58 protein-coding genes and 1 tRNA gene (2 of these 59 cut by a window edge) are annotated in these 54,152 nt (G+C 71.6%); 33 read left to right on the plus strand and 26 right to left on the minus strand.

The features are described from left to right. From QMO56_RS08815 to QMO56_RS08850, 8 genes are all read left to right on the plus strand, one after another. Positions 1 to 420, plus strand: the 3' portion of a protein-coding gene (locus tag QMO56_RS08815; RefSeq protein WP_283524993.1) for a Ppx/GppA phosphatase family protein. It extends 651 nt beyond the left edge of the window; the window shows 420 of its 1,071 coding nt (coding positions 652–1,071); its start codon lies beyond the left edge, outside the window; it ends in the stop codon at positions 418 to 420. Positions 421 to 433: 13 nt separating this feature from the next. After that, a complete protein-coding gene (locus QMO56_RS08820) occupies positions 434 to 1,114 on the plus strand; it encodes an RlmE family RNA methyltransferase (protein ID WP_283524995.1) in 681 nt (226 codons plus the stop codon). 128 nt (positions 1,115 to 1,242) lie between these two features. Then, on the plus strand, positions 1,243 to 2,766 hold the full coding sequence (gene guaB, locus QMO56_RS08825; protein ID WP_283524997.1) for an IMP dehydrogenase: 1,524 nt from the start codon (positions 1,243 to 1,245) through the stop codon (positions 2,764 to 2,766). 9 nt (positions 2,767 to 2,775) lie between these two features. Beyond that, entirely contained in the window at positions 2,776 to 4,095 is a 1,320-nt protein-coding gene (locus tag QMO56_RS08830; protein WP_283524999.1) for an RsmB/NOP family class I SAM-dependent RNA methyltransferase, read from the plus strand. A gap of 33 nt (positions 4,096 to 4,128) precedes the next feature. Further along, entirely contained in the window at positions 4,129 to 4,698 is a 570-nt protein-coding gene (locus QMO56_RS08835) for a GNAT family N-acetyltransferase (RefSeq protein ID WP_283525000.1), read from the plus strand. Positions 4,699 to 4,856: 158 nt separating this feature from the next. Beyond that, positions 4,857 to 5,165, plus strand: coding sequence for an integration host factor subunit alpha (locus QMO56_RS08840; protein WP_283525001.1), 309 nt, complete (start codon positions 4,857 to 4,859; stop codon positions 5,163 to 5,165). 62 nt (positions 5,166 to 5,227) lie between these two features. After that, complete coding sequence (locus QMO56_RS08845) at positions 5,228 to 5,665, plus strand: MerR family transcriptional regulator (protein WP_283525003.1); 438 nt, start codon at positions 5,228 to 5,230, stop codon at positions 5,663 to 5,665. A gap of 63 nt (positions 5,666 to 5,728) precedes the next feature. After that, a tRNA-Pro gene (locus QMO56_RS08850) sits at positions 5,729 to 5,805 on the plus strand. A gap of 179 nt (positions 5,806 to 5,984) precedes the next feature. Here QMO56_RS08850 and cysK read toward each other — a convergent pair. Next, a complete protein-coding gene (cysK, locus tag QMO56_RS08855; protein ID WP_283525004.1) occupies positions 5,985 to 6,914 on the minus strand; it encodes a cysteine synthase A in 930 nt (309 codons plus the stop codon). A gap of 111 nt (positions 6,915 to 7,025) precedes the next feature. Between cysK and QMO56_RS08860 the strand changes: the two genes are divergently transcribed. The 6 genes from QMO56_RS08860 (at position 7,026) to QMO56_RS08885 (ending at position 12,377) form a co-directional block, all read left to right on the plus strand. After that, on the plus strand, positions 7,026 to 7,481 hold the full coding sequence (locus QMO56_RS08860; RefSeq protein ID WP_283525005.1) for an Rrf2 family transcriptional regulator: 456 nt from the start codon (positions 7,026 to 7,028) through the stop codon (positions 7,479 to 7,481). 114 nt (positions 7,482 to 7,595) lie between these two features. Then, positions 7,596 to 8,369, plus strand: a complete 774-nt coding sequence (locus tag QMO56_RS08865; protein WP_283525007.1) for an ABC transporter ATP-binding protein — start codon at positions 7,596 to 7,598, stop codon at positions 8,367 to 8,369. Then, positions 8,362 to 9,066 carry an ABC transporter ATP-binding protein gene (locus QMO56_RS08870; RefSeq protein WP_283525009.1) on the plus strand — a complete coding sequence of 235 codons (705 nt, stop codon included), beginning with the start codon at positions 8,362 to 8,364 and terminating at the stop codon, positions 9,064 to 9,066. Before QMO56_RS08865 ends, QMO56_RS08870 begins: the two co-directional genes overlap by 8 nt. A 106-nt stretch (positions 9,067 to 9,172) precedes the next feature. Continuing rightward, entirely contained in the window at positions 9,173 to 10,408 is a 1,236-nt protein-coding gene (locus tag QMO56_RS08875; protein ID WP_283525011.1) for an ABC transporter substrate-binding protein, read from the plus strand. A 76-nt stretch (positions 10,409 to 10,484) separates the two neighbouring features. Beyond that, the gene (locus QMO56_RS08880; protein WP_283525012.1) at positions 10,485 to 11,372 is read left to right on the plus strand and encodes a branched-chain amino acid ABC transporter permease; all 888 of its coding nucleotides are present in this window, start codon (positions 10,485 to 10,487) and stop codon (positions 11,370 to 11,372) included. A 3-nt stretch (positions 11,373 to 11,375) separates the two neighbouring features. Then, complete coding sequence (locus tag QMO56_RS08885; RefSeq protein ID WP_408906514.1) at positions 11,376 to 12,377, plus strand: branched-chain amino acid ABC transporter permease; 1,002 nt, start codon at positions 11,376 to 11,378, stop codon at positions 12,375 to 12,377. 7 nt (positions 12,378 to 12,384) lie between these two features. Here the strand turns inward: QMO56_RS08885 and QMO56_RS08890 are convergent, their stop codons facing one another. The 5 genes from QMO56_RS08890 to QMO56_RS08910 all read right to left on the minus strand — a co-directional run bounded on the left by QMO56_RS08890 (position 12,385) and on the right by QMO56_RS08910 (position 17,393). Then, the gene (locus tag QMO56_RS08890) at positions 12,385 to 13,098 is read right to left on the minus strand and encodes an ABC transporter permease (protein WP_283525014.1); all 714 of its coding nucleotides are present in this window, start codon (positions 13,096 to 13,098) and stop codon (positions 12,385 to 12,387) included. After that, positions 13,095 to 14,027, minus strand: a complete 933-nt coding sequence (locus QMO56_RS08895) for an ABC transporter ATP-binding protein (RefSeq protein ID WP_283525016.1) — start codon at positions 14,025 to 14,027, stop codon at positions 13,095 to 13,097. Before QMO56_RS08895 ends, QMO56_RS08890 begins: the two co-directional genes overlap by 4 nt. Further along, positions 14,024 to 15,217 carry an ABC transporter permease subunit gene (locus QMO56_RS08900; RefSeq protein ID WP_283525018.1) on the minus strand — a complete coding sequence of 398 codons (1,194 nt, stop codon included), beginning with the start codon at positions 15,215 to 15,217 and terminating at the stop codon, positions 14,024 to 14,026. The genes QMO56_RS08895 and QMO56_RS08900 overlap by 4 nt, the downstream gene beginning before the upstream one ends. 3 nt (positions 15,218 to 15,220) lie before the next feature. Continuing rightward, on the minus strand, positions 15,221 to 16,156 hold the full coding sequence (locus tag QMO56_RS08905; protein WP_283525019.1) for an ABC transporter substrate-binding protein: 936 nt from the start codon (positions 16,154 to 16,156) through the stop codon (positions 15,221 to 15,223). Between the two features lie 160 nt (positions 16,157 to 16,316). After that, positions 16,317 to 17,393 (minus strand): FAD-dependent oxidoreductase, encoded by a 1,077-nt coding sequence (locus QMO56_RS08910; protein ID WP_283525021.1) that lies wholly within the window; start codon positions 17,391 to 17,393, stop codon positions 16,317 to 16,319. Between the two features lie 137 nt (positions 17,394 to 17,530). Here QMO56_RS08910 and QMO56_RS08915 point away from each other — a divergent pair, with 137 nt between their 5' ends. The 8 genes from QMO56_RS08915 (at position 17,531) to QMO56_RS08950 (ending at position 25,994) form a co-directional block, all read left to right on the plus strand. Next, entirely contained in the window at positions 17,531 to 18,517 is a 987-nt protein-coding gene (locus tag QMO56_RS08915; protein WP_283525022.1) for an ABC transporter ATP-binding protein, read from the plus strand. Beyond that, a complete protein-coding gene (locus QMO56_RS08920; protein WP_283525023.1) occupies positions 18,514 to 19,599 on the plus strand; it encodes an ABC transporter ATP-binding protein in 1,086 nt (361 codons plus the stop codon). Before QMO56_RS08915 ends, QMO56_RS08920 begins: the two co-directional genes overlap by 4 nt. Then, a complete protein-coding gene (locus QMO56_RS08925) occupies positions 19,596 to 21,107 on the plus strand; it encodes an ABC transporter substrate-binding protein (protein ID WP_283525025.1) in 1,512 nt (503 codons plus the stop codon). Before QMO56_RS08920 ends, QMO56_RS08925 begins: the two co-directional genes overlap by 4 nt. A gap of 7 nt (positions 21,108 to 21,114) precedes the next feature. Continuing rightward, complete coding sequence (locus tag QMO56_RS08930; RefSeq protein WP_283525026.1) at positions 21,115 to 22,059, plus strand: ABC transporter permease; 945 nt, start codon at positions 21,115 to 21,117, stop codon at positions 22,057 to 22,059. Next, a complete protein-coding gene (locus tag QMO56_RS08935) occupies positions 22,056 to 22,940 on the plus strand; it encodes an ABC transporter permease (RefSeq protein WP_283525028.1) in 885 nt (294 codons plus the stop codon). The genes QMO56_RS08930 and QMO56_RS08935 overlap by 4 nt, the downstream gene beginning before the upstream one ends. Before the next feature lie 57 nt (positions 22,941 to 22,997). Beyond that, positions 22,998 to 23,582, plus strand: a complete 585-nt coding sequence (locus QMO56_RS08940; RefSeq protein WP_283525030.1) for a tetratricopeptide repeat protein — start codon at positions 22,998 to 23,000, stop codon at positions 23,580 to 23,582. Between the two features lie 55 nt (positions 23,583 to 23,637). Beyond that, positions 23,638 to 24,678, plus strand: a complete 1,041-nt coding sequence (gene ada / locus QMO56_RS08945; RefSeq protein ID WP_283525031.1) for a bifunctional DNA-binding transcriptional regulator/O6-methylguanine-DNA methyltransferase Ada — start codon at positions 23,638 to 23,640, stop codon at positions 24,676 to 24,678. A gap of 119 nt (positions 24,679 to 24,797) precedes the next feature. Next, entirely contained in the window at positions 24,798 to 25,994 is a 1,197-nt protein-coding gene (locus tag QMO56_RS08950; protein ID WP_283525033.1) for a hypothetical protein, read from the plus strand. 38 nt (positions 25,995 to 26,032) lie between these two features. Here QMO56_RS08950 and pyk read toward each other — a convergent pair whose 3' ends face one another. Both pyk and QMO56_RS08960 read right to left on the minus strand, forming a co-directional pair. Further along, positions 26,033 to 27,466, minus strand: coding sequence for a pyruvate kinase (gene pyk, locus QMO56_RS08955; RefSeq protein ID WP_283525034.1), 1,434 nt, complete (start codon positions 27,464 to 27,466; stop codon positions 26,033 to 26,035). A gap of 87 nt (positions 27,467 to 27,553) precedes the next feature. Continuing rightward, positions 27,554 to 28,837 carry a glycerate kinase gene (locus QMO56_RS08960; protein WP_283525035.1) on the minus strand — a complete coding sequence of 428 codons (1,284 nt, stop codon included), beginning with the start codon at positions 28,835 to 28,837 and terminating at the stop codon, positions 27,554 to 27,556. Positions 28,838 to 29,113: 276 nt separating this feature from the next. Here QMO56_RS08960 and QMO56_RS08965 point away from each other — a divergent pair, with 276 nt between their 5' ends. Then, positions 29,114 to 29,440 carry a hypothetical protein gene (locus tag QMO56_RS08965; RefSeq protein WP_283525037.1) on the plus strand — a complete coding sequence of 109 codons (327 nt, stop codon included), beginning with the start codon at positions 29,114 to 29,116 and terminating at the stop codon, positions 29,438 to 29,440. 76 nt (positions 29,441 to 29,516) lie between these two features. Here the strand turns inward: QMO56_RS08965 and QMO56_RS08970 are convergent, their stop codons facing one another. Then, positions 29,517 to 30,416, minus strand: a complete 900-nt coding sequence (locus tag QMO56_RS08970; protein ID WP_283525039.1) for a branched-chain amino acid aminotransferase — start codon at positions 30,414 to 30,416, stop codon at positions 29,517 to 29,519. 115 nt (positions 30,417 to 30,531) lie between these two features. Between QMO56_RS08970 and QMO56_RS08975 the strand changes: the two genes are divergently transcribed. From QMO56_RS08975 to QMO56_RS08985, 3 genes are read left to right on the plus strand one after another with little or no spacing between them, the layout of a single operon-like run. Then, positions 30,532 to 31,104: a MarR family winged helix-turn-helix transcriptional regulator gene (locus QMO56_RS08975; RefSeq protein WP_283525041.1), complete on the plus strand. Its 573-nt coding sequence runs from the start codon at positions 30,532 to 30,534 to the stop codon at positions 31,102 to 31,104. Further along, positions 31,101 to 31,802: a response regulator gene (locus QMO56_RS08980; RefSeq protein WP_283525042.1), complete on the plus strand. Its 702-nt coding sequence runs from the start codon at positions 31,101 to 31,103 to the stop codon at positions 31,800 to 31,802. The genes QMO56_RS08975 and QMO56_RS08980 overlap by 4 nt, the downstream gene beginning before the upstream one ends. Next, positions 31,799 to 33,181, plus strand: coding sequence for an ATP-binding protein (locus QMO56_RS08985; RefSeq protein ID WP_283525044.1), 1,383 nt, complete (start codon positions 31,799 to 31,801; stop codon positions 33,179 to 33,181). Before QMO56_RS08980 ends, QMO56_RS08985 begins: the two co-directional genes overlap by 4 nt. A 46-nt stretch (positions 33,182 to 33,227) precedes the next feature. Here QMO56_RS08985 and QMO56_RS08990 read toward each other — a convergent pair whose 3' ends face one another. From QMO56_RS08990 to QMO56_RS09005, 4 genes are all read right to left on the minus strand, one after another. Then, on the minus strand, positions 33,228 to 33,662 hold the full coding sequence (locus QMO56_RS08990) for a phasin family protein (protein WP_283525046.1): 435 nt from the start codon (positions 33,660 to 33,662) through the stop codon (positions 33,228 to 33,230). Between the two features lie 75 nt (positions 33,663 to 33,737). After that, positions 33,738 to 34,367 (minus strand): TetR family transcriptional regulator, encoded by a 630-nt coding sequence (locus tag QMO56_RS08995; protein WP_283525048.1) that lies wholly within the window; start codon positions 34,365 to 34,367, stop codon positions 33,738 to 33,740. A 100-nt stretch (positions 34,368 to 34,467) separates the two neighbouring features. After that, entirely contained in the window at positions 34,468 to 35,298 is an 831-nt protein-coding gene (proC, locus tag QMO56_RS09000) for a pyrroline-5-carboxylate reductase (RefSeq protein ID WP_283525050.1), read from the minus strand. Next, on the minus strand, positions 35,295 to 35,798 hold the full coding sequence (locus QMO56_RS09005; protein ID WP_283525052.1) for a YbjN domain-containing protein: 504 nt from the start codon (positions 35,796 to 35,798) through the stop codon (positions 35,295 to 35,297). The genes proC and QMO56_RS09005 overlap by 4 nt, the downstream gene beginning before the upstream one ends. 193 nt (positions 35,799 to 35,991) lie before the next feature. On the opposite strand from QMO56_RS09005, the gene QMO56_RS09010 reads away from it, so the two are divergent. Genes QMO56_RS09010 through QMO56_RS09030 form a run of 5 tightly spaced genes read left to right on the plus strand, consistent with a single transcriptional unit; the run spans position 35,992 to position 40,798 of the window. Further along, a complete protein-coding gene (locus QMO56_RS09010; RefSeq protein ID WP_283525053.1) occupies positions 35,992 to 36,909 on the plus strand; it encodes a DMT family transporter in 918 nt (305 codons plus the stop codon). Between the two features lie 4 nt (positions 36,910 to 36,913). After that, complete coding sequence (locus QMO56_RS09015; RefSeq protein ID WP_283525055.1) at positions 36,914 to 38,233, plus strand: nitrilase-related carbon-nitrogen hydrolase; 1,320 nt, start codon at positions 36,914 to 36,916, stop codon at positions 38,231 to 38,233. Further along, a complete protein-coding gene (locus tag QMO56_RS09020; protein WP_283525057.1) occupies positions 38,230 to 38,631 on the plus strand; it encodes a hypothetical protein in 402 nt (133 codons plus the stop codon). Before QMO56_RS09015 ends, QMO56_RS09020 begins: the two co-directional genes overlap by 4 nt. Further along, a complete protein-coding gene (gene gltX, locus QMO56_RS09025) occupies positions 38,628 to 39,959 on the plus strand; it encodes a glutamate--tRNA ligase (RefSeq protein WP_283525058.1) in 1,332 nt (443 codons plus the stop codon). Before QMO56_RS09020 ends, gltX begins: the two co-directional genes overlap by 4 nt. Beyond that, positions 39,956 to 40,798, plus strand: coding sequence for an NAD(P)-dependent oxidoreductase (locus tag QMO56_RS09030; protein WP_283525059.1), 843 nt, complete (start codon positions 39,956 to 39,958; stop codon positions 40,796 to 40,798). Before gltX ends, QMO56_RS09030 begins: the two co-directional genes overlap by 4 nt. A 125-nt stretch (positions 40,799 to 40,923) precedes the next feature. Here the strand turns inward: QMO56_RS09030 and QMO56_RS09035 are convergent, their stop codons facing one another. From QMO56_RS09035 to QMO56_RS09075, 9 genes are all read right to left on the minus strand, one after another. Next, a complete protein-coding gene (locus tag QMO56_RS09035) occupies positions 40,924 to 42,141 on the minus strand; it encodes an OprO/OprP family phosphate-selective porin (protein WP_283525061.1) in 1,218 nt (405 codons plus the stop codon). Between the two features lie 56 nt (positions 42,142 to 42,197). Continuing rightward, complete coding sequence (locus tag QMO56_RS09040) at positions 42,198 to 43,571, minus strand: hypothetical protein (protein ID WP_283525063.1); 1,374 nt, start codon at positions 43,569 to 43,571, stop codon at positions 42,198 to 42,200. Then, entirely contained in the window at positions 43,568 to 44,020 is a 453-nt protein-coding gene (locus QMO56_RS09045; RefSeq protein ID WP_283525065.1) for a molybdenum cofactor biosynthesis protein MoaE, read from the minus strand. Before QMO56_RS09045 ends, QMO56_RS09040 begins: the two co-directional genes overlap by 4 nt. A gap of 4 nt (positions 44,021 to 44,024) precedes the next feature. Next, positions 44,025 to 44,276, minus strand: a complete 252-nt coding sequence (gene moaD, locus QMO56_RS09050) for a molybdopterin converting factor subunit 1 (protein WP_283525067.1) — start codon at positions 44,274 to 44,276, stop codon at positions 44,025 to 44,027. 5 nt (positions 44,277 to 44,281) lie between these two features. Then, positions 44,282 to 44,911, minus strand: coding sequence for a hypothetical protein (locus QMO56_RS09055; protein WP_283525069.1), 630 nt, complete (start codon positions 44,909 to 44,911; stop codon positions 44,282 to 44,284). Positions 44,912 to 44,963: 52 nt separating this feature from the next. Next, entirely contained in the window at positions 44,964 to 45,581 is a 618-nt protein-coding gene (pgsA, locus tag QMO56_RS09060; RefSeq protein ID WP_283525071.1) for a CDP-diacylglycerol--glycerol-3-phosphate 3-phosphatidyltransferase, read from the minus strand. A gap of 24 nt (positions 45,582 to 45,605) precedes the next feature. After that, complete coding sequence (gene uvrC, locus QMO56_RS09065; protein ID WP_283525072.1) at positions 45,606 to 47,612, minus strand: excinuclease ABC subunit UvrC; 2,007 nt, start codon at positions 47,610 to 47,612, stop codon at positions 45,606 to 45,608. A 748-nt stretch (positions 47,613 to 48,360) separates the two neighbouring features. Next, the gene (locus QMO56_RS09070) at positions 48,361 to 48,756 is read right to left on the minus strand and encodes a dihydroneopterin aldolase (RefSeq protein WP_283525074.1); all 396 of its coding nucleotides are present in this window, start codon (positions 48,754 to 48,756) and stop codon (positions 48,361 to 48,363) included. Next, on the minus strand, positions 48,753 to 49,526 hold the full coding sequence (locus QMO56_RS09075; protein WP_283525076.1) for an SDR family oxidoreductase: 774 nt from the start codon (positions 49,524 to 49,526) through the stop codon (positions 48,753 to 48,755). Before QMO56_RS09075 ends, QMO56_RS09070 begins: the two co-directional genes overlap by 4 nt. 82 nt (positions 49,527 to 49,608) lie before the next feature. Here QMO56_RS09075 and QMO56_RS09080 point away from each other — a divergent pair, with 82 nt between their 5' ends. Continuing rightward, positions 49,609 to 49,821: a DUF1289 domain-containing protein gene (locus QMO56_RS09080; protein WP_283525078.1), complete on the plus strand. Its 213-nt coding sequence runs from the start codon at positions 49,609 to 49,611 to the stop codon at positions 49,819 to 49,821. An 8-nt stretch (positions 49,822 to 49,829) separates the two neighbouring features. On the opposite strand, the gene QMO56_RS09085 is transcribed toward QMO56_RS09080, so the two are convergent. Both QMO56_RS09085 and QMO56_RS09090 read right to left on the minus strand, forming a co-directional pair. Next, entirely contained in the window at positions 49,830 to 50,624 is a 795-nt protein-coding gene (locus QMO56_RS09085; RefSeq protein ID WP_283525079.1) for an ABC transporter ATP-binding protein, read from the minus strand. Between the two features lie 13 nt (positions 50,625 to 50,637). Then, entirely contained in the window at positions 50,638 to 51,411 is a 774-nt protein-coding gene (locus tag QMO56_RS09090) for an ABC transporter permease (RefSeq protein WP_283525081.1), read from the minus strand. A gap of 223 nt (positions 51,412 to 51,634) precedes the next feature. Here QMO56_RS09090 and QMO56_RS09095 point away from each other — a divergent pair, with 223 nt between their 5' ends. Next, positions 51,635 to 52,873 (plus strand): hypothetical protein, encoded by a 1,239-nt coding sequence (locus QMO56_RS09095; protein WP_283525083.1) that lies wholly within the window; start codon positions 51,635 to 51,637, stop codon positions 52,871 to 52,873. Between the two features lie 48 nt (positions 52,874 to 52,921). Here the strand turns inward: QMO56_RS09095 and QMO56_RS09100 are convergent, their stop codons facing one another. Together QMO56_RS09100 and QMO56_RS09105 are read right to left on the minus strand one after the other, a co-directional pair. Further along, positions 52,922 to 53,872 (minus strand): ABC transporter substrate-binding protein, encoded by a 951-nt coding sequence (locus QMO56_RS09100; protein WP_283525085.1) that lies wholly within the window; start codon positions 53,870 to 53,872, stop codon positions 52,922 to 52,924. 98 nt (positions 53,873 to 53,970) lie between these two features. Then, positions 53,971 to 54,152, minus strand: the 3' end of a protein-coding gene (locus QMO56_RS09105) for an ABC transporter permease (protein ID WP_283525087.1). It continues 505 nt past the right edge of the window; 182 of the gene's 687 nt are visible here — the last part of the coding sequence; its start codon lies off the right edge, out of view; its stop codon occupies positions 53,971 to 53,973.

Raw genomic sequence — 54,152 nt, forward strand, 5'->3', positions numbered from 1 at the left:
TTCGACCATGTGCACAGCATCGCGCGCGAGATGCGGGCGGGCGGAGTGCGGCTGATGGGCACCAGCGGCACCGTCACCACCCTGGCCGGCGTGGCCCTGGCGCTGCCGCGCTACTCCCGCCCGCTGATCGATGGCCGCGTGCTGGATACCGAGGCCGCCGACCAGGCGCTGCGTGACCTTTTCGCCCTCGGCCCGGAGGGGCTGCGGGCGCATCCCTGCATCGGGCCGGAGCGCGCCGACTTCGTGCTGCCGGGCTGCGCCATCTATGCGGCGATCCGGAAGGTGTGGCCCTCCTCCTCCGTCACGGTTGCCGACCGGGGACTGCGGGAGGGCATGTTGCTGCGCATGATGCGGCAGGAGCGGGCGGCGCCCCGCCGCGCCGCCGCCTGGCACCGGGCGGCCGCGCATCCCGCCCCTTGAGGATGGAGAAATCGTGAAACTGCCGAGCGAGGCCGGACGCGGCCTGACCACGCGCCTGCGCACCGCCAAGGGCCGCAGCACCGCCAGCCAGAAATGGCTGGAGCGGCAGCTGAACGACCCCTATGTGCGCGCCGCCAAGGCCGCCGGGTGGCGCTCCCGCGCCGCCTTCAAGATCCTGGAGCTGGACGAGAAGTACAAGCTGTTCCACCCCGGGCAGCGCGTGGTGGACCTCGGCGCCGCGCCCGGCGGCTGGACGCAGGTTGCGGTCCAGCGGGCGGGCGAGCACGGCAAGGTGGTGGGCCTCGACCTGCTGCCGATGGACGAGATCGCCGGCGCCATCCTGCTGGAGGGCGACTTCCAGGACGAGGCGGTGGAGCAGCGTGTGCTGGAGGCGCTGGACGGACCGGCCGACCTGGTGCTCTCCGACATGGCGCCCAACACCACCGGCCACAACGCGACCGACCATCTGCGCATCCTCGGCCTGGTCGAGCTGGCGCTCGACTTCGCCGGCAAGGTGCTGAACCCGGGCGGCGGCTTCGTCGCCAAGGTGTTCCAGGGCGGCACGGAGCGCGACCTGCTGAACCGCATGAAGCGCGACTTCGCCACCGTGAAGCACGCCAAGCCGCCGGCCAGCCGCAAGGACAGCGCAGAGATGTATGTGGTCGCCCAGGGCTTCCGTGGCAGGCAGGGCTGAGCGGGTGGCGCGGGGCGCCCTTGCGCGATCATCACGCCTGCGATGCTTGCGGCGAAGCGCGATTCTGGGGTAGGGGGACGCGCCAAGGCTGCGGAACGCGCCTGTGAGTTCTGCGAAAGGCTCCCGCCATGGCTCCCGACACCATCCCGACCGACGGCCCCGCTGAACGCGGCGCCGCGCCGCGCCGTACCCTCATCGCCGAGGCCTATGCCTTCGATGACGTGCTGCTGGTGCCAGCCTATTCGACGGTCCTGCCGTCGCAAACCGACATCCGCACCCGGCTGACGCGCGAGATCGCGCTCAACATGCCGGTGATCTCCGCCGCCATGGACACGGTCACGGAAAGCCAGATGGCCATCGCCATGGCGCAGGCCGGCGGCATCGGCGTCATCCACAAGAACCTCACGCCGGAGGAGCAGGCCGCGCAGGTCCGGCAGGTGAAGAAGTTCGAGAGCGGCATGGTGGTGAACCCCGTCACCATCCATCCCGACCAGACCCTGGCCGAGGCCCAGGCGCTGATGGCCAGCTACCGCATCAGCGGCATTCCGGTGGTCGAGCGGGAGAGCAACCGCCTGGTCGGCATCCTGACCCACCGCGACGTGCGCTTCGCCACCGATCCCAACATCCGCGTCTACGAGCTGATGACGCGCGAGAACCTGGTGACGGTGACGGCCGAGGTCTCGGCGGAGAAGGCGCGGGGGCTGCTGCACAAGCACCGCATCGAGAAGCTGCTGGTGGTGGACGATGCCTATCGCTGCATCGGCCTGATCACCGTGAAGGACATGGACAAGGCCCAGGCCAACCCGAACGCGGTGAAGGACGCGATGGGCCGCTTGCGCGCCGCCGCCGCCACCGGCACCGGCGAGGACGGGCTGCGCCGCGCCGAGCTGCTGATCGCGGCCGAGGTGGACGTCATCGTGGTGGACACCGCGCATGGCCATTCGGCGGGCGTGCTGAAGGCGGTCGAGCGCATCAAGCAGCTTTCCAACAGCGTGCAGGTGATCGCCGGCAACGTGGCGACGCCCGAGGCGGTCGAGGCGCTTGCCGAGGCGGGGGCGGATGCGGTCAAGATCGGCATCGGCCCCGGCTCCATCTGCACCACGCGCATCGTCGCCGGTGTCGGCGTGCCACAGCTCACCGCGGTGCTGGAAAGCGCCGCGGCGGCGCATGAGAAGGGCATCCCCGCCATCGCCGATGGCGGCATCCGTTCCTCGGGCGACATCGCCAAGGCGATCGCCGCGGGCGCCGACTGCGTGATGATGGGCAGCCTCTTCGCCGGCACGGACGAGGCGCCGGGCGAGGTGTTCCTCTACCAGGGCCGCTCCTACAAGTCCTATCGCGGCATGGGCTCGATCGGCGCCATGGCCCGCGGCTCGGCCGACCGCTATTTCCAGGCCGAGGTGCAGGACCAGATGAAGCTGGTGCCCGAAGGCATCGAGGGCCGCGTCGGCTACAAGGGGCCGGTCGGGCCGGTGGTCCATCAGCTCGTCGGCGGCCTGCGTTCGGCCATGGGCTATACCGGCAACGCGACCATCGCCGAGATGCAGCGGGGCTGCACCTTCCGCCGCATCACCAATGCCGGCCTGCGGGAGTCGCATGTGCATGACGTGGCGATCACCCGCGAGGCGCCGAACTATCGCCAGGAAGGCTGACGCCGCGCCATGACTCCCGCCGCGCGCATTGCCGCCACGGTGGCGCTGCTCACCGAGGTGGAGGCCGCGCCGCGCCGCCCGGCCGATGCCACCGCCAACGCCTTCTTCCGCGAGCGCCGCTACATCGGCAGCGGCGACCGCCGGGCGGTGGCGGAGCGCGCCTGGGGCGTGCTGCGCCAGCGCTTGCGGCTGGAATGGCACCTCGCCACGCGCGGCCTGCCGCCGACGCCGCGCCTGCTGCTGATGGCGTATCTCCTGCTGGTGGAGCGCTGGGCGGGGGCCGAGGTCCTGCAGGGCTTTCCCGGTGGCCGCTTCAACGCCGACCCGCCCGACCCGGGCGAGCTGGCCACCATCAAGGCGCTGGAAGGCGCACCGCTGGTTCCGCCTGGAATGCCGGAGGGGCCGCGCCACAACCTGCCGGACTGGGCGCTGCCCGGTTTCCAGGCGCGCTTCGGCGAGGCGCTGCCGGAGGCTGCCGCCGCGATGGATGGCAGCGCGCCGCTCGACCTGCGCGCCAACCTGCTGCGCGGCACGCGCGAGCAGGCCGCCGCCGTGCTGGCCGCCGAGGGCATCCAGGCTGAGCCGATGGCCTTCTCTCCCTGGGGGCTGCGGGTGCCGGACCGCCGGCCGATCCTGGCCAGCCGCGCCTTCACCGAAGGGCTGATCGAGATCCAGGACGAGGGCAGCCAGCTCATCGCCTTGCTGACCGGCGCCAGACCAGGCATGCGGGTGGCCGACTACTGCGCCGGCGCCGCCGGCAAGACGCTGGCCGTCGCTGCCATGATGGGGAACCGGGGGCGGATCGTCGCCTGCGACGTCTCGGCGACACGCCTGGAAGGGGCGGCGAAGCGGCTTCGCCGGGCCGGCGTGGACAATGCTGAGCGCCATCTCCTCACGCCGGGCGATCGCTGGGTCAAAAGGCGCGCCGGGCAGTTCGATTGTGTCTTGGTTGATGCACCTTGCACGGGCAGCGGAACCTGGAGACGCAACCCTGACGCGCGGACTCGGACGAGCTTTCGCGACTTCGAGGAGCTAATCACGAAGCAGCGCGCTATCCTGGATAGTGTTGCCGGTCTGGTTCGCCCCGGCGGAAAGCTGGTCTACGCTACCTGTTCGGTCTTGCCGGAGGAGGACGGAGTGCAGGTGCAGAACTTCCTGTCGGATCACCCCGCCTACGAGGCGGTGCCGCTGGCGGAAGCCTGGACTGACGCCTTCGCGCCTGCAGCGCCCTCTGCGCCGCCGCCCGGGACAGGGCCCTGGATGGAACTGGCCCCCCATGATCACGGGACGGATGGCTTCTTCGCCGCCGTCCTGCGGCGAAAGGCCTGACGCAGCCCGGAAAGGGAGGGGAGCCACGCGCCGATGATCTGCATCCGCCGGGCCCAACCCGCCGACGCCACCGCCATCGCGGCTGTGCACATCGCCTGCTGGCGCAGCACCTATCCTGGCCTGCTGCCGGACGCCTATCTCGCCGGCCTTTCGCTGCCGCGGATCGCCGGCGGCTACCACCGCAGCCTCGTCGAGCGGCAGAACGGAGAGGCGCTCTTCGTCGCCGTCTTGCCGCCCCAGCAACAGGAGGAGGAGGAGGTCCCGCGCGTGGTGGGCTTCGCCTCCTGCCGGAGGGCCCGCCGCCGCGGCCTTGCGCAGGGTGAGATCGAAACCCTCTACGTGCTGGACGACTGGCGCGAGCAGGGGCTCGGCCGCCGCCTGATGCGGGCCGCCGCGGCGCATCTGGCGGCCATCGGCTGCGGTTCGGTCATGCTCTGGGTGCTCACCCAGAACCCCTCCCGCTGGTTCTACCAGCGGCTGGGCGGGCAGCTTGTCGGCATGGAGGTGATCCATGTCGGCGGGCGGCCGGTCGAACAGGCGGCCATGCTCTGGAATCCCATTGAGCGCCTGTTGACCGCGACGGCCCGCGCCGACGGCGCCTGAACGCGGCGCCCCGCCAGGACCGCTGTTGCATAAAAGCATCACCCTGCTGAAGCTTCCACGCCACACCCCGCGGCGCGGTTGACCTCGGCCGGTCATCCCGGTTCTGTTGCAAGAAGAAGGGGTTGCGAGGAGTCTCACGCCATGGGCCGCGCTCGGTCATGAACACCATCACGCGCGCGCAACTGGCCGAGGCGATTTATGCGCAGGTCGGTCTGTCGCGGAACGAAAGCGCCGCATTGCTGGAAGATGTGCTGGAACGCATCTCCGCAGCACTGGAAGCCGGCCGTCCGGTGAAGATCTCCGCCTTTGGAACCTTCTCCGTGCGGCAGAAGGGGATGCGTGTCGGGCGCAATCCCAAGACGGGCGTCGAAGTGCCGATCATGCCGCGGAAGGTGCTGACCTTCCGGCCGAGTCAGGTTCTCAAGGCACGGCTGAATGGCGAGTCGGCCGGCCCTGATGATGAATGACGCCCCCGGCCGTCAGGCCGGTGCCAAGGCTGGATCCGACGATGAATGACGGGGTGCAACTCATGCCTGAGGACCAGGAGGTTTCCGGCCGACTGCGCAAAGCGCCCACTGCTTTCCGCACCATCTCCGAAGTCGCCGAGGATCTGCAGATCCCGCAGCATGTCCTGCGCTTCTGGGAGACCAAGTTCCCGCAGCTCAAGCCGCTGAAGCGCGGCGGCGGGCGGCGCTACTACCGGCCCGAGGACATTGCCCTGCTGCGCCGCATCGGTGATCTCCTCTACACGCAGGGCTACACGATCAAGGGCGTGCAGCGCCTGCTGCGCGAGAGCGGGCTGGAGGGCCCGGAGCCCGGCGAAATGGAAGCCGAGATCGAAGTGGAGGCGCCCCCCGCGCTTTCCGGCCACGCCGCGCTGCGTGACATCCTGGGCGAGCTGGAGGCGATTGCGGCCGAGCTGCGCCTGCTCGGTGAAATGGGGGAGAGCGGCCAGGAAGGCCGATAAGCGCATATCCCGTGATCTGCGGGGCTTGAGGGGGGCGAGCGCCGGTGCTATTGCCCACCGCGTCGGAGCGTAGCGCAGCCTGGTAGCGCATCAGTCTGGGGGACTGGGGGTCGTGGGTTCGAATCCCGCCGCTCCGACCACATCACCCCCCCTGCACCCGGAAGAACGTGCCGGTCCAAGTGGCCAGCGGCCATGCAGCTCCGGCGCTGAAATACATCCTCCCTTCTGGCGTTCTCCACCCAATGCGGGTCTGCGGCCGGCTCCAGAGGGTCGGCGCGCAGGTCTGGCAGCCCGGTACTCGTTGCCCAGGCGGCGCCGCTCACAGCCCCGCGAACAGGTCCGTCGAAAGGTAGCGCTCCGCAAAGGAAGCGGCGATGCCGACGATCAGCCTGCCTTCCATCGCCGGGTCCGCCGCCAGGTCCAGCATCGCATGCAGCACGGCGCCGGAGGAGATGCCGATCGGCAGCCCCTCGGTACGGGCGCAGAGCCGGGCGGCGGCGAAGCTCTCGCGCTCCGTCACTCGCCGCACCTCGTCGATCCGCGCCAGTTCCAGCACTGCCGGGCGGAAGCCGGCGCCGATGCCCTGGATCTCGTGCGGACCGGGATCGTCGCCGGAGAGCACGGCCGACTCGGCCGGCTCCACGCCGATCACCCGCAGCCCCGGGCGGCGGGGTTTCAGCGCCCGCGCGATGCCCGTCAGCGTGCCGCCGGTGCCGATCCCGCCGAGCACGGCATCCACCTCGCCTGCCGTGTCGGTCCAGATCTCCTCCGCGGTGGTGGCCTCATGGGCGGCCGGGTTGGCGGCATTGTCGAACTGCCGCGGCATCCAGGCGCCTGGCGTGGAGGCGACAATCGCCTCCGCCCGCGCGATGGCGCCGGACATGCCCTGGCTGGCCGGTGTGAGCTCCACCTCCGCGCCGAGCAGGCGGAGCATCTTGCGCCGCTCGGTGCTGGCTCCGTCCGGCATGGTCACGATCAGCCGGTAGCCCTTGGCGGCGGCCACGAAGCCGAGCGCGATGCCGGTATTGCCGGAGGTCGGCTCCACCAGCACCGATTCGCCGGGCGTGATGCGCCCCTCGCGCTCCGCCGCCTCGATCATCGCCAGCCCGATCCGGTCCTTCACCGAGCCCAGCGGATTGAAGAACTCCAGCTTCAGCGCCAGGCGTGCGTGCAGGCCATGCGCTGCCTCCAGGCGGGGCAGGCGGACCAGCGGCGTGTTGCCGATGGTGGAGAGCACGCTCGGATGCATTCGGCCGGCGCTTTGCGCCGAACAGGCGGGCGTGGCGGATCGGGAGGTGTTTCCTTCGCGCATGGGCGCGGTATATCACGCCTTGTGCGCGTGGATCAGGGGGCAGTCACGATGTTATTGCGGCGGGACCGGGCGATGACCGCGGTTTCCATTGTCCTGGACGTGGCCTTCCATGCCGGGCGCGGCACCACGGTCCCGGCGGGCGACATCGCCGACCGGCTGGGCGAGGCGCGGCGCGGCATCGAGCCGGTGCTGCAGGCCCTGTCGCGCGCCGGCATCCTGAGCAGCACACGCGGCCCGAAGGGCGGCTACCGGCTCGGGCGCGCGGCGCGGGACATCACGCTGGCCGAGGTGGTGGGCGCGGTCAGCGCGCCGGAGGCCGGCGCACCGACCGAGGACATGCCGCCCTCGCCCCTGCAGAGCCTGGTGATGCAGCCGCTCTGGGCGGAACTGGAAGGGGCGCTGCTGGAGATGCTGGGGGGCCACACCGTGGCCGAGTTGCTGCGCCGCGCAACTGTCGCGGGCCTGCGCCGGCCCGCGCCGGAGGCGCTGAACTTCGCCATATGATCCGCCCGTGCATGCCGTGAAGCGGGCGCTTGCGCTGGAGCGGCCGCTTCGTCATTCTTCCCGTAATGGCTTGTGAAACAGCCTTAAAATGTCCAGGGAAGCGGGAGATGCAGGGTGGACACCATCCTGGCGACGGAGGGCCTGACCAAGGAGTTCCTTGGTTTCACGGCCGTGGGCGACGTTTCGCTTAATGTACGGCGCGGCAGCATCCATGGGCTGATCGGGCCGAATGGAGCGGGTAAAACCACCTGCTTCAACCTGCTGACCAAGTTCCTGCAGCCGACGCACGGCACCATCCGCTTCGACGGGCGGGATATCACCCGCATGAAGCCGGCCGAGGTGGCGCGGCTCGGCCTGGTGCGCTCCTTCCAGATCTCGGCCGTCTTTCCGCACCTGACGGTGCTGGAGAATGTCCGGGTGGCGCTGCAGCGCGCCCGCGGTCGCAGCTTCGATTTCTGGCGCTCCGACAAGGTGCTCGGCCAGTACGACGCCCGCGCCCGCGCGCTGCTGGAGGATGTCGGGCTGGGCAGCCATTCGCACCTGCTGGCCGGCGAATTGCCCTATGGCCGCAAACGGGCGCTGGAGATCGCCACCACGCTGGCGCTCGATCCGGTGATGCTGCTGCTGGACGAGCCGACGGCCGGCATGGCGCATGAGGACGTGGACCGCGTCGTGGCGCTGGTGCGGCGTGTGGCGCAGGGCCGCACCGTGCTGATGGTGGAGCACAATCTGCGTGTCGTGGAGGGCCTCTGCGATACCATTACCGTGCTGACGCGCGGCCGGGTCCTGGCCGAGGGCGACTATGCCAGCGTCTCCCGCAATCCGGAGGTCGTCGCCGCCTATCTCGGCACCGATCCCGCCATGTCAGGAGCGCAGGCGCATGGCTGAGCCCTTGCTGAAGGTCGCCGACCTCCAGGCCTGGTACGGCGAGAGCCATGTGCTGCACGGCGTGGACATCGAGGTGCGGGAAGGCGAGGTGGTCACGCTGCTCGGCCGCAACGGCGCCGGCAAGACCACCACGCTGCGTTCCATCATGGGCCTGGTCGGCCGGCGCAGCGGCAGCGTGCGCTTCGAGGGGCAGGAGCTGATCGGCGCGCGCAGCGACCGCATCGCCCGCGCCGGCATCGCCCTCTGCCCGGAGGAGCGCGGCATCTTCGCCAGCCTCGACGTGACGGAGAACCTGCTGCTGCCTCCGGTGGTGCGCCCGGGCGGGATGGAACTCGACGCCATCTACACGCTGTTCCCCAATCTGAAGGAGCGCGCGCGCTCGCCCGGCACCAGGCTCTCGGGCGGCGAGCAGCAGATGCTGGCCATCGCGCGCATCCTGCGCACCGGCGCGCGGCTGCTGATGCTGGACGAGCCGACCGAGGGGCTGGCTCCCGTCATCGTGCAGCAGATCGGCCGGACCATCCGCGCCATCAAGGCGCGCGGCTTCACGGTGCTGCTCGTGGAGCAGAACTTCCGCTTCGCGCAGACCGTGGCCGACCGCCACTACGTCATGGAGCACGGCCGCGTCGTGGATGCCGTAAGCAATGCGGAGATGGCCGGCGCGATGGACAGGCTGCACGGATACCTGGGCGTCTGAGCGCGCCCGGCATGTTGATCGCCCGCGCGGCCGCCGGCCGCCGACGCCGCGCGGCGCTGTGGAACCGGCCCCGGGAAGCCACAGGGGCAATGGGAGAAACGGATCGATGACACAAGATCGTCGCAGCGTACTGAAGACCGTTGCCGCCGCGGCCATGGCGCCGGCGCTGGGCGCCTTTCCGGGACGCGCGCGGGCGCAGTCGGGCACCATCAAGATCGGCGTGCTGAACGACCAGTCGGGCGTCTATCGCGAGACCTCCGGCCCCACCTCGGTCGCCTGCGTGCGCCAGGCGGTGAAGGAGATGGCGCCGCCCGGCACCAATGTCGAGGTCGTCGTCGCCGACCACCAGAACAAGCCGGACATCGGCGCCACCATCGCCCGGCAGTGGTTCGACCAGGATGGCGTGGACGTCATCGTGGACGTGCCGAACTCCTCGGTCGCGCTGGCGGTCAACACCGTGGTGCGCGAGAAGAACAAGGTCTATCTCAACTCCGGCGCCGCCACCACGGAGCTGACCGGCGGCCAGTGCACGCCCAACACCGTGCACTGGACCTACGACACCTACATGCTCGCCAAGTCCACCGGCGGCGCGATGGTGAAGGCGGGCGGCGACACCTGGTTCTTCATCACCGCCGACTACACCTTCGGCCACTCGCTTGAGCGTGACACGGCGAACTTCGTGAAGGCGGCGGGCGGCAAGGTGCTGGGCAGCGTGCGGCACCCGCTGCAGTCCACCGACTTCTCCTCCTATCTGCTGCAGGCGCAGAGCAGCCGCGCCAAGGTGATCGGCCTCGCCAACGCGGGCACGGACACCATCAACTGCGTGAAGCAGGCGGCGGAGTTCGGCGTCACCCGGCGCGGCACCAAGCTCGCCGTGCTGCTGATGTTCATCGGCGATGTGCACGCGCTCGGCCTGAAGACGGCGCAGGGCCTGGTCTGCACCGAGAGCTTCTACTGGGACCTGAACGACCGCACCCGCGCTTTCCTCGGCCGGGTGAAGGACGCGGTGGGCGACAACTATCCGAACATGGATCATGCCGGCTGCTACGCCTCGGTGCTGCACTACCTGAAGGCGGTGAAGGACATGGGCGTGAGCGCCGCGAAGGCGAGCGGCAAGGACGTGGTGACCCGCATGAAGGCCATGCCCACCGACGACGACTGCTTCGGCGCCGGCAAGATCCGCGAGGATGGCCGCAAGCTCTGCCCGGCCTATCTCTTCGAGGTGAAGAACCCCGAGGAGTCGAAGGGGCCGTGGGACTACTACAAGCTGCTGCAGACCACCGCGCCGGACGAGGCCTTCCGCCCGCTGGGCGAGGGCGGCTGCAGCCTGGTCCGCACCTGAGCCGACCCGCGGCGCGGCGGCGGCATGAAGGCCGCCGCCGCGCCTTCCGCATGCCTCGCCGCAGGAAGCCCCGCCAGTGCTCGACGACCTCCTGTTCCAACTGCAGATCGGCCTGCCGCAGGTCGCGCTCGGCCTGGTGAACGGCGCTTTCTATGCGCTGCTCTCGCTCGGCCTCGCCGTCATTTTCGGCATGCTGAACGTCATCAACTTCGCCCATGGGGCGCAGTTCATGATGGGCGCCTTCGTCGCCTGGATGCTGCTGAACTGGCTGCATATCGGCTATTGGCCGGCGCTGATCATCGCGCCGCTGATCGTCGGCGCCTTCGGCGTGCTGCTGGAGAAGACGATGATCAGCCGGCTCTACAAGCTGGACCATCTCTACGGCCTGCTGCTGACCTTCGGCCTCGCGCTGATCATCGAGGGCGTGTTCCGCAACCAGTTCGGCTCCTCCGGCATGCCCTACGCGCCGCCCGAGGCGCTGGGCGGCCCGCCGGTCGATCTCGGCTTCATGTTCATGCCGAAATACCGCCTCTGGGTGGTGGTCGCGGCGCTGGTGATGAGCCTCGCCACCTGGCTGGTCATCGAGAAGACCCGGCTCGGCGCCTATCTGCGTGCCGCGACGGAGAACGCGGCGCTGGTGCAGGCCTTCGGCGTCAACGTGCCGCGCATGATCACGCTGACCTATGCCGCCGGCGTGGCGCTCGCCGCCTTCGCGGGCGTGCTGGCGGCGCCGATCTACTCGGTGAACCCGCAGATGGGCTCCAACCTCATCATCGTCGTCTTCGCCGTGGTGGTGATCGGCGGCATGGGCTCCATCCTCGGCTCGGTGATCACCGGCTTCGGCCTGGGACTGGTCGAGGGGCTGACCAAGGTCTTCTATCCGGAGGCGTCCTCCACCGTGATCTTCGTCATCATGGCCATTGTGCTGCTGGCGCGGCCCGCCGGCCTGTTCGGGAGGGCCTGATCCATGGCCGTTCAGGCATCCGCCCTCGCGGCCGCCCCGGTGAATGACGCGCCCGGGCTGCTCGGCCTCTCCGGCTTCGGCTTCAACCGCGCGCAGAGCGTCGCCTTCCTGGTGATGCTCGTGCTGGTCATTGCCGGGCCGTTCTTCCTCTACCCCGTGCTGCTGATGAAGCTGCTGTGCTTCGCGCTCTTCGCCTGCGCCTTCAACCTGCTGATCGGCTATGTCGGGTTGCTCTCCTTCGGCCACGCCATGTTCTTCGGCACCGGCGGCTATCTCGCGGCGCATGCGGCCAAGGTCTGGGGCCTTTCGCCGGAGCTGGCGATCCTGGTGGGCGGCGCCTTCGGCGCGGTGCTCGGCGCGGTGACGGGCTGGATCGCCATCCGGCGCCAGGGCATCTACTTCGCCATGATCACCCTGGCCCTGGCCCAGATGGTCTATTTCTTCTATCTCCAGGCACCCTTCACCGGCGGCGAGGACGGCATCCAGCGCGTGCCGCGCGGCGCGCTCTTCGGCCTGATCGATCTGCGCGCCGACATGTCGCTCTACTGGCTGGTCGCGGTGATCTTCCTGGCCGGCTTCCTGTTCATCAGCCGCGTCGTCCATTCGCCCTTCGGCCAGGTGCTGAAGGCGATCCGCGAGAACGAGCCGCGCGCCGTCTCGCTCGGCTACCGCGTGGACGACTACAAGCTGCTGGCCTTCACCCTCTCGGCCACCCTGGCGGCGGTCGCCGGCAGTGCCAAGGCCATTGTCTTCGGCATCGCGACGCTGACCGACGTGTACTGGACCATGTCGGGCGAGGTGGTGCTGATGACGCTGCTCGGCGGCCTCGGCACGCTGTTCGGCCCGGTGGCCGGCGCGGCGGTGATCGTGATGATGCAGAACCAGCTGGCCGAATTGGGCGCCTGGGTGACGGTGATCCAGGGCGTGATCTTCGTCGTCTGCGTGCTGCTCTTCCGCGCCGGCATCATGGGCGAGCTGGGGCGGCTGCTGAAGGTGCGGCTGTAGCGCCGCCTCAGGCCGTGGCGCCGCGGCGCAGCCCCAGCCGCAGCGCCCGGTCGGCGATCAGCGCCAGCCAGGCGGTGAAGATCGCTCCCTGCAGCACCCAGGCGGTGTTGCCATTGGCCAGCCCGACCACGATAGGGGTGCCCAGGCAGCTCGCCCCCGCCACGGCGCCGACGGCGGTGGTGGCGACGGAGAGCACCACCGCCACCCGCAGCCCGGCCTGGATCACCGGCAGGGCCAGGGGAAGCTCCACCCGCGCCAGGATACCAGCCCGCCCCATGCCGGTGCCGCGCGCGGCGTCCAGCACGGCGGGAGAGACGGCATCCAGCCCCGCCACGGCGCTGCGCATCACCGGCAGGGCGGCGTAGAGCACCAGGGCCAGCAGCGTCGGCGCCGCGCCGAAGCCGAGCAGTGGCAGGGCCAGCGCGATCACCGCCACGGGCGGGATGGCCTGGGCAAAGGCGAAGAGCGCGTCCAGCAGCGGGCGCAGGGCGCGGCCGGCGCCGCGCGTCGCCAGGATGCCGGCGCCCAGGCCCAGGACGGCCGCGATCAGCGCCGCCCCGAGCGACAGCAGCAGATGTTCCCCCAGCAGGGTGAACCAGCTCTGGCTGTCCCAGGTCGGGCGGGCGAGGGCGGGGAAGAGCGCGTGCCAGAGCACGCCCAGATGCGGGGCCGCCCAGAGTGCGAGGAGGAAACCCGCCACCTGCGCCAGCAGCGCGATCATGCCGGGTGCACCAGGTCGGCCCAGTGGAGCGTGCCGCCGGGGAAGGCGCCGGCGGGGAGCACGGCCAGCCGGTCGCTGCCCTCGGAGAGCATCAGCATCAGCGCCTGCTTGAGCGAGGCGTCGGCCGGCAGGATCGGCAGGTCGTCCGTGGCGTCCTCGGGGCGGGCGATGGCGCTGGCAGGCAGGGTGGCCAGCCGGTGGAAGGCCAGGCTCTCCTCGCCGAACAGCCGCCGCACCGGGGCGCCGGTGCCGCGCTCCAGCAGCTCGGCCGGGCGGCCGCGCGCGGCGAGGCGGCCTTCCTCCAGCACCGCCACGGTATCGGCGAGCGCCAGCGCCTCCTCGACGTCATGCGTGACGAAGAGAATGGTCTTGCCCGTCTCGGCATGGATGGTGCGAAGCTCGGCCTGCAGCCCACGCCGGGTGCCGGGATCGAGGGCGGAGAAGGGCTCGTCCATCAGCAGCAGCGGCGGGTCGGCGGCGAGGGCGCGGGCGAGGCCGACGCGCTGCGCCTGCCCGCCGGACAGCTCGTGCGGGAAACGGTCGCGGAAACGCCCCGGCTCCAGCCCGACCAGCGCCAGCAGCTCGTCCACCCGGGCGGTGATGCGCGCCGCCTCCCAGCCCAGCAGGCGCGGTACCGTGGCGACGTTCTCCGCCACCCGCCAGTGCGGAAACAGCCCGACCGACTGGATCACGTAGCCGATGCCGCGCCGCAGCGCCTCGGGATCGGCGGTGGCCACGTCGCGCCCATCCACCAGCACGCGCCCGGCGCTCGGCTCGATCAGCCGGTTGACCATCCGCATCAGCGTGGACTTGCCGGAGCCGGATTCGCCGAGCAGCACGCAGATGCTGCCGTCCGGCACTTCCAGCGTCACGCGGTCCACCACCGCACGGTCGCCATACCGGCGGGTCACACCCTCGAAGCGGATCATCGCGCCACCTCCAGCGCCGATTGCAGCAGGGCCAGCAGCCCGTCCACCAGCAGCGAGAGCAGCACCACCGGCAGCACGCCGAGCAGGATCAGATCGGTCGCCATCTGGCCGATGCCCTGGAACACCAGCCTGCCGAGGCCGCCGCCGCCGATCAGCGCCGCCAGCGTCGCCAGCCCCACCGCCTGCACCGCCGCCACCCGCAGCCCGCCGAGCATGACCCCGCGCCCGAGCGGCAGGCGCAGCCGGCGCAGGATGCCGCCTTCCGTCATGCCCTGGCCGCGGGCGGCGTCCAGCAGGGCGGGCGAGGCGACGCGCAGCCCGGCCAGCAGGCTGCTGGCCAGCGGCAGCAGCAGATAGGCGGCGATTCCGAGGATGGCCGGCGCCGGCCCGATGCCGCCCACGCCCCATTGGCGCAGCGCTGGCCAGAGGGAAGCCAGCGCCGCCAGCGGCCCCATCAGCAGCCCGAACAGCGCCAGCGACGGCACCACCTGGAAGCCGTTGGCCACGCCCATCAGCGCCGCTTCCAGCCGGGGGTGGCGCAGCGCCAGCAGGCCGAGAGGCACGGAGATCAGCAGCGCCAGCGCCAGCGCGCCGCCGGCAAGTGCCAGATGGCCGTTCAGTGCCGTCCGCAGCTCCGGCCCGCGCGCGGCGGCCTCCCGCACCACGGAGAGACTGTCCAGCAGGCCGGTGGCCAGCATGCCGCCGACGCCCAGCACCGCCAGGGCCAGAAAGCGGCCCGGCGTGCCGCCGCGCCCGGCGGCGCAGCTGCCCGCCGCAAGCGCCAGCAGCAGCATGGCGAGCCAGACCCCCGCCGCCGGCATGGCGCGCGCCGCGGGTGAGGCCGCCTCCAGCACCGCCCGGGCGCCCAGCCCGGTGGTGGCCAGCAGGGCGCAGAGCGCGAGCGCGGCGGCCGCCTCCGCCCAGGGCAGCAGGGCCGTGCGGCGCGCCAGCAGCAGCACCAGCAGGCAGGCGAGCAGGAAGCCGCCCATGGCCAGGCCCAGCCCAGGTTCCATCGGCAGGGCGGCGGGGCGCGGGCTCAGCAGCCGGTTGGGCGCCACCGAGAGCCAGCCGAGCAGGAAGGGCGCCAGCGCCGCCAGCGCGGCGAGCAGCGCCACGGCCGTGGCCTCGCGGGGCGGCGAAGGGGCGGTGGTGGGCCGGGCTGTGGCGAGCAGGGCAGGGCGCAGCGGCATGCCTCAGCCCAGCAGGCCGAGGCCGCGCAGATGCGCCTCGGCGACCTGCCGCGCCGGCTGGCCCTCCACCACGATGCGGGCGTTCAGCTTCTGCAGCGTCTCCAATGTGAGCGAGGCGAAGAGCGGCCGCATCCATTCGTCGATCTGCGGCAGGCGCTCCGTTACCGCCTTCCGCACCACCGGCGCCGGCTGATAGACGACCTGGGCACCCTTCGGGTCCTCCAGCACCACGAGGTCCAGCGCGGAGATGGCCCCATCCGTGCCATAGACCATGGCGGCGTTCACCCCGTTGAGCTGCTCGGCGGCGGCGCGCATGGTCACGGCGGTGTCGCCGCCCGCCAGCACCAGCAGCTGCGCCGGCGAGAGGTTGAAGCCATAGGCCTTCTGGAAGGCCGGCAGTGCCGCCGGGCTCTCGACGAACTCCGCCGAGGCGGCCAGCTTGAACGCGCCGCCCGACTTCAGGTAGCCGACGAGATCCTCCAGCGACCTGAGCTTGGCTGGCCCGGCCATGTCGCGGCGGACCGCGATCGCCCAGGTGTTGTTGGCGCTGGCCGGCTGCAGCCAGACCAGGCTGTTGCGCTCCAGGTCCAGCCCGCGGACCTTGTCGGCGGCCTTGGAGGGGTCGTGCCAGGCCGGGTCGTCCTCCATCTGGAAGAAGAAGGCGCCGTTGCCGGTGTACTCGGGATAGAGGTCGATCTCGCCGGAGAGCAGCGCCTGCCGCACGATGCGGGTCGGACCGAGCTGCAGGCGGCGCTCCACCTTCACGCCCTTGGCTTCCAGGAGCTGCGCCATCATCTCGCCGAGCAGGGCGCCCTCGGTGTCGAGCTTGGAGCCGACGACAACCGGCTTGTCCTGCGCATGACCAAGGCTCGGAGATACGAGCAGCAGGGCCGTGACGGTGGCCAGGGTGGCGCGACGCGTGAGGTCGGTGCGGGGCATCGGGGTGGTTCTCCGGTCAGGGCCGCGCCGGGTCAGGGCGCGGCGGGCGCAGGCTGAGCCGCCAACGCGCGAGGCGATGGCCGGTGGCAGGCGCCCGCGAGGAATTTTGCGCGCGCCGCAAGGCAGATGGGCCAGGAAAGCGGTCGGTCAAAGCGGTCCGTCAAAGCCAGCCCCCTCCCGCGCCGGCGTAGCGCTGCACGAAGCGGTCATCCAGCCATCGTTTCCACCGCCAGGCCCAGGCTCCCTCGAAACTGATCCCGCGCCAGAGGCCGATGGCTTCCGCCCGCCCGGTGCCAAGCAGCATCAGCGCCTGGCGCTGTGGCGTCCAGGGCCGGGGTGGTTCGCCGCGCAGGGCCCGCGACAGGTTCCCGGCCAGCACCGGGCCGGCGCGCACCGCCCAGACACCCGCCTTCGGCAGGCCCGCGGCGACACCGTCACCCGCGCCGAACACCTCCCGATGGCTCACGCTGCACAGCGCCTCGTCCACCCGTGGGAAGCCCGCCGCGTCGCAGGCGAGGCCGCTGGTGCGCAGGTCCAGGCCGGGCAGCGCGCCGGCGCAGGCGATCGCCAGCGCCACCTGGCCCATGCCGGCCTCCAGGCTGTGCAGCATGCCCTCATCGAGCCGCTCCACCGGGAAGGCGGTGCGCCAGGAGACGCCAGCCAGCCGCAAGGCCCGCTCCGCATGGGCGCGGAAGGATGCCGGCAGCCCCGGAAGCAGTTCCGGTGCCGCTTCCAGCAGCAGCGGATGGGGCCCCGGGCGGCGGGCGAGCGCCAGTGCCAGCTCGACGCCCGCCACCCCCGCGCCGATGACCGCCACCCGCCCGGCGGCCGGATCCAGCGCCGCCAGGGCCGCGAAGAAGCCGCGCCACGGGCGCACCGGCACGCTGCCGGGCGGCGTGACAGGGCGGGCGCCAGTGTTGAGGGAGAGCAGATCATAGGGCAGGGGCGGGTTCCGGCCGAGCAGGACCAGCCGCCGGCCGGCATCGAGGCCGGTCACCTGGTCCTCGATCCATTCCGCACCGGCGCGGGCCAGCAGCGGCGCCAGGGGGATCTCAGCCGCACCCGGCCGCAGCAGGCCGGCCACCACCCCCGGGACGGCGCCCGAATAGACGGTGATGGCGTCCGGCGCGACCAGCGTGAGCCGTGGCGCCTCCGCGTTTCGGCGCGCCTGCTGCTGGCCGAAGTGCCGCAGCACCTCCAGATGCGCGTGCCCCGCGCCTGCCAGCACCAGATGCATGGGCGCATCCTGCCCGCCGGCGTCTTCGTTGCCAACCAGTGACGGAGCGGCTTTCGCGCTCGTGTGGCGCGCTTTGGCCCGCTTCCTGCAAGCGGGGATCCCATGCGGTTCATCCCCTGCCGGCGCGTCGCGGCGCCATGACCGTCCCCGCCCTGGAGGTCATCGGCCTCTCGGTCAGCTTCCGCACCGATCGTGGCCCCTTCCGGGCGGTGCAGGGCCTTTCCTTCACCGTGCCCGCGGGCAGGACCCTGGCGATCGTCGGCGAGAGCGGCTGCGGCAAGTCGGCCACCAGCCTGGCGATCATGGGGCTGCTGCCGGGCTCGGCACAGGTCACCGGCACCATCCGCCTTGCCGGGCAAGAGATCGCCGAGCTGCCGCCGGATGCGCGGCGGCGCCTGCGCGGCGCCGAGATGGCGATGATCTTCCAGGAGCCGATGACCAGCCTGAACCCCGCCTTCACGGCCGGCGAGCAGGTGGCCGAGGCGCTCCGCCAGCATCGCGGCATGGGCCGCAAGGCCGCCGCCGAGGCTGCCATCGCGGCACTGGAGCAGGTACGCATCCCCGAGGCGGCGCGGCGCGCGCGGCAGTATCCGCACCAGCTCTCGGGCGGCATGCGCCAGCGGGTGATGATCGCCATCGCCCTGGCCTGCCGGCCCCGGCTGCTGATCGCCGACGAGCCGACCACGGCGCTGGATGTCACCGTGCAGGCGCAGATCCTCTCCCTGCTGGCCGAGCTGAAGCGCGAGACCGGCACCGCCACGGTGCTGATCACCCACGACCTCGGCGTGGTCGCCGACCAGGCGGACGAGGTGGTGGTCATGTATGCCGGGCAGGTGATCGAACGCGCCCCGGCGGCGCGGCTCTTCGCCATGCCGCAGCATCCCTACACGGTCGGGCTGCTCGGTGCGGCGCCACGCCTGGAGGGTGGGGGCGGGCGGCTTGCCAGCATCGAAGGCACGGTGCCTGATCTGGCGGCACCGCCCCCCGGCTGCCGCTTCGCGCCGCGCTGCCCCTTCGCCATCGCCCGCTGCGCCGAGCCGGTGCCGCTCTACGAGATGGTGCCCGGCCATGTCGCCGCCTGCCACCGCGCCCCGCTGGAGCAGATCCTGGAGGGCGCGGCATGAGCGCGCCGATCCTGGAACTGTCCGGGCTGGTCAAGCACTTCCCGGTCAGGGACGCGCTCGGCCGTATGCGCGGTGCGGTGCATGCGGTGGACGGCGTGGCGCTTTCCGTCGCCGAGGGCGAGGTGCTGGCCATCGTCGGCGAGAGCGGCTGCGGCAAGTCCACCCTGGGCCGCCTGATGCTGCGGCTGATCGCGCCCGATGCCGGCACGGTGCGCTTCGCCGGGGAGGATCTCGGCGCGCTGTCCCCCGCCGTGCTGCGCACCCGTCGGCGCGACATGCAGCTCATCTTCCAGGATCCCTTCGCCAGCCTCGACCCGCGCATGACGGTGGAGCAGGCCATCGCCGAGCCGCTGCTGCTGCACCGGCTGGTGCCGCGCGCCGAGGTGCCGGGGCGGGTGGCGGCGCTGCTGCAACGGGTCGGGCTGCGACCGGAGCTGGCGCGGCGCTGGCCGCACGAGTTCAGCGGCGGCCAGCGGCAACGCGTCGCCATCGCCCGCGCGCTCGCCTCCGGGCCGAGGCTGGTGGTGGGGGACGAACCGGTCTCGGCGCTCGACGTCTCCGTGCAGGCGCAGGTGGTGAACCTGCTGCAGGACCTCATCCGCGAGCTCGGCCTGACCTTCGTGCTGATCAGCCACGACCTCGCGGTGGTGCGCCACATCGCCGACCGCGTGGCGGTGATGTATCTCGGCCAGATCGTCGAGCTGGGTCCGGCCGCCGAGGTCTTCGGCGATCCGCGCCACCCCTATACGCGCGCGCTGCTGGCGGCGGTGCCGGGGCAGGGTGCGGGTGGAGCAGCCGCGCCGCTGCAGGGCGACATGCCCAGCCCGATCGCGCCGCCCGCCGCCTGCCGCTTTCACACGCGCTGCCCCTTCGCCCAGGCGATCTGCCGCAGCGAGGTGCCCGCCCTCGCCGAGGCCGGCGGCAACCTCGCCCATCAGGCCGCCTGCCATTTCCGCGACAGCCTGCCCGCCGCCGCCCCGCCGCGGGAGATCGACCATGGCGGCGAGCGCCTGCGCCGCCTGCAGGCCTTCTTCGCCCCCGGGCAGCCAAGCCCGCACCAGAAAACGGGAGTTGCTTCATGACCAGGAAGACGCCGCTTCTCGCTGCGCTCGCCCTCGGCGCGGGCCTGCTCGCCACCGCCGCGCAGGCGCAGACCCTCCGCATCGGCCTGCGCGAGGACCCCGACATCCTCGACCCGACGCTGGCCCGCACCTATGTCGGCCGCATCGTCTTCGCCGGGCTCTGCGACAAGCTGTTCGACATCAACGAGAAGCTGCAGATCGTCCCGCAGCTCGCCACCGGCTACAACTGGGAGGGCCCGAAGACCCTGCGCATCACCCTGCGCCAGGGCGTGAAGTTCCATGACGGCGAGATCATGGACGCCGAGGCGGTGGTCTATTCGCTGAAGCGCCACATGACGATGCAAGGCAGCTTCCGGCGCAGCGAGATCAACACCATCGAGAGCCTCGACGTGGTGGACCCGCAGACCCTGCGCATCCACCTGAAGGAGCCCTCGGCGGCCTTCCTCTCGCAGCTCACCGACCGCGCCGGCATGGTGGTCAGCCCCAAGGCGGCCGAGGCGGCGGGCAAGGATTTCGGCACCAGGCCGGTCTGCAACGGGCCCTTCCGCTTCGTCGAGCGGGTGGCGCAGGACCGCATCGTGCTGGAGAAGTTCCCGGGCTACTGGGATGCCGGCAACGTCCATGTGGACCGCGTCGTCTATCTGCCGATCGCCGACAGCTCGGTGCGGCTGGCCAACCTGCAATCCGGCGCGCTGGAAGTGACCGAGATCGCGCCGACCGACATCCCGGCGATCAAGGGCAACCGCGCGCTGCGCATCGCCGTGGGCGACAGCCTTGCCTACCAGAGCATCCTGTTCAATGTCGGCAACGGGTCGCGCGCCGACACGCCCTTCGGCAAGGACGCCCGCATCCGCCGCGCCTTCGATCTGGCGATCGACCGAGACGCGCTGAACCAGGTGGTCTTCGAGGGCATGGTGACGCCGGTGGCGCAGCCGCTGCCGCCCGCCAGCCCCTATTACGACCAGGACTTCCCGCCGCCGCAGCGGGACGTGGAGAAGGCGCGCGCGCTGCTGAAGGAGGCCGGCGTCAGGACGCCCTTCGTCGTCGAGATGACGGTGCCGACCAACCCCGAGCTGCGCCAGGCGGCGGAGGTGATCCAGTCCATGGTGGCGGAGGCCGGCTTCGAGCTGCGCATCAGCAGCATGGAGTTCGCTTCCAGCCTCGCCGCCGCGCATCGCGGCGAGTTCCAGGCCTACATGTCCGCCTGGTCCGGGCGCATCGACCCGGACGGCAATACCTGGGCCTTCCTGCACAGCCGCGGCGCCAGCAATGACGGCCGCTACGCCAACCCTGAAGTGGACCGCCTGCTCGACGCCGCGCGGGCGGAGATGGACGAAGGCAAGCGCCGCGCGCTCTACGATCAGGTGTGGCCGATCGCCATCGGAAAGGACCAGTCGCGCAGCTATCTCTGGAGCCGCAAGCTGGTCTTTGGCGTGTCGAGCAAGCTGGAGGGCTTCCGCATGGTGCCGGACGGCATCGTGCGGGTGCAGGGCCTGAAGCTGGACTGAGCCGGACATGGGCCTCTGGCTGCTCCGCCGGGTCGGGCAGATCCTGCCCACCCTGCTCATCCTCTCCATGCTGATCTTCGGCCTGCAGCAACTCATGCCGGGCGACCCGGCGCTGATCATGGCGGGCGAGGAGCGCGACCCCGCGGTGCTGGCCGAGATCCGCAGCGAGCTGATGCTCGACCGGCCGATCTGGGCGCAGTACCTCGCCTGGCTGGGCAAGATCCTGATGGGCGATTTCGGCTTCTCCTGGCGCATCCGCATGCCCGTGGGCGCGCTGATCCTGGAGAAGCTGCCGGTCACGCTGCAGCTCGGGCTGATGGCCTTCGTCATCGCCGTGGCGATCGGCGTGCCGGCCGGCATCCTCTCGGCCGTCTACAAGGACCGGCCGGCGGACTGGGCGGCCAACGGGCTGGCGCTGGCCGGCATCTCCACGCCGAACTTCTGGCTGGGCATCATGATGATCCTGCTGTTCAGCGTGAAGCTCGGCTGGCTGCCGCCCTCGGGCTACGTGCCCTTCACCGAGGATCCCGTGCAGTCGCTCGCCACCACCATCATGCCGGCCTTCGTGCTGGGCAGCGGCATCGCCGGCGTGCTGATGCGCCATACCCGGGCGGCGATGCTGACGGCGCTCAGCCAGGACTATGTCCGCACCGCCCGCGCCAAGGGCCTGCCGGAGCGCCTCGTGGTCGCCAAGCACGCGCTGCGCAACGCGCTGATCCCGGTGGTGACGCTCGGCACCATCGAACTCGGGCGCCTCCTGGCCGGGGCGGTGCTGACCGAGCAGATCTTCACCATTCCCGGCTTCGGCAAGCTGATCGTCGATGCGGTGTTCAACCGCGACTACCCCGTGGTGCAGGGCGTGGTGATGGCCACCGCCCTGATCTTCGTGCTGCTCTCCCTGCTGGCCGACCTGCTCTACATGGCCATCAACCCGCGCCTGAGGTCCGCATGAGCGCGGCGCTCTCTCCGGCCGCCACGGCCGCGCGCGGCGAGAGCCCGGCGCGGCGCGCGCTGCGCCGCTTCGCCCGGCACAGGCTGGCGATGGCGGGGCTGCTGGTGGTGCTGGTCTTCGTCGCCGTGGCGCTGCTGGCGCCCTGGGTCGCGCAATACGATCCGGTCGCCACCTCCTGGTCGCGCATCCGCAAGCCGCCCTCCGCGCTCTACTGGTTCGGCACCGACGAGAACGGGCGGGACGTCTTCTCGCGGGTGGTCTGGGGCGCCCGCGCCTCGCTGATGGCGGGCATCGTCTCGGTGGCGGCGGCGGTCTGCCTCGGCGTGCCCTTCGGCCTGCTGGCGGGGCTGGCCGGCGGCTGGGTGGACGCGCTGGTCTCGCGCATCGCCGATGCCATGCTCTCCGTGCCCTTCCTCATCCTCGCCATCGCGCTCGCCGCCTTCCTCGGCCCGGCGCTGGAGAACGCGATGCTGGCCATCGCCATCTCCGCCACGCCGATCTTCGTGCGGCTGGCGCGCGGCATGGCGCTGGAGGCGAAGAGCACCGACTGGGTGGAGGCGGCGCGCGCCCTCGGCAATCCGCCCTGGCGCACGGCGCTGCGCCACGTTCTGCCCAACATCATCCCGCCGCTGCTGGTGCAGGGCACGCTGGCGATCGCCGAGGCGATCATCGCCGAGGCCTCGCTCTCCTTCCTCGGCCTCGGCCAGCAGCCGCCGGCACCCTCCTGGGGCTCGATGCTGAATGCCGCGCAGCGCTTCCTGACCCAGGCGCCCTGGATGTCGGTCTATCCCGGCCTCGCCATCTTCCTGGTGGTGCTGGCCTTCAACCTGGTGGGTGACGGGCTGCGCGATGCGCTCGACCCGCGCAGCGACCGCCGCTGAGGCGCCGGCGCGCGGATTTCCCTTGCGCGCGCGGCCGCATGATCCAACCTTTGGAGCATGCGCGCCGCGCCGTTCCTCCTGGCTTCCGCCCTGACCCTGCCGCTCCTGCCACTCGGCGCGGCGGCGCAGCCCGACCCGCGCCCCACCGCCCCCGAGGCGCGCCGCGCCCAGCTCGACCGCCTGCTGGATGCCCTGCCGAGCGCCCCGGACGACACCCTCGCCGCCGCCCTGGCGGCGCAGATCCGCAGCCTGTGGGCGCAGGCCGCCTCGCCGGCGGTGACGCTGCTGCTCGATCGTGGCCAGCGCAACCTGCGCAGCGAGGCCGCCGCCGATGCGGTGGAGGACTTTGATGCGGCGCTGGTGCTCCAGCCCGACTGCGTCCAGGCATGGTTGCTGCGCGCCCAGGCCCTGGCCGAAATGGGCGACTTCACCGCCGCGCTGCGCGACCTGCGCCAGGTCCTGACGCTGGAGCCGCGCCACTTCAGCGCGCTGGCGGTGCTCTCCTCGCTCCAGGAGCAGATGGGCGATGCCGAGGATGCGCTGCGCTCCATGCAGGAGGCCGTGGCGATCTATCCCCGCATGCCCGGTGCGGAGGAGCGGCTGCGGAAGCTCTATCGTGCGGCGCATGGGCAGGGCATCTGAACCGCCGCAACCGGCGGATGGCGCTGCAAGAGCCGCTCCTGGCACAAAGCCCGGCATGAACCCCGATCCCGAGATGCTCTGGGCTGAGCTGCAACGCCGCGAGGCGAGGCCCGACATGGTCTATGCCGTGGCCACGCAGGGTGTGTACTGCCGGTTCGGCTGCCCCTCCCGCCTGCCGCTGCGCCGCAATGTCCGCTTCTTTCCGGATTGCGCCAGCGCCGAGGCTGCCGGCTTCCGCGCCTGCCGCCGCTGCGACCCCCTTGGCGCGCGCGCCGCCCTGCACGCCGAGGCCGTGCGCGACGCCTGCGCCCGCATCGAGGCGGCGGAGGCGATGCCGCCCCTGGCCGAGTTGGCCGCGCACGCGGGCTACGCCCGCCACCACTTCCTGCGGCTGTTCCGCGAGATCACCGGCCTGACCCCGCGCGCCTATGCCGATGCGGTGAAGGCGCGCCGCCTTCAGGCCGCGCTGGGCGAGGGCGCGCGGGTGGCCGAGGCGGTGGCGGAGGCGGGCTTCGGCAGCGAAAGCCGCGTCTATGAGCAGCCCGGCCGGCTGCTTGGCATGAGCCCCGGCGCCGCGCGGCGTGGCGGCGAGGGCGAGACGATCCACCACGCCTTCACCGACTCCCCGCTTGGACCGCTGATGGTGGCGGCGACGGAGAAGGGCATCTGCCGCATCGCCTTCGGGCCGGATGAGGCGGCCCTGCTTGGCGAGCTCTCCGCACGCTTCCCGCGGGCCAGGCACCTGCCCGGCGGCGAGGCGATGGCGGCGATGCTGCGAAGCGTGGTGGCCCTGATCGAGGAGCCGCATGCCGCCCGGGCGCTGCCGCTGGACCTGCGCGGCACCGCCTTCCAGCAGCGCGTCTGGCAGGCGCTGATGGCGATTCCACCGGGGCGGACCACCACCTATTCCGGCCTCGCGGAAGCGATTGGCCAGCCCCGCGCGGTGCGCGCCGTGGCGGCCGCCTGCGCGGCCAATCCCGCCGCGCTGGCCGTGCCCTGCCATCGGGTGATCGGCAAGGACGGCGCGCTGACCGGGTATCGCTGGGGTCTGCCGCGCAAGCGGGAGCTGCTGGAGCGCGAGAAGGCGGCAGGCTGAAGCGCGCCGCGCCGCACGGCCCTCAAGGGGCGACGGGGCGGCTCGATGCGGCAGGTTGGGTCCGGAGGCGTGCTCCATGTTTTGATGGCGGCGCTCCGCTGCTCCCGCTAAGGTCGGACATGGAACAGCCCCCGAGCACCCCCGCAGCGCCGTCGGTCACCACCGACATCCATACGCACCTCACCGGTGCGCCGCGGTCTGCCGAGATCATCCGCCTCGGGCTGCTGCATGACCTCGATTACCCCGCCGCCATGCTGCGCCTCGCGGAGGTCCCCTTGCCTGAGGGCGTCCGGCTGGCCGAGGGCGACACGCGCATCCTGCCCGGCGGCATCGCCGCGCCCGCCCGTGGCTCGCCCATGGTCCGGCTCCGGGACCTGCCGCCGGAGAGCCTCGCCCTGCTGGAGGCGGCCATGGAGATGCCCCGGCGTCCCGCGACAGGCGAGGGGCCGGACCCCTTCGTCCTGCTGGAGCGGGCCTATTCCATCCGTCGGCCGCTGGGCGCCCACCCGGCGCTTCTCCCCGGCATCCTCACCTCGGTGGCGGAGGATGCCCGCCGCGACGGGGTGACGCATATCGAATTCAGCGCCAGCGCCCCGCTGGCCGCGGGCGAGGAGGGCGAGGCCTGGATGCGCGCAGCCGGGCTGGCGGCCCGGCGGCTCCAGGCCACGGCCGGGGTCCGCATCCTGTTCCTGGCCACGATCAACCGGCATGCCGCGCCCACCGACATCGCCCGGTCCCTGGCGCGGCTTGGCGAGCTGATGGAGGGGCACCCGCTCCTGGCCGGCGCTGATCTCGCCGGGCATGAAACCAACCCGACCGAGGATTTCATGCCGGTGGTGGTTGCCTGGGCCGCCGGGCGCGTGCGCCGCGGCCTTCCCACGGTGGTCCGGGTCCATGCGGGCGAAACGCCCTGCCACCCCGGGAACGTGCGCGCGGCGCTGGAAGGGTTCCGGGAGGCGGGACTGCCGCCCGGCATGGGCAGGATCGGCCATGCCCTCTACGGCATCGGGCGGCGGGAGGTGACCCTCGCCCAGGAGATCGGCGCCGTGGTGGAAATGGGCATCGGCTCGAACAGAGCGCTGGGCTACCGCAGCGGCCCCGGGCGGAGCGGCGGGGGCCGCAGGCTGGCGAGGCTCATCGGCGCCGGGGTGGCCACCGTTCTCGGAACGGACGGCCATGGCATCTACGGCACGTCCCCGGCGCTGGAGGCGCGCCGGGCGCTGCGCGACGGGGCGACGGACCTGGTCATGGCGGAAGTGGCCCGCCACGAGGGCGACCACATCAAGCGGATGGGCGCCGCCTTCCCGCTGGCCTGAAGCCCGCCGGGGAATGTCTTCCCCGGCCTTGCCCTTTCCTACTTCACCGTGGCAACCCGCAGCGCGTTCGTGGTGCCCGGCGTCCCGAAGGGCACGCCTGCCGTCACCACCACTTCCTCGCCCGCCTGCGCGAAGCCCTCGGTCTGCGCCGCGCGCACCGCCTTGGCCACCATGTCGGTCATGCTGTGCGGCTCGGCGGAGGGCAGTGGGTGGACGCCCCAGACCACCGCCATGCGCCGCGCCGTCGCCTCGCTGGAGGTCAGGCCGATGATCGGGCTGGCCGGCCGCTCCCGCGCCACGCGCAGGGTGGTGGAGCCGGTGGCGGTGAAGGTGGCGATCGCCTGGGCGCCAATGGTCTCAGCCACCTGGCGCGCGGCGGCGGCGATGGCGCCGGCCGAGTTCTTCTCCGGCGAGGGGCGCGCCGCGTCGGTGATCTGCCGCCAGCCGTCATCCTGCTCCACCCGGGCCAGGATGCGGTCCATCATGTTCACCGCCTCGTAGGGGAACTGGCCGGCGGCGCTCTCGGCGGAGAGCATCACCGCGTCCGCCCCGTCGAACACCGCCGTGGCGACGTCCGAGGCCTCGGCGCGGGTGGGGGAGGGCGCGTTGATCATGCTCTCCAGCATCTGCGTCGCCACCACGACGGGCAGGCCGCGCCGGCGGCACTCGCGCACGATGCGCTTCTGCACCAGCGGCACCTCCTCGGGCGGGCACTCCACGCCGAGGTCGCCGCGCGCGACCATGGCGCAGTCCGTGGCGTCGAGGATGCCCTCCAGGTTCTCGACGGCCTGCGGCTTCTCCATCTTCACCATCACCCAGGCACGCCCGTCGGCGATTTCCTTCACCTGGATCACGTCCTCCGGCCGCTGCACGAAGGAGAGGCCGATATATTCGATGCCCAGCGGCAGCACGAAGTCGAGGTCGGCGCGGTCCTTCGGCGTCAGGGCCGGGATGGGCAGCGCCACGTCCGGCACGTTGACGCCCTTGCGGTCGGAGAGCGGGCCGCCGACCAGGATTTCCGTCTCCAGGTGGTCGTCGCGCTTGTGCACCACGCGCAGGCGCAGCTTGCCGTCATCCAGCAGCAGGGTGGTGCCGATGCGCGCGGCCTCGATGATCTCGGGATGCGGCAGCTGCACGCGCCGCACGTCGCCCGGCGTCGCGCTGAGGTCGAGGCGGAAGCTCTGGCCAGTCTGCAGCTGCACCCGCCCGCCCTGGAAGCGGCCAACACGCAGCTTGGGGCCCTGAACATCCGCCAGGATGCCGATCGGCCGCCCGACGCGCCTCTCCAGCGCGCGAATCATCAGGATGCGGCTGGCATGGTCCTCATGGCTGCCATGGCTGAAATTGAGCCGGAACACGTCGGCCCCGCCGCGGTAGAGGCGCTCGATCACCTCCGGCGTGGAGCTGGCGGGGCCGAGGGTGGCGATGATCTTGGTGCGGCGGCGGCGGCGGAGGGGAATGCGCGGCGGCAAAGTTCTGTCCTTCGGCTGCGGGCGGCTTTGGCCCGCTCGGGAGAGGAGGCGGGCGCTTTGGCCCGCTGGGCGGGAGCCCGACTCGGCTCAGGCGATCAGAATGGCACGGAAATCATTGACATTCGTAAGCGTTGGCCCGGTGACGATGGTATCGCCAAGCCGCTCGAACAAGGCGTGGCTGTTGTGTGACGCCAGCAGGCCCCGCGCGTCCAGCCCGGCCGCCATGGCGCGGGCGAGGGTGTCGGGCGCGGCGAGGGCGCCGGCATTGTCCTCCGATCCGTCGATGCCGTCCGTATCTCCCATCAGTGCCCAGCAGCCCTGCATCGCGGCGGCCGCCAGTGTAAAGCCCAGCAGGCACTCGCTGTTGCGCCCGCCCCGCCCGGGCGTGACGCCGGGGCGGATGGTCACCGTGGTCTCGCCGCCCGAGAGCAGCACCGCCGGGCCGCGCAGAGGGTGTCCATGCGCCTGCACGCTGTGGGCAATGCCAGCCAGCACCGTGCCGACCACCGCCGCCTCGCCCTCCAGCGCGTCTCCGAGCAGCAGCGGCGCCAGGCCGAGGGTGCGCGCCTCGGCCGCCGCCGCTTCCAGCGCCATCTGCGGCGTGGCGATCATGCGGAACTCGGCGCGGGCCAGGCGTGGGTCGCCGGGCTTGGGGGTCTCCTCCGCCGCGGCCGCCAGATGGGCCGCCACGGCGGGCGGCAGGTCGATGCCGTAATGCGCGACAAGGCCACGCGCCTCGGCGAAGCTGGAGGGATCGGGCACGGTGGGGCCGGAGGCGATCACGGTGGGGTCGTCGCCCGGCACGTCGGAAATGGCGAGCGTCACCACCCGGGCCGGATGCGCCGCCGCCGCCAGCCGCCCGCCCTTGATGGCGGAGAGGTGCCGGCGCACGCAGTTCATCTCGTTGATGGTGGCGCCCGAGGCGAGCAGGGCACGGTTCACCGCCTGCTTGTCCGCCAGCGTCAGCCCCTCCGCCGGCAGCGCCATCAGCGCCGAGCCGCCGCCGGAGATCAGCGCGAGCACGAGATCGTCCGCGCCCAGCCCCCGAACCGCCGCCAGGACGCGCCGCGCGGCCGCCTCGCCCGCCGCGTCGGGCACGGGGTGGGAGGCTTCCACCACCGCGATCCGGCGGGTCGGCACGGCATGCCCGTAGCGGGTGATGACGAGGCCGGAAAGCTCGGCATCCGGCCAGGCTTCCTCCACCGCCGCCGCCATCACCGCCGCCGACTTGCCGGCGCCCACCACCACCACGCGGCCCTTTGGCGGCGCGGGCAGGTGGCGGGCGAGGATGGCCCGCGGGTCGGCGGCGCGGATGGCTGCATCGAACAGGCGCCGCAGCGCAGGGCGGGCGGTGGTATCGGTCCAGCTCATGCGGGCGGCTTTCCCCTTCGGTGTGCTTGCCGCGCATTGTGAACCGAGGGGCGGAGAAGGTGAAGGCGGGCCTCTTTTTCCGCCTCCCGGAAACCCTGCACCGGTTCGGCCGCTTCTTTCCTTGCTCCGCTGGCCCGTCCCCCTGTGCCGGGAGGGCGGCGAGGATTGGCATTTCGCCAGCGAGGGTGGGCCCGTGAGGCATGGCCGGCCGCCGCTGCCCGCCCGCGCTGACATCATGAGAAGGTGGAGGGCCTGGGCCTTCCGGGGAGACGGGACATGGCTGGAACGGACCAACGCGTAGACAAGCTGCGCCATGAGATCGACAGCGGCCGCACCGGCGACAAGGTCGCCTTCAGCGATCCGGCCGCCGCTCCCCTCGGGGCCGATGACGAGGCCGCCGGCGTGCCGCCCAGCCCGGAGATGATCGCGCATGCCCGCGCGATGGAGACCGGCGCCGCCTCCGGGGCCGCGCGGGGCCTGGCGCACAGCGGCAGCGAGGCCGAGGCGCGCGGCTCGGCGGACCGGCCGCGCACCGGGCGGATGATCCTGGCCGTGCTGGCGGGCGTGGTCGTGCTGGTCGCGATCGCGCTGGCCATCGGCTGACGCCTCGCGGCAGCGCGGCCGGCAGGCGCACCGGCTGCCCGGGTCCGGGCAGCCGGGCCGCGTGGAGGCGGGTTGCTCAGGCGGCGCGGCGCGCCACCTCCTCCGGATTCAGCCGCACCAGCGCTTCGTAATCCTTCAGCAGGGCCGCGGTGATGGCGCCGGGGGTGAAGCTGTGCTCGCCGATGGCGCGAACCGGCGTCACCTCGGCCGCGGTCCCGGCCAGGAAGACTTCCGTGGCGCCACCGATTTCATCGGCACCGATGGTGCGCTCCACCACGCTGATCTGCCGGTGCCGGGCCAGACTCATCACGGTGCGGCGGGTGATGCCGTCCAGGAAGCAGATCGGTGCCGGCGTGTGCAGCGCGCCGTCCATGACGAAAAAGATGTTGGCGCCCGTCGCCTCGGCCACATCGCCCTTGAAGTCGAGCATCAGGGCGTCGTCATAGCCCTCCGCCTCGGCGGCGTGCTTTGAGAGGGTGCCGATCATGTAGAGGCCCGAGGCCTTGGAGGCGGTGGGCGCCGTGTCCGGCGCCGGGCGGCGCCACTTCGCCATGGCAAGCCGCACGCCCTTCATGCGGTCGGCACCGAACAGGTTCGGCCAGGCCCAGGCGGCGATCGCCAGATGGATCTTCGTCTGCTGCGCCGAGACCGCCAGCATCTCCGAGCCGCGCCAGGCGACCGGGCGCAGATAGGCATCGCTGAGGCCGTTCCTCTCCAGCACCGCCAGGCAGGCGGCGTCGATCTCCTCGGCGCTCCAGGGAATCTCGAAGCCCAGGATCCGCCCGGAGGCGATCAGCCGGTCGGTATGCGCGCGCAGCTTGAAAATATTTCTGCCATAGGCCCGCTCGCCCTCGAACACGCCGCTGGCATAATGCAGCCCGTGGGTCAGGACGTGCAGCTTGGCATCCCGCCAGGGCACCATCTGCCCGTCCAGCCAGATCCAGCCGTCGCGGTCGTCAAAGGGAACCAGTGTCATGAGCGTGATCCTCCTTGCCTTATTTGCGCAATATCATTGCGCCTGACACCCGGATCGTAAAACTTGCTTCGCTAATACGTCAACGAAGCTGACCAAAATCGGACGCATGCCAGGGATGCCAGATACACCGGACACGAAGGCCGCGGGCGAGGCCAGGCCCGTCGGCGCAGGCCGCCAGCTGCTCTTCCTCCGCGAGGAGGAACTCCGGCTGGCGCAGGATCTGCTGTTCTTCGGCTACCGCGACTTCACCGCCGGCCCCGACGCCATCCTGGCCGAGCTCGGCATGGGCCGGGCCCACCACCGCGTGCTGCATTTCGTCGGTCGACGGCCCGGCATCACCGTGGGCGAGCTGCTGGCGATCCTCGGCATCACCAAGCAGTCCCTCGGCCGGGTGCTGACGCCGCTGGTCGAGGAGGGATATGTCACCCAGACGCCGGGCCGCAACGACCGTCGCCAGCGCCTGCTCACGCTGACCGAGAAGGGCGAGGCGCTGGAGCGGCGGCTGTTCGAGCGGCAGCGCGAATGGGTCATGCAGGCCTATCGCGAGGCCGGGCCGGTGGCGGTGGAGGGGTTCCGCCGCGTCATGCGCGGGCTGATGGGGCCCGAGGCGCGCGCCCAGCTCGACCGCGCCGCGCCACCCGACCCGCGCAGCGGCCCTTCGCATCCCAAGCCGCGGAGCGCGGCATGAGCGGGAACGAGCCGCACCTGCTGGTGGTGGATGACGATGCGCGGCTGCGCAACCTGCTGCAGCGCTTTCTCTCCGAGCAGGGCTTCCGCGTCACCGCCGCCGCCGATGCCGCCCTGGCGCGGCAGGCCATGCAGTCCATGACCTTCGACCTGCTGGTGCTGGACGTGATGATGCCGGGCGAATCCGGCCTGGAACTGGCGGAGATGCTGCGCCGGCAGGGCCATGACGTGCCGATCCTGATGCTGACCGCCGCCGGCGCGCCCGACGACCGCATCGCCGGTTTCGAGCACGGGGCCGACGACTACCTGGCCAAGCCCTTCGATCCGCGCGAGCTGGCGCTGCGCATTCGCACCATCCTGCGGCGGGCGGCCCCGGCGCTGCCGGCCAGCCTGCCGCTGGCGCCGGTGCAGCTTGGCTCGCGCTGGTTCGATCCGGAGCGCGGGGAGCTGCGCGGCCAGGAGGGCAGCCAGCGCCTCACCGGCGGCGAGGCGGCGCTGCTCGCCGCGCTGGCCCGTCGCGCCGGCGAGGTGCTGACGCGCGAGGAGATCGCCGCCGCCCTCGGCACGCCGGAGGCGGGGGAGCGCGCGGTGGACGTGCAGGTGACGCGCCTGCGCCGCAAGATCGAGCCCGACCCGCGCGAGCCGCGCTTCCTGCAGACGGTGCGGCACCGCGGCTACGTGCTGAAGCCCGGCACATGAGGAGCGGCCCTTCCTGGTGGCGACGGCTGCTCCGCCGCATGGGCGCTCCGTTCCGCTATCTGATGCCGCGCGGGCTGCTCGGCCGCGCCCTGCTCATCATCCTGCTGCCGCTGCTGATCCTGCAGGCGGTCGCGCTGCAGCTCTTCTACGGCGGCCATCTGGACGTCATCTCGCGCCGTCTGGCCGGCGGCGTCGCCGGGGATGTCGGCATGGTGGTCGAAATCCTCGGGCGCCAGGGAGGAGAGGAGGAGCGCAGCTGGGTCTTCCGGCAGGCGGCCTGGCGGTTCGATCTTTCGCTGGCTTATGAGCCGGGGGCGAGCATCGGCATGCCGAGCCAGCGGCAGAGCTGGCTGCCGATCCTGCCGCTGGAGGAGGACCTTTCCCAGGCACTGCGCGAGCGCGTCGGCCTGCCCTTCGACACCGACTGGCAGAGCGATCCGCGCAGCGTGATCATCCGCGTGCAGATGCCGGGCGGCGTGCTGCATGTGGAGGCGCCGCGCAAGCGGCTGTTCTTCGGCACGCTCTACCTGTTCGTCATCTGGCTGGTCGGCACCTCGCTGCTGCTGTTCATCGTCGCCGCGCTGTTCATGAAGAACCAGGTGCGCGCCATCCGCCGCCTCGCCAGCGCCGCCGAGGCCTTCGGCATGGGGCGCGAGATCGGCCCGATCAAGCCGGAGGGCGCCAGCGAGGTGCGGCAGGCCGCCGCCGCCTTCAACCAGATGCAGGCGCGCATCCGCCGCTTCATCGCCCAACGCACGGAGATGCTGGCCGGCATCAGCCACGACCTGCGCACCCCGCTGACCCGGCTGCGCCTCGGCCTCGCCATGCTGCCGGCCGGCACCGAGCAGGATGCCGCCGCCATGTCGGAGGACGTGGCGGAGATGGAGCGGATGATCGCCACCTATCTGGCCTTCGCCCGCGGCGAGGGAATGGAGCAGACCCAGCCGGCCGACATCGCCGAGCTGGTGGAGGACCTTGCCGCCCGCGCGCGGCAGGATGGCGCGACGGTCACAGTGGAGGCGCCGGGCACGGTGGTGCTTCCGGTGCGGGTGGATGCGCTGCGCCGTTGCCTCGGCAACCTGCTGGACAATGCCCGTCGCCATGCCCGCCGCATCGCCTTTGCCATCACGGAGGTGCCGCGCGAGGAGCCGGGGCGGCCACCGGGCCGCTGGGTGATGATCACGGTGGATGACGACGGGCCGGGCATCCCGGAGGCGGCGCGGGAAGAGGCCTTCAGGCCCTTCACCAGCTTCTCGGCCGGCGGCACCGGTCTGGGTTTGGCGATCGCGCGGGACATCGCGCGGGCGCATGGCGGGGATATTGCGCTGGAGGGCAGCCCGCTGGGCGGGCTGCGGGCGCGGGTGCGGCTGCCCGCCTAGCCTTGTGGGTGGGGGGCGGCCGGAACGCCGCCGCCCCTGCTCCGGCTCAGCCGGAGGACTTCGCCATCAGCGACTTGACCTCATCCATCGCCTCGGCGAAGCGGCGGTTGAGTACCCCCAGCGCCTCGGTATTCGACTTCTGGATGAGCTCGGCGATCTCCTGCATGTTGGCAACCGCGCGGCCGTAGCTGGCCTTCAGCACCTCGGCCTGCTTGGCTGCCTTTTCCTGCGGCGTTGCCTCGCCGGAAATGCCCTGCATGGCCTGCGTCATCTCGGAGACGGACTGCTGCAGGATCTCCATGTGCCGCCGGGCCACCGCCTGGGCCCCCTCCAGCGCCACCTTGTTGGCGGCGGAAAGCGCTTCGAGGTTGCGCCGCTGCGCGGCGGCCAGCGCATCCGCGTCGGGCATGGCCGGCAGGCGGAACTCGGAAAGCAGGCGCATCATGTCCGTCTCCAGGGGGAACTTCGGGCGGTCCGACATGAACGTCTCCTCGTTTCTTGCTTCGCGGTCAGTCTAGGCCGCGGCCGGCGTGGCGCAAAACGGCTTCCCGTCGTCTCAGGTCACGACCTCGGGGGCAGGGGCGGGCGGCGGCGGCGCATCGCCGGCATCGAGCCGCAGGGTGTGCGCGACGCGCTCGGCCTTGTCCAGCGCGCGGTCCAGCGCCGCCATGGTGGAGCCCAGATCCATGCTCTCGTCCTGCTCCCAGGCCCGCAACGTGGCGATCCAGACCGCCGAGAGCCCTTTCACCCGCAGCATTCCGGTCACGCCGCAGGCGTTGATCCGCGCCGCCTCCAGCATCCAGGCCATGGATGCGGCGAGCACCGGCGCCAGGGCGAGGCTGAGCAGCGGGTCGTGCCGCATCTCCCGCCCGAAGCGGATCAGCCCGGCGCGGTGCGGCTGCAGCGCGTCGATGCGGCGCATCAACGTGTCGAAGATGCGATCCCGCGGGGCGCCGCCGGCGTTCAGGGCGGCGTCGGCCAGGACGACCTTGTCCACCAGGCGGGAATGCAGGCGGAGCAGGTGGAACTTGGTGGGCACCCGCTCCCGCAACTCGGGCAGGCCGATGCCGGAGCGTTCCGCCAGCTCGGGGAAGGTGAAGCCGTTCCAGCCGCGCTCGGCCACCAGCGGCCAGAGGGCGTCCATCAGGGCGTTGTCGTCGGGGGCGGTGCTGGTGCTGTCGCTCATGCCAAAACTCTGGGGTCCGGGGAGGATTTCGCCAAGACGGGGCATGGCGAATTCACGTCTGACGGCCGTCCAGGCCAGCGGGGGGTGTGTCGCCCCGGCGTCAGCCGGCCAGCTCCCGCGACCGCGCGGTTGCGGCGGTGATCGCCTGGGACATCAGGCGCGGCCAGGCTTCGGGGGCCATCAGCACGTTGAGGGCGCGCTCGGTGGTGCCCTTCGGGCTGGTGACGTTGCGGCGGAGCTGCGCCGCGTCCTCTGTGCTTGCCGCCAGCAGGGCGCCGGAGCCGGCGACGGTACGCCGCGCCATCTGCCGCGCCAGCGCGGGCGGCAGGCCCTGCTCGATGGCGGCGGCCTCCAGCAGCTCGGCCAGCAGGAAGACATAGGCCGGTCCGCCGCCGGAGACGGCAGTGACGGCATCGAGCTGCCCCTCCTCCTCCAGCCACGCGGTCTCACCGATGGCGGAGAGCAGCCCGTCCGCCAGGCTGCGCTGCGCCGCCTCGACGCCGGGGCCGGCGAAGGCGCAGGTGAAGCCCTCGCGCACGGCGGCAGGGGTATTGGGCATGGCCCGCACCACCTGGGCCGTGCCGCCGAGGGCGGCGGTCAGGCCCGCAACGGTCTTGCCGGCCATGATTGAGACCACCAGCGCGCCGCCCTGCGCGAAGCGGGCCAGGCTGGGCAGGGCAGCATCGGCCTGCTGCGGCTTGATCGCCAGCACCATGGCGGCGGGGGCGAAGCCGGCGGGGATCTGCTCCACCGCGGTGCAGGCGGTGACGCGCCCGGCGAAGCCGGCGGTGGCCTCGGGGAAGGGCTCGACCACCACCACCTGCTCCGCGCCGCGCTCCAGCCAGCCCTCCAGCATGGCGCCGCCCATCTTGCCGCAGCCGACCAGCAGGAGGGGCGGCAGCGCGCCGCCCTCCGAGGCGCTGGTGCTCACGCCTCGCCCACGCAGTCCAGCATGGCCGCGGCCAGCGCCTCGGAGGGCGGCTTGCCGCCCCAGAGCACGAACTGGAAGGCCGGGAAGAAGCGCTCGCACTCGGTGATGGCGATGTCCACCATGTCTTCCAGGCTCTCGGCGCTGGCGCCCTGGGTGCCGCGCAGCAGCACGGCATGGCGATAGACCGGCGCGCCCTCGTCGCTCTCGATGCCGAAATGGCCGATCCAGAGCTTCTCGTTGGCCAGCGCCAGCAGCTCATAGAGCGGCGCGCGGCGGGCGGCGGGCACCTTCAGATCGAAGGCGCAGGTGAAGTGCATCGCGCTGATCTCAGGCGACCAGGAGAAGAACAGGCCATAGTCGCACCACTTGCCGGGCACCTCGACTGCCATCTCGCCATCCGAGCGGCGCTCGAAGGCCCACTCATTGGCGGCGACGATCTGCTCCAGCACATCGAGCGGATTGGTGGAACGGTCGCGGTCGACGGTTTGCAAGCCGGACATCGCGGCACCTCCTTCCCTAGGGGGACAGGGCCACCCAGATCTTGGGTGAAGCCGAATGCCCACACCACGATCTGGCATATCGCGGGCGCAAATCCCGCCGCAAGAGGCAAGCGCCGAGTCTGGGGATGCCGTCCGAAGATTTTCGACGCAGCGCAGCATGGGCGGCGACCGCGCGCGGCGTTAGGGTCGCGGAATGTCGACCGAGTCTCCCGCCGCCGCCCTGCCGATCCCCACCCTGCGCCCGGGGCGGGAGCGCCTGATCGGCCTCGCCTGCGCCCTGGGCGTGCTCGCCGTCTGGACCGGCTTCCTGCTCTCCTCCCGCTTCGGCACGCGCCAGGCCTTCACGCCCTGGGACATGGCGGCGCTGCGCTATACCGGCTCGCTGGTGGTGGGGCTGGCGATGGTGGCGGCCTTCGGCTGGCCGCGCCTGCCGCCGCTGCGCTGCCTGGCGCTGATGGCGACGGCGGCCTTCGGCTATCCTCTCCTGGCCTATTGGGGCTTCCGCTACGCCCCCACCGCCCATGCGGCGGTGCTGATGACGGGCATGCTGCCCTTCGCGGCGGCGCTGCTCGGCGCCATCTTCCTGGGCGAGTACTTCTCGCGCGGGCGGCTGCTTTCGCTCGCGGTGGTGGGCGGTGGCATCCTGCTGCTGGCGGGCGACACCTTCGGCGGCCATCCCGGCGCCTGGCGGGGCGACCTGCTGTTCCTCTCCGCCTGCCTCTCCTGGGCGAGCTTCACCGTGCTGATCCGGCGCTGGCAGGTGCCGGCGCTCACCGCCACCACCATGCTCGCCCTCTACCCGCCGCTGCTCTACCTGCCGCTGTGGTGGTGGGCGCTGCCCTCCGCGATGGGCTCCGCCTCGGCCGGGGCCATCGTCTACCAGCTCGTCTACCAGGGCTTCTTCGCGGTCGTGGTGGCGGGCTTCCTCTACACCCGCGCCGTGAACGCGCTCGGCAGCGCCCGCACCACCACCATCACGGCGCTGACGCCCGCCCTGGCGGCGCTCGCCGCCGGCCCGCTGCTGGGGGAATGGCTGGGCTGGCCGGGGCTGCTCGGGGTGGCGCTGGTCTCCGCCGGCATGGTGCTCGGCGTGCTCGGCGGGCGGCGCTGAGCCGATGCGGTTCCTGCTTGCACCGCTGAACCCGCAGCTCGGCGCCATCGCCGCCAATGCCGGGGCGCTGCGCGCCGCCCGCGCCCTGGCAGCCAGCGAGGGCGCGGCGCTGCTGGTCACGCCCGAGGCCTCGCTCAGCGGTGCGCCGCCCGCCGACATCGCCGCCCGGCCGGAACTGCTCGCCGCCTGCGAGGCGGCCCTTCAATCCCTCGCCGCCGAAACCGCCGATGGCGGCCCGGGCCTGCTGCTGGGTGCGCCCTGGCGCGAGGCAGGGCGCCTTCACAGCGGCATCCTGCTGCTGGAGGGCGGGCGGATCGTCGCCCGGCGCGCCCGCCATGCCTTCCCGCATGGCCCGGAGCCGCGCCTGAGCCCCGGCCCGGCGCCCGGCCCGATGGCCTTCCGCGGCCTGCGCCTCGGGGTGATGAGCGGCGCCGACGCCGAGGACCCCGCCATCGCGGAGACGCTGGGGGAGACAGGGGCCGACCTGCTGCTCTCCCTGACGGCCACTCCCTTCACCGGCGAGCCGGAGGACCGCGCCAGCGACGCCGCCGTGGCGCGGGTGGTGGAAACGGGATTGCCGTTCCTCGGCCTGAACCTGCAGGGCGGGCAGGGGCCGTGGGTCCATCCCGGCGGCGGTTTCGTGCTGAACGCCGACCGGCGCCTTGCCGCGCGCCTGCCCGCCTTCGATCCGGCGCCGCTGCTGGTGGAGTGGCAGGAGGGCGAGGAGGGCTGGCGCTGCCCGCCCCTGGCCCTGCCCGTGGTCATGCCTCCGCAGGAGCGCCTCTGGCGCGCCCTCGTCCTGGCGCTGGGCGATGCCGTGGCGAAGGGCGGTTTCGCCGGCGTGATGGTGGACCCCGCCGGAGGCGCCGCCGCGGCCCTGCTGGCCGAAGCGGCGCGCGCGGCCGGGCTGCGCCTCTTCCCGGTGGAGGAGGGGCCCGCGGTGGAGGCGCGCGCCGCCGCATGCGGGGCGCTGCTGCTCAATGCCGCCACGGCCGAGATCCGCGCGCTGGGGGAAGGAAGCCATGCCGGCCATCTGGCGCCCTTCGCGGAGCTCTGGCCCGGTGAGCTGACCGCGCTCGCGGCGGCGCGCGGCCTGCCGACCATGCCTGCGGAGAGCGCAACCACCGCCATCCTGCGCGGCCTGCTGGAGGAGAAGCCGGTGGACGCGCTGGCCGCGCAGGGCTACGACCCCGCGGAGGTGTTCCGGCTCTGGGGCGCCCTGGCGGCCGCCGCCTACAGGCGGCGCCAGGCGCCCGCCGCCCTGCGGCTCGGCCGGGGCCTCGGTGATCCCTTCAGCAACGGAATGACGGGCCTCCTGCCATGAGCGGCGATTTCGACGACACTCTCTTTGCGCCGCAGGGCGGATTCAGCGTGCAGATCCGCGACCTTTCCGGCGGCAACGGCGCGGAGCCGGTGGAGACCATCCGCGGCTTCCAGACCCTGGCCCATGCCAACAGCTTCGCCCGCCGCTACGTGCGCGACAGCATCGAGCGCTGCCGTACCCCCGGCCTGACGGCGGACGAGGTGCTGGCCGCCTGGTTCGCCTTCGGCGAGGACGCCGAGGTGGTGGGCAGCACCAGCCAGGGCTGGACCAGCGGCAACGAGATCCGCGACTTCGCCGCCGAGCCGGTGCGGGATTCCGAGGAGCGCAACTGGCGCGTGCTCGACCCGCGCCGCATGGAGGAGGACGAGGGTGGCGAGGGGGAGGAGGACGAGGCATGAAGCTCCGCTTCGCTCCCAGCCCGACCGGCTATCTCCATGTCGGCAACGCGCGCATCGCGGTCGCCAACTGGCTGCTGGCGCGGCGGCATGGCGGCCGCTTCGTGCTGCGCTTCGACGACACCGACACCGCCCGCAGCAAGCCCGAATTCGCCGCCGGCATCGAGGAGGATCTGCACTGGCTCGGCCTTGATTGGGACGAGAGCTTCCGCCAGTCCGACCGCATCGCGCGCTACGAGGCGGCGGCGGAGAAGCTGAAGAAAAGCGGCCATCTCTATCCCTGCTTCGAGAGCGAGGAAGAGCTGCGCTTCAAGCGCGAGCAGCGCCAGAAGCAGGGCCGCCCGCCGGTCTATGACCGCGCCGCGCTGAAGATGACGCCGGAGCAGTACGAGCGGGCCCTGGCCAACGGCAAGCAGCCCTACTGGCGCTTCAAGCTCTCGATGCGCAGCGTGGAATGGCAGGACGGCGTGCTCGGCCGCCGCGCGGTGAAGCTGCCGCCGATCTCCGACCCCGTGCTGATCCGCGCCGACGGCTCCTTCCTCTACACCTTCACCTCGGTGGTGGACGACCTGGAGACCGGCATCACCGACATCGTCCGCGGCGAGGATCACGTCACCAACACCGGCGTGCAGATCGACATCCTGGAGGCGCTGAGCGGAAAGCCGAACATGATCCGCTTCGCCCATCTGCCGCTGCTGACCGATGCGGAAGGCGGGCAGCTTTCCAAGCGCCTGGGCTCCATGGGCCTGCGGCAGCTGCGGCGGGACGGCATCGAGCCGCCGGCGCTGGTCGGCTATCTGGCGGCGCTCGGCTCCTCGCAGGACCCGGTGGCGGCGCCGCCGGCGGAGCTGGCGGCCGGCTTCACGCTGGAGAAGCTTTCCCGCTCCTCCGCCCGCTTCGACCCCGCCCAGCTCCTGGCGCTCAACCGCCGCTACCTGCACGGGCTGGACTTCGCCAGCGTGCGCGACCGCCTGCCCGAAGGCGCCGATGAGGCCTTCTGGCTCGCCGTGCGCGGCAACCTGGACCTGCTGGGCGAGGCGCGGGACTGGTGGGAGGTGGCGCATGACCCCATCGCCATCCCGGCGCAGCCGGATGAGGCGGAATTCCTCCGCCAGGCGCTGGAGGCGCTGCCGCCCGAGCCCTGGTCCGAGGAGACCTGGGGCGCCTGGACCAAGGCGCTGGGCGCCACGACGGGGCGCAAGGGCAAGGCGCTCTTCCTGCCGCTGCGCCGCGCCCTGACCGGCGAGGAGCACGGCCCCGAGCTGCGCCTGTTCCTGCCCGTCATCGGCCGGGCGCGGGCGGCGGAGCGGCTGACGCGCGCCGCCGGATGAGCATCGCGATCATCGGCGCTTCCGGGCGCTCGGGCGCGGCGCTCTGCCGGGCGCTGGCAGCGCGGGGCCAGGGCTATGTGCCGGTGGTTCGGCGGGAGGACACCTGGCGTGCCCTGGGCCTGCCGGGCACGCCGCGCCGCGCCGATCTCGCCGACGCGGCGGCACTGAAGGCGGCACTGGCCGGTGCCGGGCGGATCGTCTCCTGCGCCCATGCCCGCTGGGCGCCCGCCATTCTCGCCGCGGCGGCGGAAGGCGCGAGGCTGGTGCTGATGGGCTCCACCCGCCGCTTCTCGCGCTGGCCCGACGCGCATGGGGACGGGGTGCGGGCCGGCGAGGCGGCTTTCCTGGCGGGCCGCCATCCCGGGGTGATGCTGCACCCCACCATGATCTACGGCGCGCAGGGCGAGAACAACGTGCAGCGCCTCGCCGCGCTGATGCGCCGGCTGCCGGTGGCGCCGCTGCCGGGCGGCGGACGCGCCCTGGTGCAGCCGATCCATCAGGAGGACGTCACCGCCTCGCTCCTGGCCGCCCTGGACCGCGACTGGGCCGCACCCGAAACGCTGGTGGTGGCCGGGCCGGAGCCGATGCCCTATCGCGACTTCCTGGCCGCCGTGGCGCGGGCCGCCGGGCTGCGCGTGCCGCCGGTGCTGCCGGTGCCGGCCGCGCCGCTGCGGCTGCTGGCCAGGCTGACGCCCTTCCTCCCCGTCCTGCCGACCATCGGGCCGGACGAGATCCGCCGCCTGACGGAGGACAAGGCCTTCGACATTACCCCGATGCGGGAGCGCCTCGGCGTCACGCCCCGCCCCCTGGCCGAGGGGCTGGCCGCCACCTTCGGATAGGGATGTCCGGAGGCGATCCTAGAGCATCTTCACCCGTTCCGATGGCATCATCGGAACGGGTGAAAATGCTCGTCAAAACAAACGGCTAGAGCGTTTTCCGTGAGCCAGAGCGAACGGAAACCGCTCTAAAGCGAATAGGAAAGGCGAAGGCCGATCGCCTTGAAATCGCGGCCACCCTCCGCCAGGGCAAGGTGGCCGTCCTGGTAGTTCAGCATGACCTTCACCATCGGATGCGGATACCAGTTCAGCCCGGCGGTCCAGATCCGCTGGGCGCCGCCCTGCACCGGCCCGTCCCGCAGGTCGGCGACGCTGTATCGGCCTGCCACCTCCAGCGCACCCCACTGTCCGGTCGCCGGGTTGAAGGCCTCCAGCGGCTTCGGGCGCTTCCAGGTGCTGGTTTCGCGGTCATAGGAGCGCGGCGCCCCGAGCAGGGTGTAGGAAGCCGCGACGTACCAGCCCTCGCCGTGGCGCATGCCGCCCTGCGGCGTGTCGATGCCGATGTACTGGTATTCGGCCTGTCCGTAGAAGCGCCCCGCCGCTCCCGCCAGCTCGGGGCCGACCGCCCAGAGGCTGTCGGCCTCGATGCTGCCGGTGTCCAGGAACTGCCGCGTATCCACCCGCAGCTCGGGATAGCCGCTGAGGCTGGCCTCGTTGTATCCGCCCTCCTGGCCCGGGCGCCACTGATAGGCCGCGTTGGCGCCGAGCTGCACCAGCAGGCCCTCGCCGCGCAGCGGGATCGCCGTGACGCGCCCGGCCATGCCGCGCTGCCCCCAGCTCTGCGGCTTCGACATCTCCCCGGCCGTGACGTAGCCCGCCGCGCTCCAACGATCCCGGTGCACTTCCAGTCCGGCTGCCTGCCGCCCGGTGCCGCTGGCGATGTCAGCGGCGAGGTCGGAAATCACCGCGCGCTCGATGAACAGCAGATCGAAGGAACTGCCGGCCTGCTCCAGCATGTGCTGCGGCTTGTAGGCGCCCGCCCGGATCGTGCCCCAGCCCAGCCCCTTCCAGGCGAGGGCCGCCTCATAGAGGTCGCTGGCGTCGCGCACGGAGGAGGCGCCGAAATCCCAGATGAAGCTGGCCTCGAAATCGTTCGGCAAGGTGGCTTCCAGACCGAGGCGGGCGCGCCGGACATTCACGCCGGAGCGGAAGCCGCCGGCGCGCTCCTGGTCGTCATAGGCGCCCGCATCGAGGTCCAGCCGCAGCACCGGCGTCACCTGCACGGCACCGCGGGCGAGGCGCAGCTCAGGCACGCCCTCCTCCGACCATTCGAGGCCGGCCTGCGCCTGGGCGGCACAGGGAAGGGCAAGGGCGAGCAGGAGGAGAGGCGCGGTGACAGGGCGCATGGACGTTTCCCGGGGCTTGCGATCCGCCCTTGAAGCTCCGGGAGAGGCTTCAGGTTTCAATCTTGTAATGTGGCCGGAGAGTCGCGGCGCGGCAGCAGCAGCGCCGCCGCGCCAAAGGGCATCAGCCAGGCAATCCGCGCCTGATAGCGGTGGTGGGGCTTGGAAAGGGCGCCCGTGGCCAGGGCATTCGCCGTGACGCCGACCAGCAGTATCAGCACGAAGCCCAGCCGCAGGCGGTGCTCCGCCTCCGGCAGGGGATTGCCCCTCCGGGTCAGGGCGCGCCAGGCGAACAGCAGCGCCGCCGCGCCCAGCACGAGCACCGGCCCCTGCGGCCAGAGGACGGGCGCGGCCAGGGCGGGCAAGCGGTCATGGAACTGCGCCGAGCCGTCATGCGCCGCCACCTCCGCCGCGCCGAAGCCCTGGACGAGGCGAGGGCGGACGGAATCACCCAGGGCCTGCCGGCTCAGCGTATCACCCAGGCCGGCCTTGAAGAGCTGTACCGCCGCGTTGCGCAATGCGGCGGTGGCCACGCCGAAGGGTTCGCGCCGCAGCGTCTCGGCGATGATGACCTCGGCCTCCGGCGCCAGCAGCACGCCGCCGAGGAAGCGGGGATTGCCCTGCGCGTCCTGGTTCACGGGGCTTTCCGGCTCCCAGAGGAAGACGTCGCTGTCCTCCGGCAGGCGGCCGGCCCAGGCGCAGAGATACCAGCCGCGCTGTGGGCATTCGGTGGCGATGGTGCGCGCCGCCGGCCCGTCGGCGATCAGCCGCGCCAGCAGGAAGGTGGCGCCATAGGGCGAGAGCGAGGCCTTCCCGTGGCCGACCGCATTGGTGGCGAGCAGGATCAGCACCGCCATGGCCAATGGCGCGGCGACGCGCAGCAGCGGCTTCAGCGCCCGGGCCACCAGCAGCGTCAGCACCAGCAGCGCCAGGGCGAGGGGGATGTGCGAGAGATGCGCGGCGATGCCGAGCGCCGCCAACGCCAGGAGATAAGCGGTCTCCCCACGCGAGAGCGCCCCCTGCGGCGCGAAGCCGAGCAGGAACAGCGCCAGCACCACCACGGGGGCGAAGATGTCCGGCATCAGCAGCGCCGTGACCCAGGGTAGGGCGGTCAGCGCCGCCAGCGCGGCGCAGAGCAGGAGGTGCGCCGCCGGCGTGGCGCCGCCGCGCAGCACGCGCTGCACCAGCCAGAGCAGGTGCGAGACCATCAGCCCCTGCGCCAGCAGCGGCGCCCAGAGCGTCTGCCGCCCGTGGAACAGGTGCAGCAGCGGACCATAGACCCAGGGCTTGTCCCAGATCATCAGGGGCTCGATGGTCTGGGCCAGGAAGGCGCCGGTGTCGCTGAACAGGATGGGGTAGCGGTTGAGGAAGGCCGGCCAGACCAGCAGCAGCGCCGCCGCCAGGATGGCGGAGGGCGCCGCCAGGCGCCTCACGCCTGCTGCCAGCGGGCGGCGGCCGCGTCGTCGCTGTCCTTTGCCTCCACCCAGCGCTCCCGCCCATCCGGGAATTCCTCGCGCTTCCAGAAGGGGGCGCCGGTCTTCAGCCAGTCGATCAGGAAAGCGCAGGCCTCCAGCGCGGCGGCGCGATGGGCGCTGGCGGTCAGCACCAGCACGATCGGCTCGCCCGGCCGGATGCGGCCGACGCGGTGGACCACCGTGCAGCCGGTGAGCGGCCAGCGGGCCTCCGCCTCGGCGGCGATGCCGGCCAGCGCACGCTCGGTCATGCCGGGATAGTGTTCCAGCACCAGCGCGGCGAGTCCGTCATCGCCACGGCAGAGGCCGACGAAGCTGGCGATGCCGCCGATATCGGTGCGGCCGGCGGAAAGCGCCGCCTGCTCCGCCGCCATGTCGAAGGCCGCTTCCTGCACCCGCACCGTGGCCATGCCGTCAGCCTCCCGTCACTGGCGGGAAGAAGGCGATCTCATCGCCCGGGCGCACCGGGTGGTCGGGGGGGCAGAACTCCTGGTTCACCGCGGCGCGCACCTGCCGGGCACTGGCGAAGGCCGCCGCATGGCCGGGGGAGCGTTCCGCCAGCCAGTGCATCAGCCCGGCAACGTCCGTCACCTCCGGCGGCGGCGAGACCTCCTCCTGCCCCACGCCCACCTTCTGCCGCACCCAGGCGAAATAGAGGACCTGCATGGCGCTCAGCGCGGCGTCGGCACTTGGCGCACCGTGCCGTCCGCATCCAGCAGGGTGGTGCTGGCACCGTTCGGGATGGCAATGCCGGAGCCGCCGCCGGGCCTGTTGTAGGTCCGGTAGTTCCGCCCGCCGCCGGAGGTCACGACCGGCCCCTCCGGGGTCGGGATCACCTGGCCATCACGGCGCTGCTCCCGCTCCTCGGCGCGCTGGATCGGGGCCGAAGGCGCGGCACCCGGCGCCTGCTGCGCGGAGGGGGTGTAGGGATTGTCCCGGTAGCCCTGCTGCTGCAGCAGGGCCGGCGGTGTCGAGCTGCCGGACGGGATGGGCCGGTGCGGCGGCGGCGCGTCCATCGGGGCACGTTGCAGCAGGTCCGGATCGCTCATCGTCGGTGTCCGGCGCTCCAGGTCCTCCTCGGGCCAGACATTGCCCGGCACGGGCTGCAGCGGCTGCACGCCGGGCGGCTCGCCGAGCACGCGCTGCACGGTCAGGCTGGCCGGGATGGGCTCGGTCCGCTCGCCGGTGAAGGAGGCGGCGCAGGCCCCGAGGCCGAGCAGCAGCGCCAGGGCGGCAACCCGCCCCGTCTCCTTCTGCCGCAGCCCCTTGCTGATCCGCCTGCCGCTCGAAACCTCGATCATCGACCGCTCCTGGGAGTACCTGCTGGGAAGATGCAATTGGGCATGGGCCCGCTCAAGGGCGGGACAATTCCTTTTGCCCGGGATGGTTTCGCGCGGTGTCCTGCGCTTCGGCGTGGCGCAGGCCGGCCATGACGTAGTCCCAGCCGGTCAGCAGCGTCAGGGCGGCGGCGAGCCAGAGCATCACCTCGCCAATCGCGCCGAGCGGCAGGAAGGAAAGGTGCAGCACCGCCGCGCCGGAGTCGCCGGCCAGCAGGATGCCGAGCGCGGTCATCTGCACGCCGGTTTTCCACTTGGCCAGCCGCGTCACCGGCAGGCCGACGGCGAGGCCGGCCAGGTACTCGCGCAGGCCGGAGACCAGGATCTCGCGCAGCAGGATGACGATGGCAGCCAGCAGCCCAAGCATCGAGAGGCGCGACAGGCCGGCCAGCAGCATCAGCGCCGCGCCGACCAGCAGCTTGTCGGCAATCGGGTCCAGCATCCGGCCGAAGGCGGAGATGAGCTGCCGCTCGCGGGCGATCTTGCCATCGAAATAGTCGGTGATGGCGGCGGCCGAGAACACCGCGCAGGCGCCGAGATCCGCCCAGGGCAGGCGGAGCACCGCCAGCAGCACCAGCAGCGGCACCGCGGCGATGCGGGAGAGCGTCAGGAGGTTCGGCAGATCGGTTGGCAAGACGTTCCCTTCCCGGTCGGGCGCTCAACCCTTTCCCAAATTCGCCGCGCTGGCGCCAGGGTGGAAATGCTCGTGGATGCGCACCGCCATCGAAGGGCCGATGCCCGGACAGTTGCGCAGATCCTCGAGCCCCGCCTGCCGCACGCCGCGCGCCGAACCGAAATGGTTCAGCAGCCGCCGCTTGATGGCCGAGCCGACACCCGGAATTTCGTCCAGCTCCGAGCGGCTGATCGCCTTCGAGCGGCCGGCGCGGTGGGTGGTGATGGCGAAGCGGTGCGCCTCGTCGCGCAGACGCTGGAGATAGTAGAGCGTGGGGTCGCGCGGCGGAAGCTGGAAGGGCGGCTTGCCCGCCAAGTGGAACCATTCGCGGCCGGCATCGCGGTCCGGCCCCTTGGCGATGGCGACCAGCGGCAGATCACCAAGGCCCAGCTCCGCCATCACCTCGCGCGCGGCGGAGAGCTGGCCGGCGCCGCCGTCGATCAGCACCAGGTCGGGCCAGCCTCCGCCCTGACGCTCCGGGTCCTCCTTCAGCGCGCGGCCGAAGCGGCGCTCGAAAACCTCACGCATCATGGCGAAGTCGTCGCCGCCGCCGCTGGCCTGCCGGGTGCCGCCGCCACCGGCGACGCGGCGGGTCTCCACCACGCCGCCGGCGACCTCGGCCGCCACAGGCTGCGGCACGCGCGGCGCGGCCGTGCCCTGGATGGCATATTTCCGGTAGGCGTTCTTCATGAAGCCTTCCGGCCCGGCCACCACCATCACGCCATAGGCGTGGCTGCCCTGGATGTGGCTGTTGTCGTAGATCTCGATGCGCGACGGCGTCTCCGGCAGGTCGAACAGCGTGCCGACGCCCTCCAGCAGGGCGGCCTGGGCGGTGCCCTCGGCAAGCCGGCGCTCCAGCGCCTCGCGCGCATTGGTGGCGGCGTGGTCCACGGCGGCGCGCTTCTCGCCGCGCTGCGGGCGGTGCAGTTCCACCTTGCGGCCGGCCTTCAGCGTCAGCGCCTCGGCGATCAGCGGGGCGTCCGGCACCTCGTGCGAGAGCAGCACCAGCGGCGGTGGCGGCAGGTCGTCGTAGAGCTGGGTGAGGAAGGCGGAGAGCACCTCCTCGGGCGCCGCGTCGTCCTTCGCATGAGCGGGGAAGAAGGCGCGGTTGCCGTTGTTCCGCCCGCCGCGGAAGAAGAAGACCTGCACGCAGGACTGGCCGGCGATCTGGTGCAGCGCCACCACATCGGCATCGCCCACGCCCTCCAGGTTGATGGCGTTCTGGCCCTGGATATGCGTCAGGCCGCGGATGCGGTCGCGGATGGCGGCGGCGCGCTCGAATTCCAGCGCCTCGGCGGCCTGCTCCATCTCGGCGGCGAGCCGCTTCTGGATGCTGGGCGTCTCGCCGGAGAGGAACTTCTTCGCGTCCCGCACCAGGCCGGCATAGTCCTCGGCGCTGATGCGCTGCACGCAGGGCGCCGAGCAGCGCTTGATCTGGTGGAGCAGGCAGGGCCGGTCGCGGCTCTCGAAGACCGTGTCGCGGCAGGAGCGGAGGAGGAAGACCTTCTCCAGCGCGGTGATGGTCTGGTTCACCGCCCAGGCGCTGGCGAAGGGGCCCCAGTAGCTGGCGCCCTTGCGCTTGTCGCCGCGATGCTTGCCGATCTGCGGATAGGTATGCTCCTCGGTCAGCACCAGCCAGGGATAGGACTTGTCGTCGCGCAGGACGATGTTGAAGCGCGGCCGCAGCCGCTTGATCAGGTTCGCCTCCAGCAGCAGGGCCTCGGCCTCGCTGCCGGTGGTGATGATCTCCATCCTGCGGGTGGCGTGCACCATGCGCCGCAGCCGCTCCGGCAGGCGGGCGATCTGGGTATAGGCGACCACCCGCTTCTTCAGGCTGCGCGCCTTGCCGACATAGAGCGCCTCGCCCTTGGCATCGAGCATCCGGTAGACGCCCGGCACGAGCGGCATGGTGGCCAGGGCGGCCTCGATGACGGCCACACCCTCCATGACCGGAGCGTCGGGAAGGGGCGCGTCAGGGCCTGCTGTCTGCATGGGCGGGATCAATCACGTCGAGGGGCAGGGGGCTCAAGAGCGGCGGAAGTTGTCCACCGAAGCTGTGGATAATTCTGTGGATGGGTGGGGGGTGAATCCCGCTAAATCACTGTCATCCGCGCGTCACATCACCTTGCCCAAGCTTTAAGCAAAAACCTAAATCCTTGAAATTGCTATGTAGGGCAAAAAAGCCTCGGGGCAAGCGGCGTCAAGAGCAACTTTGCGATTGACGCCCTGCCGGCGGAGCTGCGGTGGGAAAAGCGGTGGATGATTCCGCTTCCGTCTCTGATTGAGGATCACGAGGGGGTGAGAAGGATGTGCCTGCCTTCGCCTTTTGCTGGATCTGCGGCTCTCGAATTGCCGCGTTACGCGCGGCATCCTTCGCCAGGGGAGAGTGCCAACCGAGGCCGGAATATTTCTAATTCGGGATCTTCGCCGGGGCCGCTGAGAAGGCACGGAAGCGCTCCGGCAAACCGGAACAAAGTCGTCAATCCCATGATGCATATCAGATATGCAATTCGATCAGAGGGAAGATTGGCGCTGAAGATGCCTCTTTTGGGATCATTTTGACCCGCAACACTGCCGCGGCGACGGTCGCAGGGGATGGCACCAGGCGCCCGCCTTGTCCCCCGCGAGCGTGGATAAGGCTGTGGGCATTGTCGGCCTATCCGCCGGAAAACCGCAGAAAGCCGCCAGTTTCCAGCGCCTGCCCAGGCTTTGGGCAGGCACGGGGGGGCTACCTGGCTGTTCAGTGCCGCAGCCGCTCCACCGTCACCCCGACGCCCGCCACATCGGCAATGATGTCGGGCTTTTCCACGGTGACACGCGCCGCCACGAGCCGCGCATCGGCCGCCAGAAGGGCGCAGGCGATGCGCTCCGCCAGCGTCTCGGCCAGCCGGACATGGCCCTCCCGGGCAATGCGCCGCGCGGTGTTTGTCAGCGCCTCGTAATCCACCACCCGCGCCAGGTCGTCGGCGCCCACGCCCTGCGGCGCGGCGTCGTCCTGGGCCAGCAGGTCGAGGTCGATCAGCACACGCTGCGGCGCGGCTTCCTCCTCGGGATAGACGCCGAGCCGGGCACTCACCGCCAGGCGCCGGACAAAGACGCGGCGCAGCCCACGGGCAGCATCGGGAAAATAGCTCATCGGTCCTGACTCCGCGGTGGATCGGGCCGCCATTGCAGGTGCTGGCCGCCATCGAGCGCCAGCATCTGCCCGGTCATCGCCGGCAGGGCGAGAAGGGCAAGCACGGCGCGCCCCACTTCCTCCGGGCTGGTGCCATGGCCGAGCGGCGTGCTGGCGGCCTGGGCGGCGAAGTGCTCGGGCGTCTGGCGCGGCGCCGGGATGGCAGGGCCGGGGCCGATGCCGTTGACCCGGATGCGCGGCGCCAGCGCCAGGGCGAGGCTCTGCGTCAGTGCCCAGAGCGCCGCCTTGGAGACAGTGTAGCTGATGAAGTGCGGCGTCAGCGACCAGACGCGCTGGTCCAGCATGTTGATCACCGCGCCCTCGGCCCCCTCCGGAAGCGCCCGGGCGAAGGCCTGGGTCAGCACGAAGGGCGCGCGCAGGTTGGGCTCCAGGTGGTGATCCCAGCTCGCGCGCGTGGCGTCGCGCCATTCGTCGCGGGTGAAGGTGGAAGCGTTGTTCACCAGCACGCCGACGGGCCCCAGCGCGGCTGCGGCGGCAGGCAGCAGCGCCTCGACCTCCGCCTCGTGCTCCAGCGCCGCCGGCAGCGCCACCGCGCGGCGGCCGAGGGCGAGAATGTCCTGGCGCGTCGCCTCGGCCTCCCTGGCGCTGCTGCGGTAATGCAGCGCGACGTCGAAGCCGGCGCCCGCCAGCGCCAGGGCGATGGCGCGCCCGATGCGCTTGGCGCCCCCGGTGACCAGCGCGACGCGGGGAATGGTGTCGGGAATCGTCATGCACGGAAACTCGGTGCTGCCGGGGGCGGCGTCCAGAGGGGGGGCGCTCGTCAGGCCAAGCCTGGCACCCCATCTGTCCGGCATGGAACGACCCTGCATCAAGATCTGCGCCTATGACGAGGACACCGGCTGGTGCCATGCCTGCGGCATGACCAAGCCGGAGCGCAAGGCGTGGAAGCGCGTCCCTGGCTACCGGGAAGCCATCCTGCAGGCGCTGCCGGCGCGGCTGGCCGCACTGGCGGCGGAGGGGCATGTCACCGGCCCGGCGGCCGGCAAGGGCAAACGCAAGGACTGAGGCCGCCCTCAGGCGAGCGCCGCCTTGCGGACCTCCTCGCGGATCTCGCCCATCAGCTTTGCCTTCAGCGCGGCGAATTCCGGCGTGGTCTTCACCATCCAGTCACGCGGATAGGGCAGGGGAACCGGCACCTCCGCCTTCACCCGCCCCGGCCGCGCCGACATCACCAGCACGCGGCTGGCCAGGAACACCGCCTCGTCGATGTCGTGCGTGACGAACAGCACCGTCTTGCGCGCGGCAGGCGTGTCGGCGCCCCAGACCTCCAGCAGCAGCTCCTGCATCAGCTCGCGCGTCTGGTGGTCCAGCGCGCCGAAGGGCTCGTCAAGCAGCAGGATCTCGGGATCATTGGCGAGGGCCCGGGCCAGGGCGGTGCGCTGCTGCATGCCGCCGGAGAGCTGCCGGGGCCAGTGATGCTCGAAGCCGCGCAGCCCGGTGCGGGCGATGTAGGCGGCGGCGATCTCCCGCGCCCGCGCCTGAGGCACACGGCGCTCGCGCAGGCCGAACAGGATGTTCTGTTCCACCGTCAGCCAGGGAAACAGCGTGTAGGACTGGAACACCATGCCGCGGTCCGGGCCCGGCCGCGTCACCTGCCGGCCGCTGAGTGTGACGCTGCCGCCGGTCGGCCGGTCCAGCCCGGCGACGATGCGCAGCAGGGTGGACTTGCCGCAGCCCGACGGCCCGAGGATGGAGACGAACTCGCCGGGGGCGACGTCCAGGTCGGTCGGCTGCAGCGCGAGGGTCGGGCCGGCACTGCCCTGGCCGGGGAAGGTGCGGGTCAGGCCGCGGATCGAGAGCCCCTGCATGGCGGCGCCTCCCCTACAGCGCCACCCAGCGGAACAGGCGCCGGTTGAGCAGCTTGAACAGCAGGTCGGTGACCAGCCCGATCAGGCCGATCACCACGATGCCGAAGATCATCTGCCCGGTATCGAGGAGGCGCTGGCTGTCCATGATCATGTGGCCGATGCCGCTCTGCGCGCCGATCAGCTCGGCGACGATGACGTAGGTCCAGGCCCAGCCGAGCACCAGGCGCAGCGCCTCCATCACCTGCGGCGCGGCGGCGGGGATGATCACGCGCCGCAGGATGCCGCTCCGGCGCGCGCCCAGGGTATAGGCAGCCTCCACAAGGTCCATCCGGGTGGTGCCGGCGATTACCGTCACCATGATGACGATCTGGAACACGCTGCCGAGAAAGATGACCGCCAGCTTCTGTGCCTCGCCGACGCCCGCCCAGAGGATCAGCAGCGGGATGAAGGCCGAGGCCGGCAGGTAGCGTGCGAAGGAGATGAAGGGCTCGAAGAAGGCCTCGATACCCTTGTAGGCGCCCATCATCAGCCCGAGCGGCACGGCGAGGGCCGCCGCCAGCAGGAAGCCGCCCAGCACGCGCCAGACGGTCATGCCCATGTCGCCGAGGAAGCCGTACTCGGTCAGCAGCGACCAGCCGGCGGCGAGGGCACGCCCCGGCGAGGCGAGAAACAGGGGCTGCACATAGCCGCCTTCGGTGGCCATCGCCCAGAGACCCAGGAAGAGAGCAAAGAATCCGGCGCCCAGGAGGATGCGGGTGGTCGCGGTGACGGGTTTGAGCGGTTCCAAGGCGCCTCGCTGTAAAAGAATGATGAATCCAGACCGGAGAAGCATTGAAGCGCCTATCGCAAGTCCTGCGCCACTGCCTGCTGCCGCCGCATGAAATGTGGGAAGAAATGCCACGTCCAAGCTGTGGTATTTCTGCAACGAACCAGGTGATTTCGTGACATTTCGTCGCAGAGGAGGAACGGAAGTCACACGGGCGTGTGTCCAATATGGTAATCGCTTTGCCATGAGCACACGCATAACGTGCGGCGCTTTCGCCGCGGCCACTCTTGTCCTGGGTGTAACGCTGGCGGCGCCGCACGCGGCTGTCGCCGCCGAGCCTTTCAGCCTGAACCTGACCGTTGACGGGCAGACCTATACCCGGACCTACAACAGCCTCGACGACCTGCTGAACCTGCTGAACCCGGGCGGCATCCAGTCGGTTGCGCCGAACTATCGGTCGGGTTCGGCGGTGAATGCCGTCGTCAACATCCGCGGCGTGCCGGCGACGGTGACGACGGAGCCCGGCTCCACCGCCGTGCGGCTCAGCGTCCCCGGCGCCGGTGTGGAACAGGTCTTCGATGCCGGCAGCCTGACCCAGTCGCGCCAGCAACTTGAGGACTTCGCCAAGGGCGAGGGCGACTCCGAAGAACTGCGGAAGATCTACGACACCATCGTCGCCACCAGCACGGCGGACCCGGTGGCCGGCAACCCGGCCTCGCTGCAGGGCCAGTCGGTGATGGCCGACTATGCCGCCGGCACCCTGCTGCCGGGCGATCTGGGCCGCATGGAGCCCCGCGCGGCGGGCTGGCACTTCAGCGTGGGCGGCGACTTCACCCGGCAGCAGACCCGGGAGTTCGACACCAATGTCTGGAGCCTGCCGCTGGCCGTCTCCTACACCTTCGGCCAGGACGGCCTGGAGCTGTTCCTGAACGTCCCGCTGACCCTGACGGATACCAGCGGCGCCTACTCCTATCTGGGCTCGGCCGGCATCGGCCTGCGCGTGCCGGTGGTGAAGGGTCCCTCGGTCCGCTGGGCGCTCACGCCGCAGGTCCGCATCGGCGCCGCCGGCTCCTCCGAGGTGGGCTCGGTCGGCCAGGCCTATGGCGCCTCGCTGACCAGCGACCTGCGCCTGGCGCTGCCGAGCGACTTCGTGCTCGGGATCGGCAACACCATCGGCTACTACGAGACCAAGCCGCTGAAGGTCAGCGACTACGACCTGGCCTACGACCTGCAGAACGCCTACTACCGCAACGGCGCCTCGATCTCCCGCCCGGTCGGTGTGCTGGCCAACCTGCCGGTGCTGCTCGGCGCCTCCTTCGTCGACACCCGCATGGCCGGTGACGACCTGGCGGTGAAGAGCTGGCAGGAATACGGCCTCTTCGCCGTGCTCGGCACCACCGCCCCGGTGCGCGCCAGCCTCAGCTACCTGAACGGCGAGCGCGGCTACGACGCCTTCCATGTGGGCCTGAGCGTCGCCTTCTGACGCGCTGCCCGGCCGGCCCTGACGGCCGGCCGGGCGCCTTTCCGGACCTCAGCCGAGGAAGCTGGTGTCCAGCAGCTTCGCGAGGTCCGGCGACTGGCGCACGACGCCGGCCTCCTTCTGCACCTCCAGCGCCTTCTGCATGAACTGCGGCAGACCGTCCGCGGCATAGGCGCGGTTCTTGCCCTGGTCCATCCACTCGATGAACGCCGCGCTGGCCTTGAAGGCCTCGCCGCTCTGGTTCACCCGCTTGCCCATGATGGCATAGGCCTTGTCCGGCTCCTGGCCGATCATCGCCAGCGCGTCGTACCAGCCCTGCACCACCGCCTTCACCGCCGCGCCGTTCTTCGCCACGAAATCGGGCTGGAAGGCGAGCGTGTCCACGACGCAGGGATAGTCCAGCGTGGTGGCGAGGATCCTGCCCTTGTCGGCGCCCATGCCGCGGACCTGGGACAGGTACGGCTCATAGGTCGAGCAGCCGTCGAACTGCCCGGCGACGAAGGCCTGCGCGGCCGGCTGCGGCGCCAGGGTGGCGGCCTGCACGTCCTTGATGGAGAGGCCGTTCTCCCGGAGCATGTAGGCCAGGACGAAATAGGGGGTGGTGCCCGGGCCATCGACGGCGAGCGTCTTGCCCTTCAGGCCGGCCCAGCCGCCGATCGTGGGCCGCACGGCGACACCGTCGCCGCCGCGGGAACGGTCGAGCACCAGCACCTGTACGAGCGGAATGGTGCTGCCCCACAGGATCATGGTGTCCACCGTGGTGACGACGCAGTTCAGCGCACCGGAGGCAAGCGCCAGGTTGCGCTCCCTCTGCGGCACGAAGCGTGTCTCGACCTCCACGCCGTTCGCCTTGAACAGGCCGGCCTCCTCGGCCAGCGTCAGCGGCGCGAAGCCGGTCCAGCCGGACATGCCGATGGTGATCTTCGGCGCGGCCTGGGCGCGGGCCAGGTGGGGCAGGGCAAGCGCGCCGGCGGCGGCGCCCAGGAACAGGCGGCGTTGCATCGGATTCGGTCTCCTCTCGGCCTGGCGGCCTCCCCTGGGAGGTGAGCGTAATCCGCGCCCGCGGCGGCGGAAAGTCTTGCGCGGGCCGGGCGGCCGCTTCAGCGGCGCTCGAGCCGGAGGGTGATGGCGCTGATGCCGAGGCAGATCAGCAGCAGGATGCTGCCGAGCGCGAGGGCCAGCGGGAGGTCGCCCTTCTGCGTCTCCAGGGCGATGGCCGTGGTCATCGTGCGCGTCTCGCCGCGGATGTTGCCGCCGACGATCAGGATGGCGCCGACCTCGG

The sequence above is a fragment of the Roseomonas sp. E05 genome, from assembly GCF_030063475.1.
In the GTDB taxonomy this organism is placed as follows: Bacteria; Pseudomonadota; Alphaproteobacteria; order Acetobacterales; family Acetobacteraceae; genus Pseudoroseomonas.

Coding starts and splice junctions, on each gene's coding strand:
- QMO56_RS08985 (WP_283525044.1), top strand. CDS start 31,799: ATGAGGAGCGGCCCTTCCTGGTGGCGACGGCTGCTCCGCCGCATGGGC.
- QMO56_RS08895 (WP_283525016.1), bottom strand. CDS start 14,027: ATGATCCGCTTCGAGGGTGTGACCCGCCGGTATGGCGACCGTGCGGTG.
- cysK (WP_283525004.1), bottom strand. CDS start 6,914: ATGCATCCGAGCGTGCTCTCCACCATCGGCAACACGCCGCTGGTCCGC.
- QMO56_RS09035 (WP_283525061.1), bottom strand. CDS start 42,141: ATGCGCCCTGTCACCGCGCCTCTCCTCCTGCTCGCCCTTGCCCTTCCC.
- QMO56_RS09015 (WP_283525055.1), top strand. CDS start 36,914: ATGCGGTTCCTGCTTGCACCGCTGAACCCGCAGCTCGGCGCCATCGCC.
- guaB (WP_283524997.1), top strand. CDS start 1,243: ATGGCTCCCGACACCATCCCGACCGACGGCCCCGCTGAACGCGGCGCC.
- QMO56_RS09080 (WP_283525078.1), top strand. CDS start 49,609: ATGGAACGACCCTGCATCAAGATCTGCGCCTATGACGAGGACACCGGC.
- QMO56_RS08935 (WP_283525028.1), top strand. CDS start 22,056: ATGAGCGCGGCGCTCTCTCCGGCCGCCACGGCCGCGCGCGGCGAGAGC.
- QMO56_RS08845 (WP_283525003.1), top strand. CDS start 5,228: ATGCCTGAGGACCAGGAGGTTTCCGGCCGACTGCGCAAAGCGCCCACT.
- moaD (WP_283525067.1), bottom strand. CDS start 44,276: ATGCAGGTCCTCTATTTCGCCTGGGTGCGGCAGAAGGTGGGCGTGGGG.
- QMO56_RS08930 (WP_283525026.1), top strand. CDS start 21,115: ATGGGCCTCTGGCTGCTCCGCCGGGTCGGGCAGATCCTGCCCACCCTG.
- QMO56_RS08870 (WP_283525009.1), top strand. CDS start 8,362: ATGGCTGAGCCCTTGCTGAAGGTCGCCGACCTCCAGGCCTGGTACGGC.
- QMO56_RS09095 (WP_283525083.1), top strand. CDS start 51,635: ATGAGCACACGCATAACGTGCGGCGCTTTCGCCGCGGCCACTCTTGTC.
- QMO56_RS08960 (WP_283525035.1), bottom strand. CDS start 28,837: ATGAGCTGGACCGATACCACCGCCCGCCCTGCGCTGCGGCGCCTGTTC.
- ada (WP_283525031.1), top strand. CDS start 23,638: ATGAACCCCGATCCCGAGATGCTCTGGGCTGAGCTGCAACGCCGCGAG.
- uvrC (WP_283525072.1), bottom strand. CDS start 47,612: ATGCAGACAGCAGGCCCTGACGCGCCCCTTCCCGACGCTCCGGTCATG.
- QMO56_RS08905 (WP_283525019.1), bottom strand. CDS start 16,156: ATGCCCCGCACCGACCTCACGCGTCGCGCCACCCTGGCCACCGTCACG.
- QMO56_RS08970 (WP_283525039.1), bottom strand. CDS start 30,416: ATGACACTGGTTCCCTTTGACGACCGCGACGGCTGGATCTGGCTGGAC.
- QMO56_RS08890 (WP_283525014.1), bottom strand. CDS start 13,098: ATGATCGCGCTGCTGGCGCAGGTGGCGGGTTTCCTCCTCGCACTCTGG.
- QMO56_RS08840 (WP_283525001.1), top strand. CDS start 4,857: ATGAACACCATCACGCGCGCGCAACTGGCCGAGGCGATTTATGCGCAG.
- QMO56_RS08995 (WP_283525048.1), bottom strand. CDS start 34,367: ATGAGCGACAGCACCAGCACCGCCCCCGACGACAACGCCCTGATGGAC.
- QMO56_RS08860 (WP_283525005.1), top strand. CDS start 7,026: ATGTTATTGCGGCGGGACCGGGCGATGACCGCGGTTTCCATTGTCCTG.
- QMO56_RS08830 (WP_283524999.1), top strand. CDS start 2,776: ATGACTCCCGCCGCGCGCATTGCCGCCACGGTGGCGCTGCTCACCGAG.
- gltX (WP_283525058.1), top strand. CDS start 38,628: ATGAAGCTCCGCTTCGCTCCCAGCCCGACCGGCTATCTCCATGTCGGC.
- QMO56_RS08950 (WP_283525033.1), top strand. CDS start 24,798: ATGGAACAGCCCCCGAGCACCCCCGCAGCGCCGTCGGTCACCACCGAC.
- QMO56_RS09030 (WP_283525059.1), top strand. CDS start 39,956: ATGAGCATCGCGATCATCGGCGCTTCCGGGCGCTCGGGCGCGGCGCTC.
- QMO56_RS08990 (WP_283525046.1), bottom strand. CDS start 33,662: ATGTCGGACCGCCCGAAGTTCCCCCTGGAGACGGACATGATGCGCCTG.
- QMO56_RS08980 (WP_283525042.1), top strand. CDS start 31,101: ATGAGCGGGAACGAGCCGCACCTGCTGGTGGTGGATGACGATGCGCGG.
- QMO56_RS09085 (WP_283525079.1), bottom strand. CDS start 50,624: ATGCAGGGGCTCTCGATCCGCGGCCTGACCCGCACCTTCCCCGGCCAG.
- QMO56_RS08925 (WP_283525025.1), top strand. CDS start 19,596: ATGACCAGGAAGACGCCGCTTCTCGCTGCGCTCGCCCTCGGCGCGGGC.
- QMO56_RS08875 (WP_283525011.1), top strand. CDS start 9,173: ATGACACAAGATCGTCGCAGCGTACTGAAGACCGTTGCCGCCGCGGCC.
- QMO56_RS08835 (WP_283525000.1), top strand. CDS start 4,129: ATGATCTGCATCCGCCGGGCCCAACCCGCCGACGCCACCGCCATCGCG.
- QMO56_RS08910 (WP_283525021.1), bottom strand. CDS start 17,393: ATGCATCTGGTGCTGGCAGGCGCGGGGCACGCGCATCTGGAGGTGCTG.
- QMO56_RS09005 (WP_283525052.1), bottom strand. CDS start 35,798: ATGTCCGGCTTGCAAACCGTCGACCGCGACCGTTCCACCAATCCGCTC.
- QMO56_RS09045 (WP_283525065.1), bottom strand. CDS start 44,020: ATGGCCACGGTGCGGGTGCAGGAAGCGGCCTTCGACATGGCGGCGGAG.
- QMO56_RS08975 (WP_283525041.1), top strand. CDS start 30,532: ATGCCAGATACACCGGACACGAAGGCCGCGGGCGAGGCCAGGCCCGTC.
- QMO56_RS09055 (WP_283525069.1), bottom strand. CDS start 44,911: ATGATCGAGGTTTCGAGCGGCAGGCGGATCAGCAAGGGGCTGCGGCAG.
- QMO56_RS09010 (WP_283525053.1), top strand. CDS start 35,992: ATGTCGACCGAGTCTCCCGCCGCCGCCCTGCCGATCCCCACCCTGCGC.
- QMO56_RS09070 (WP_283525074.1), bottom strand. CDS start 48,756: ATGAGCTATTTTCCCGATGCTGCCCGTGGGCTGCGCCGCGTCTTTGTC.
- QMO56_RS08885 (WP_408906514.1), top strand. CDS start 11,376: ATGGCCGTTCAGGCATCCGCCCTCGCGGCCGCCCCGGTGAATGACGCG.
- QMO56_RS08900 (WP_283525018.1), bottom strand. CDS start 15,217: ATGCCGCTGCGCCCTGCCCTGCTCGCCACAGCCCGGCCCACCACCGCC.
- QMO56_RS08920 (WP_283525023.1), top strand. CDS start 18,514: ATGAGCGCGCCGATCCTGGAACTGTCCGGGCTGGTCAAGCACTTCCCG.
- QMO56_RS08965 (WP_283525037.1), top strand. CDS start 29,114: ATGGCTGGAACGGACCAACGCGTAGACAAGCTGCGCCATGAGATCGAC.
- QMO56_RS08940 (WP_283525030.1), top strand. CDS start 22,998: ATGCGCGCCGCGCCGTTCCTCCTGGCTTCCGCCCTGACCCTGCCGCTC.
- QMO56_RS09020 (WP_283525057.1), top strand. CDS start 38,230: ATGAGCGGCGATTTCGACGACACTCTCTTTGCGCCGCAGGGCGGATTC.
- QMO56_RS09075 (WP_283525076.1), bottom strand. CDS start 49,526: ATGACGATTCCCGACACCATTCCCCGCGTCGCGCTGGTCACCGGGGGC.
- QMO56_RS08915 (WP_283525022.1), top strand. CDS start 17,531: ATGACCGTCCCCGCCCTGGAGGTCATCGGCCTCTCGGTCAGCTTCCGC.
- QMO56_RS09100 (WP_283525085.1), bottom strand. CDS start 53,872: ATGCAACGCCGCCTGTTCCTGGGCGCCGCCGCCGGCGCGCTTGCCCTG.